Below are 57,671 nucleotides of genomic sequence, written 5' to 3' on the forward strand. Positions count from 1 at the left end.
CCTATGCTACGCCAGTTGTAGATTTTGATGACTAATGTGGGCGAGTAATTGAAAAAAAAACTGGCGTTGCGTAGTGGTGGTTTCACGTTTAAACAATTCTTTGTGGCACATGATCGCTGCGCGATGAAAGTGGGCACAGATGGTGTCCTACTGGGTGCTTGGGCACCAGTAGAAAAAGCGCGCAAAGTGCTGGATATTGGCTGCGGCAGTGGACTTATTGCTTTGATGATAGCCCAGCGCTCGGCATCTGAGGTCATGATTGACGGTGTAGAGCTGGAATCTGAGGCGGCACAGCAAGCCAACAACAACGCGGCGCAATCGCCGTGGGCGGATCGGGTTCGTATTTATGAGCAAGATGTACACCAGTTTGCTGAAAACCATCTTCATCAATATGACCTGATTGTCAGTAATCCACCTTATTTTGCTCCAGCAGTTGCTTGTCGCGATGAAGCTAGAGATACCGCACGTTACACCGGATCCTTAACTCACGATGCTTTGTTAAATTGCGCTGAGAAGCTTATCACAGAGGAGGGGCTATTTTGTGTGGTTTTGCCCCACGATTTAGGTGTCGAGCTCAGCCGTCTTGCAGTACAACAAAATTGGTTTATCCGTTGCCAAGTTGATATCAGAGATCGTCCCGGTAAACCATTACATCGCATGTTGCTGATGTTATCACTTCAATCCGGCGAAACTGAATTCCAGCAATTGGATTTGCGTCAATCGGAAGGTGTGTATTCACCGGAGTTTTGCACGTTAATCAGTGAGTTTTATCTAAAATATTAGCAAGTTGCCAAAACCGTGGAAATGGTGCTGGAGGGCGCGATATTCTATATTCGCAAAAAATATTGCGCCCTTAAATGTATTACGGATGGAGAATAGTGGGTTTTGGATTGTCAATTTGATCAGGATAATCAAGAGTATAGTGCAACCCTCTGCTCTCTTTTCGTTCCATGGCGCAACGCACAATTAACTCGGCAACTTGTACCAGATTGCGTAATTCCAGTAAGTTATTCGAGATACGGAAATTGGCATAATATTCATCAATTTCCTGCTGCAATGTATTAATCCGGCGCAGGGCACGTTCTAAGCGTTTGGTCGTCCGAACAATGCCGACGTAGTCCCACATAAATAAGCGTAATTCATGCCAGTTATGTTGAATGACAACGCGTTCATCGGAGTTATCAACACGACTTTCATCCCAATCAGGTAAATGCGGGGCCAGCTTAGCTGTCGGCAGACGCAAAAGAATATCCTCAGCAGCTGACCAACCATAGACAAGGCATTCTAGTAATGAATTGGATGCCATACGGTTAGCGCCATGTAAGCCGGTATAACTGACTTCGCCAATCGCGTATAACCCATCCAAATCCGTGCGCCCGTGTTGATCGACCATCACACCGCCGCAGGTATAATGTGCGGCTGGGACGATTGGAATGGCTTCTTTGGTTAGATCGATCCCCAAAGACAGCAGTTTTTCGTAAATCATCGGGAAATGTTGCATGACGAAATCAGTGGGTTTATGGCTGATATCGAGGTACATACAATCAGCACCAAGGCGTTTCATTTCGTGGTCAATGGCGCGCGCGACGATATCGCGTGGTGCGAGTTCACCTCGTGCGTCAAAATCGAGCATGAAACGGCTACCATCAGGGCGTTTAAGGTAAGCGCCCTCACCGCGCAAGGCTTCGGTCAGTAAAAAGTTGCGAGCTTGCGGGTGGAACAGGCAAGTAGGATGGAATTGGTTAAATTCCAGATTAGCGACCCGACAACCGGCACGCCATGCCATGGCAATTCCATCACCAGAGGAAATATCCGGATTGGTGGTGTATTGATAAACTTTAGCGGCACCGCCTGTTGCTAACACAACGGCCTTGGCCCGAAAAGTTTCAACTTTCTCTAGCTCGCGGTTCCAGATATAAGCGCCAACGACGCGTTTCGTCCCCGCCAGACCAATTTTATTGGACGTGATAAGATCGACTGCATTGCAGCGCTCTTTAACTAAAATATTCGGATGGGTGCTTGCTTTGCCTACCAGGGTGGTCTCTACTTCTTTGCCTGTAGCATCCGCGGTATGTAATATACGCCGATGGCTGTGGCCGCCCTCACGGGTAAGGTGATAACGTTCTTCGCCGCTGGCATTGGTCTCGGTATCAAAAAGGACACCTTGATCAATCAGCCATTGCACACAAGAACGTGCATTGCTGGCGATAAACTCGACAGCTTCTTTGTCGCAAAGCCCCGCGCCAGCAATTAGAGTGTCATCAACGTGTGAACTGATGCTGTCAGTTTCATCAAAAACGGCAGCAATACCCCCCTGAGCATAAAAAGTGGCGCCTTCATTAAGTGGCCCTTTGCTCAGAACAGTGACTTTACAATATGGTGCAAGACGCAAAGCCAATGACAAACCGGCAGCGCCACTCCCGATGATCAATACATCGCTAACGTGTTCAGATGATGATGGCATATCGTATGATGTGTGCAGAAGAAGAGTGAAATTCATGTTAGCCTATCTGCCAGAGCAAAAGCTATGGCTATAAGATGTCTAAAGAATATTCAGACAAATAATCTGGCATCATGGAACTTTGCAAACTTTATAAACTCCAAGCGTGTGCTTGCTCAGGAAAATAAATATATGGCTGGCAGTACTCTTTTTAGCGTGGGGATAGATTTCGGGAGAGTTCACCTCGGATGAGCGAGCAGTTAACGGATCAAATGCTGGTTGAACGGGTCCAGAAAGGCGATCAGCAATCGTTCAATTTACTGGTAATTCGATACCAGCATAAGGTTGCGAGCCTCGTATCCCGCTATGTACCTCAGGGTGATGTTCCTGATGTAGTTCAAGAATCTTTTATTAAGGCCTATCGCGCCCTAGAGTCGTTCCGTGGCGACAGTGCCTTTTATACTTGGCTTTACCGTATCGCTGTTAATACAGCAAAAAACTATTTAGTCGCTCAGGGGCGGCGCCCACCATCCAGTGATGTAGATGCAAATGATGCTGAAAATTACGAAAATGCGGGTGCATTGAAAGAAATATCGAACCCTGAGAACTTAATGTTGTCTGAAGAATTGAGGCAGATAGTTTTTAAAACCATAGAGTCACTTCCTGAAGATCTCCGGATGGCGATTACACTCAGGGAGTTAGATGGTCTAAGCTATGAAGAGATAGCCGTCATTATGGACTGTCCGGTAGGTACTGTTCGTTCCCGTATCTTCCGTGCCAGAGAGGCTATCGATAATAAAGTTCAGCCGCTGATTCAGCGATAAGCGGACACACAAAGGGTATTTGCATGCAGAAAGAAAAGCTTTCCGCTCTGATGGACGGAGAAACTCTTGATAGTGAGCTGATGGGTTCTTTATCGAAAGATAAAGCATTACAGCAAAGCTGGCAGAGCTATCATTTAATCCGTGATACCCTGCGGGGGGACGTTGGTGAAGCCTTGCATCTGGATATCGCCAGTCGTGTCGCAGAGGCGCTCAAAAATGAGCCAGCTCGTTTTGTTCCTATTGCTGTACCTGAATCTCAGCCGCAACCACATGTTTGGCAAAAAATGCCTTTCTGGCAAAAAGTTCGCCCATGGGCCAGCCAAATTACCCAAGTTGGGGTTGCTGCGTGTGTTTCTCTCGCCGTTATTGTTGGCGTTCAGCAATATAACCAACCAGCATCTGGTAATTTACAGCCAGAAGCACCTGCTTTTAATACGTTACCGATGATGGGTAAAGCTTCACCGGTCAGTTTTGGTGTGCCAGCTGATGGTTCTTTTGGGACAACTCAACAGCATCAGGTTCAAGAGCAACGTCGTCGCGTGAATATGATGACGCAGTTGCAAGATTTTGAATTACAACGCCGTTTACCACAAACTGAGTTGTCGCAGGTGCCTTCAGCATCAACACAAGCCGCTATTCAGGTCCCTGGAACTCAGTCCTTAGGAATGCAGCAGCAGTAATGAAGCAATTTTGGTTTTCCGTCTGTTTAATGGCGGGCAGCCTGTTCATGCCAGCAATTGCTTCGGCGGATACTGCGCCGATAGCAATGCTGCAGGGTATGAGCGCTGCCAGTCAATCGCTCAATTATGAGCTATCGTACATAAATGTTAACAAACAAGGGATTGATTCTCTTCGCTATCGCCATGCCATCTTGGATAAAAAAACGTTAGCGCAATTGCTGCGTATGGATGGCCCTCGTACTGAGATCATACAACGTGGTGATGAAATAAGTTATTTCGAGCCAGGATTTGACTCTTTTACGTTGAGTGGTGAGCATATTGTTGATGCTTTGCCTTCTGTGGTATTCCCCGATTTTGAAAAACTATCAAAACATTATAACTATATTGCACTCGGTCGTGCTCGTGTAGCTGATAGACCATGCCAGGTTATCAGAGTAGTCGCCCGTGACAGTACGAGATACAGTTATATTATTTGGATGGATGAGACAACAAAACTTCCTATGCGGATAGATTTGTTAGATCGCGATGGTGAAACACTCGAGCAGTTCCGGGTGATTTCTTTTGCTGTCGGCGAGCCTATTCAGGAAATTCTGCGGGGAGTATTAAAACTATCCTTACCGCCATTGCTTGCTTTACCAGCAAAAACCAAGGTGGATTTTAGTTGGGTTCCGCGTTGGTTACCTGAGGGGGTGACTGAGGTTTCTCATAGTCGCCGTACATTACCTAATATGGATACGCCAACTGAATCACGACTCTATTCTGATGGTCTTTTTAGTTTTTCGGTGAATGTGAACCCAGCGGGTAAAGATGCGCTTTCCGAACAGTCACTGCGCCAAGGGCGTCGTACTGTCCATTCTGAAACTCGTAATAATGTAGAAATCACCGTAGTCGGTGAGTTACCTCCATCAACGGCAAAACGTATTGCCGATAGTGTGGTTTTGGAGTCGGCTAAATGATGAAAGAATGGGCAACAGTTATCTCATGGGAAAATGGGGTGGCACTTTTACGTTGCGAACCGCATTCGGGGTGTGGGAGCTGTAATGCACGTTCAGGATGTGGCAGTCATTTATTGAATGAATTGGGGCCAGAATCTGAACATCAATTAAAAATAGCGATTTCACAACCACTCGAACCTGGGCAAAAAGTTGAGGTTGGAATCAGTGAAGGTAGCTTATTGCGTTCTGCTGCTTTGGTTTATTTGACCCCATTAGTTGGTTTAATAATGGGGGGGGCTTTGTTTCAAAATTTATTTGTCACCGATGCTTTTACAGCGTTTGGTGCTATTTTAGGTGCGGGTTTAGGCTTTTTATTGGCCCGAGCTGTAGCTATTAATATTGAAAGAAAAAGTGATTATCAACCTACTGTCTTGCAAATTGGTTTACCGCCAGCAGTTATGCGTATTCAACAAGAGTAATTCTTCGCTACCTATTAGCCATAATAGGCGGGTATTCTGTTTTGTATCATATGCTCCAGTAAGGCAATAAAAAGATCAGCACTGATAACTGATGAATAATCTATCGAAAATAGTATATTACCTTTCGCATCAAATAATCTTATCTTATCATGATGCGCTTCACGTAAGGTTTCGATGCGCAATATATCCTCAATATTAATTGTACCTTTTTTTGTCACTAATGAGTGTGCGCTGAGTGACAGGGGGATCGTATCCATCTGAATTCTTTTCATTTTACTGACATTAAATAGGAGTGATTTTGACCAAAAATCATTTCCTCGCACTATATCAAATGCGATTGTTTTACCTCGCGATAATGCGTTTAAGCTTATTAATCCGACTTGCATAACTTGTTGATGAATTATCGTGTTTATGAGTGGATATGCATTGGTTATATTATTAAAGATAATATTCCAAGGTTTGTTTTTTGTTGTGCGGAATGCCATGGCATTAATTCTACCATTAGGATTTATTCCTGTGTGATATTTATAAATATTTTCTATTTTATTAAATGAGATAAAATAAATATTTCCATCATTATGATTAAAAACACGAATACCTTTTTCATAAAGAAAATAGGTAAATATGGGGCTTTCGTATAAACGCGAATAAATTAATAGACTTAATGATATACCGGCAATAGCAACGCATAGTATTGAAAGGATTGAAGGTGTTGAAAAGATAGATGTAGCCATTGATAAGCTAATTACTACAAAACTCAATCCTAATATAAATACTATTATGCCAATAGTTAATGTTGAGTTTTTATTTTTCAACTCATGGCGGCTAAGTATTTTTCCTTCGTCGATCATAATATACTCCATCCGGCCGCTGAGAAGATATTTCACTCGGTTATTATTGAATTACATTAATACTTTAGGCTCTTTATCAAGAGGGTAAATGAGCATTTTCCTAAAGTGTTTTGATGAAGATTTATGGAATAGAAGGGGGATGAGTCGTTGAGTCAGGATGGCATCTTGACGATAACTGCCCATTGAGAGGTGCAGATACATTTTAACAGCATAAATGAGATAACAAGCTAAGTGTGATGCCTTTCACGAGGCTGACTTACAGTGTAAGATGCGTGCATATTTATGTGGGTAGTTTTGGGTTTGAGTCCATCGCTGTGTCCACCAATAATTAATTAAAGACAACGACTAGAGAAAAATTCATATAAATGAAGCACATAAGAAACTTTTCTATTATTGCCCATATTGACCACGGTAAATCGACACTGTCGGATCGTATTATTCAGATTTGTGGCGGTTTATCTGAGCGAGAAATGGCCGCTCAAGTGCTGGATTCTATGGATCTGGAGCGCGAGCGTGGCATTACCATCAAGGCACAAAGTGTGACACTTGATTACCACGCAAAAGATGGTCAAACCTATCAACTCAACTTTATCGATACTCCCGGTCACGTTGACTTCTCTTATGAAGTTTCCCGCTCATTGGCGGCTTGTGAAGGGGCTTTATTGGTGGTTGATGCAGGGCAGGGCGTTGAAGCACAAACGCTGGCAAACTGCTATACGGCGATGGAAATGAATCTGGAAGTTGTTCCAGTTCTGAATAAAATCGACTTACCTGCGGCGGATCCAGAGCGTGTTGCTGAAGAGATTGAAGACATTGTCGGCATTGATGCGACTGATGCAGTGCGTTGCTCAGCAAAAACTGGCGTAGGTGTTCCTGATATTCTTGAGCGACTGGTGCGTGATATTCCGCCGCCTCAGGGCGATCCTGATGGCCCATTACAGGCACTGATTATTGACTCCTGGTTTGATAACTATCTGGGCGTCGTATCATTAATCCGTATCAAGAATGGTTCGTTGCGTAAAGGCGATAAAGTTAAAGTTATGAGTACCGGGCAGAGCTACAACGCTGAACGCTTGGGTATCTTTACACCAAAACGTGTTGATCGTGACGTACTAAACTGCGGTGAAGTAGGTTGGCTGGTCTGTGCGATAAAAGATATTTTGGGCGCACCGGTCGGCGATACACTGACATTGGCTCGTAACCCAGCTGAAAAATCATTACCTGGTTTTAAGAAAGTCAAACCACAGGTTTATGCGGGTCTGTTCCCGATTAGCTCCGATGACTATGAAGCTTTCCGTGATGCATTAGGCAAGCTGAGTCTTAATGACGCCTCTTTGTTCTATGAGCCAGAAAGTTCTACAGCACTGGGCTTTGGTTTCCGCTGTGGTTTCCTGGGCTTACTGCATATGGAAATCATTCAGGAACGTTTGGAGCGTGAGTACGATCTGGAGCTTATCACCACAGCACCAACGGTGGTGTATGAAGTGATTACAACGGCTCAGGAAACGGTTTATGTCGATAGCCCTTCCAAGCTGCCAGCCTTGAATAACATTGAGGAATTGCGCGAACCTATTGCTGAATGCCATATGCTGTTGCCACAGGAATACCTAGGTAACGTCATTACATTGTGTATTGAAAAACGCGGCATGCAGACCAACATGGTTTACCACGGCAATCAAGTGGCGCTGACATATGAAATTCCGATGGCTGAAGTGGTGCTCGATTTCTTTGATCGCCTGAAATCTACATCTCGTGGTTATGCATCATTAGATTACAATTTTAAACGTTTCCAGCCTTCCGACATGGTGCGTGTTGATGTATTAATCAACAATGAGCGAGTTGATGCGCTGGCGCTCATTACTCACCGTGACAATGCGCAGTACCGCGGCCGTGATCTGGTTGAGAAAATGAAGGAACTGATTCCACGTCAGCAATTTGATATTGCGATTCAGGCGGCTATCGGCAACCACATCATTGCTCGCTCGACGGTGAAACAGTTACGGAAAAACGTATTGGCGAAGTGTTATGGCGGCGATGTTAGTCGTAAGAAGAAACTTCTGCAGAAACAGAAAGATGGTAAAAAACGTATGAAGCAGGTCGGTAACGTTGAATTACCGCAAGAAGCTTTCCTGGCTATTCTGCATGTCGGAAAAGACAGTAAATAAGGAGTTTTGATGGCTAACATGTTTGCCTTGATTTTAGCGATAGCAACGTTGGTGACTGGAGTTATCTGGTGCTTCGAGCGGTTTAAATGGGGGCCAGCCCGTCAGGCAAAAGTTGCGGCTGTTAACGCCCAAACTGCGGCTATCAAGGCGCAAACCGGGAGTGCGGTAGATAACAAGACTCTCGCGCCAGCTGCAAGACAGCCTGGTTGGATTGAGACTTGTGCTTCAGTCTTCCCGGTGTTAGCTCTGGTATTTATCGTGCGCTCGTTTATTTACGAGCCTTTCCAGATCCCATCTGGCTCGATGATGCCCACATTATTGATCGGTGACTTCATTCTGGTAGAGAAGTTTGCTTACGGAGTTAAAGATCCTATTACGCAAACTACGCTGATCCCTACCGGGCATCCGAAGCGCGGTGATGTCGCCGTGTTTAAATATCCGCTAGACCCTCGTTTGGACTATATCAAGCGAGTGGTGGGTTTGCCGGGTGACCGGGTAAGTTACAATCCAATCAGTAAAGAAGTGACGGTTCAACCTGCTTGTAATACAGGGATTTCTTGTGACAGTGCATTGCCGATTACTTACAGTGCATCAGAACCAAGTGATTTCGTACAGACATTCCGTTATAGCGGTAATGGTGAGGCCTCTGCTGGTTTCTTCCAAATTCCGTTAAATCAGGCAGTGCCAGATGGTGGAGTTCGTCTGCGTGAGCGGACCGAAACCCTCGGCCCAGTTGCTCATCAGATCCTCACGGTGCCGGGCCGGCAAGAACAGGTTGGGGCTTATTATCAGCAACCTAATCAGCCGTTAGGCGTGTGGGTTGTGCCAGAAGGTCATTACTTTATGATGGGTGATAACCGGGATAATAGTGCCGATAGCCGCTATTGGGGCTTTGTGCCAGAACGTAATCTGGTGGGTAAAGCTACGGCTATTTGGATGAGTTTTGAAAAGCAAGAAGGTGAATGGCCAACGGGTGTACGTTTAAGTCGTATTGGCGGAATTCATTAATCTATATTGAGTCATTGAAGTGACCGTGGGGATAAATACGCTGTCACTTCAAGTTCGCAGGACATTTAAACGCAGCATTATATTTCCACTCGTTGTAGAATAACCTTTCGAGCGATAACAGTTGGCTCTTTTATGGGGGCCACTGCAAACGAAACAGTTTTGTTTTGGTAATATTGGCCAATCAGACCTGTTCCGTATGCTGTAGTTTTTGACGCATTCTTGATCTATTGGTAACTCATGAACCCCATCGTAATAAATAGGCTACAGCGGAAGCTGGGCTACACTTTTCAACAGCAGGAGCTCTTGCTGCAAGCACTGACTCATCGTAGCGCCAGTAGCAAACATAATGAACGCTTGGAGTTCCTGGGTGACTCTATATTAAGTTTCGTTATTGCCAATGAGCTATACCACCGTTTTCCCCGTGTTGATGAAGGGGATATGAGTCGGATGCGAGCGACATTGGTCAGAGGCAATACGCTAGCCGAAATGGCCCGTGAGTTTGACCTTGGTGAATGTTTGCGCCTTGGGCCGGGTGAATTGAAAAGTGGTGGTTTCCGCCGTGAATCAATTTTGGCAGATACAGTCGAAGCTTTAATCGGCGGTATATTCTTAGACAGCGATATTCATACGATTGGACGGCTGATTCTCGACTGGTATCGCAGTCGGTTAGACGAAATCAGCCCAGGTGATAAGCAGAAAGACCCCAAAACGCGTTTGCAAGAATACTTGCAGGGCCGTCATCTGCCATTACCCTCTTATCTGGTTGTGCAGGTTCGCGGTGAAGCACATGACCAGGAATTTACTATCCACTGCCAGGTGAGTGGCTTGAATGAACCGGTAATAGGCACCGGCTCAAGTCGCCGTAAAGCTGAGCAGGCGGCAGCGGAAGCAGCGCTGATAAAGTTGGAGCTTGAATGAGCGAAGTAGAAAAAACGTATTGTGGTTTTATTGCAATTGTAGGTCGCCCAAATGTGGGTAAATCTACCTTGCTGAATGAATTGCTGGGGCAGAAAATTTCCATCACTTCACGTAAACCACAAACCACACGCCACCGTATTATGGGGATCCATACTGAAGGGCCTTACCAGGCTATTTATGTTGATACCCCAGGGCTGCATATTGAAGAAAAACGTGCGATTAACCGTTTAATGAATCGTGCGGCAAGCAGCTCTCTCGGTGACGTGGAATTAGTGATTTTTGTGGTTGAAGGCACTAACTGGACTGCCGACGATGAAATGGTGGTGAATAAACTGCGCAGTTTGCAGTGTCCAGTATTATTAGCCATTAACAAAGTCGATAACGTTACTGATAAAACAAAGCTGTTACCGCATATCCAGTTCTTAAGCCAGCAGATGAATTTCCTGGACGTTGTTCCGATCTCTGCGGAGAAAGGGATGAATGTGGACACCATCGCCAGTATTGTGCGCAAGCATATGCCAGAAGCGGTGCATCACTTCCCGGAAGATTACATCACTGACCGTTCCCAGCGTTTTATGGCGTCGGAAATCATTCGTGAAAAGCTGATGCGCTTCTTGGGCGAGGAATTACCTTACTCGGTGACAGTTGAAATTGAACAGTTTGTACCAAATGAACGCGGTGGCTATAACATCCATGGGCTGATTTTGGTCGAGCGCGAAGGCCAGAAGAAAATGGTCATCGGTAATAAAGGTTCAAAAATCAAGACTATCGGTATCGAAGCCCGCCAGGACATGGAACAAATGTTCGAAGCTAAAGTGCATCTTGAGCTGTGGGTGAAAGTGAAATCAGGCTGGGCAGATGACGAACGTGCATTGCGCAGCTTAGGCTATACCGACGACCTGAAATAAGCTCGCCGATGGAAGGTTGGCAACGCGCATTTGTCCTGCATGGGCGACCTTACAGTGAAACCAGTTTAATGCTGGATTTATTCACTGAGGGGGAGGGCCGCATGAGGGTGTTGGCAAAAGGTGTGCGAAGTCGCCGTTCCAATCTAAAAGGCTGCTTGCAGCCTTTTACGCCATTACTGGTTCGTTGGACTGGGCGTGGTGAAGTTAAAACGTTGCGTAGTGCCGAGCCGGTTTCACTGGCTCTCCCATTGACTGGCTCAATGTTGTACAGCGGCCTATATGTCAACGAGCTGCTCGCGCGCGTCCTCGAACACCAAACCAATTACTCCGCTCTATTCTTCGACTATCTGCATTGTTTACAATCATTGGCTGGTAGCGATGGTTCCCCTGAATATGCTTTGCGCCAGTTTGAATTGGCGATATTGGCTCATCTTGGCTATGGCGTTGATTTCCTTCATTGCGCGGGGAGTGGCCAGCCGGTGTCTGATACCATGACTTACCGCTACCGCGAGGAAAAAGGATTTATTGCCAGTTTGGTGGTTGATCACTACAGCTTTACTGGCCGCCAATTATTGGCTCTGGCTAACCGTGAGTTTCCTGATGCTGATACGTTGCGTGCAGCCAAGCGTTTTACCCGCATTGCTCTGAAACCTTACTTGGGGGGGAAGCCCTTAAAAAGCCGCGAACTGTTCCGCCAATTTGTGATTAAACCGCCAGCAGAACCCTTGCCCTAGTACCTGCAATCCATTGTTTACATTGCGGTTCACCAACTTTCCTTTACTGTGCCTATCCGCTGCCCACTGACTCGGTGTAAACTGCCAGACACTTACGCGTTTATTGGCAAGCATTCTTGCATGCCTATTAATCTATCAAAGATGCATCCATACCTGGAGGGCTGTCATGGCTGATTTGTTGCTGGGCGTTAATATTGATCACATTGCGACATTACGAAATGCACGTGGGACCATTTACCCCGATCCTGTTCAGGCCGCTTTTATTGCAGAACAAGCCGGCGCTGACGGTATTACCGTCCATTTACGCGAAGATCGCCGCCATATCACGGATCGTGACGTACGCATTCTGCGCCAAACCATCCAAACTCGCATGAATCTGGAAATGGCTGTCACCGATGAAATGGTGGGTATTGCTTGTGAGATAAGCCCACACTTTTGCTGTTTGGTACCGGAAAAACGGCAGGAAGTCACTACTGAGGGTGGGCTGGATGTTGCAGGTCAAATTGATAAAATGACTGTCGCGGTGAGACGGCTTGCTGAGGCAGGTATTCTGGTTTCACTGTTTATCGATGCTGATATGCGCCAAATTGATGCCGCTGTGACTGTCGGGGCACCTTACATTGAGATTCATACTGGCGCTTATGCTGATGCTTCTTCAGATTTAGCTCGTCAGGCTGAATTAATGCGGATCGCCAAAGCGGCGACCTATGCTGCCAGCAAAGGGCTGAAAGTTAACGCGGGTCACGGCCTGACTTATCATAATGTCCAACCCATTGCCGCCTTACCAGAGATGCATGAGCTAAATATTGGTCATGCAATCATTGGTCAGGCCGTTATGTCGGGGCTTGCTGCTGCTGTTACCGATATGAAAGTATTGATGCGAGAAGCTCGTCGGTAATGGCTATTATTGGGTTAGGTACTGATATTGTTGAGATTTCTAGGATAGAAGCCGTGGTTGAACGCAGTGGTGATAAGCTGGCACGGCGTATTCTCAGCCCATCGGAATGGCAACATTATCAGCAGCACCAACAGCCAATCCGTTTTTTGGCCAAACGTTTTGCCGTTAAAGAAGCTGCCGCTAAAGCATTCGGCACCGGTATCCGTAATGGTTTGGCATTTAACCAGTTCGAAGTGGTTAACGATGCATTGGGCAAACCAACGCTACGTTTACATCAACGAGCGGCAGAGTTGGCGGCCGAACTCGGAGTCAAATCTTTGCATGTAACCTTGGCAGATGAACGGCGTTATGCCTGCGCCACTGTGATTATCGAAAGCTAAAACTCGTTATTGCCATCAAGACGCAGTGAACGGGAATGGAAGGGCGAGTATGAAAATACCGCCCTTTTTTGTCTTTATTTTATCTAATTGTAAGTTCTCACTCCCATACCTCTTTCCAATTCTCCGTCTGAAATTTGTGCTCGTTGTACATCGCCGCCGGACGAAAACTCACCGAAATAAATCTTAATTTTGCGATCAGCCCAACAAGTTGGTTAACCAATACTTCATTTGGTCGCCCAATTGATGGTACTTGTAATACCAAATTATTGGGCGTCACAGACAGTTTGTTCATGCGAGTACAAAATTAAAACAGAAATAGCAGTATGACAGCGATTTTCGATCAACAAAAAATCACTAGGATTGGTCTGACCAATATAAGAATAGTGATACTAGAAAAAATTTGATGTTTCATAACTGGGGAAAATAAAAGATGGAATGGATTAATATCCTATGGGTGGTATTGGGCATTGGCTTAATGCTAGTGCTGAATATACGCTATCAGATTAACTCAATGATTGCCTTGCTGTTAGCGGCTCTGTTAGTGGGCACTCTCGCCGGTATGGATCTGCTCAAACTTCTGCATACCATTAAAGCGGGGTTTGGTGGGACGCTCGGTGAACTGGCAATAATTGTCGTATTTGGTGCTGTGATCGGCAAGTTGATGGTCGATTCCGGCGCTGCTCATCAGATAGCTCAAACACTCTTACGCCAATTTGGGCTTAAGTATGTCGAGTTTGCGGTCATCATCATTGGCCTGATCTTTGGTTTGGCGATGTTCTATGAGGTTGCCTTTATTATTTTGGCACCATTGATCATTGCTATTGCCGTTGAAGCCAAGATCCCATTCCTCAAACTGGCGATCCCGGCAGTAGCTGCCGCGACCACTGCGCATTCCCTTTTCCCACCACAGCCAGGGCCAGTTGCACTGGTTAGTGCCTATGGTGCTGATATGGGGATGGTTTATATCTATGGGGTTTTGGTTGCCATCCCTTCTGTTATTTGTGCGGGTCTGATTTTGCCGAAGTTTCTCGGTAATTTGGAACGACCAATTCCAACTTTCCTGAAAGCAGAAAATCCGCTTGATGAAAACAACCTGCCGTCGTTCAGCACCTCGATTCTGGTGCCGTTAATCCCTGCTTTCATTATGATTTTTACCACCATTGCCAATATCTGGCTGGTGAAAGGGACGACGTCGTACACCATCCTTAACTTCTTGGGTTCATCACCCATTGCCATGTTTATCGCCATGCTGGTTGCTTTTGTACTGTTTGGCACCGGGCGCGGTCATAAAATGGAATGGGTCATGCACTCATTTGAAGGGGCGGTGAAAGGCATAGCCATGGTCATCTTGATCATTGGTGCGGGCGGGGCGCTAAAGCAGGTCATCATTGATACTGGCATTGGCGATACCATTGGTATGTTGATGTCAGCTGGTGGGGTGTCACCTTACATCATGGCCTGGCTGATTACCGTGCTTATCCGCCTGTCAACCGGGCAGGGTGTGGTGTCGGCAATGACTGCCGCAGGTATTATTGGTGCCGCAGTTATGGACCCAGTAACACATACGATTACCTCTGTCGATCCGGCACTGTTGGTACTGGCAACGGCGGCAGGTTCTAATACTTTCACTCATATTAATGATGCTTCATTCTGGCTGTTCAAAGGGTATTTTGATCTGTCGATTAAAGACACACTGAAGACTTGGGGCTTGCTAGAGTTAACTAACTCAGTGGTGGGCTTGGCGATGGTGTTGCTGATCAGTTTGTTTATTTAATGTAGTGTTGAGTTGAGTTGAGTTGATTTTATTATCAGTGCTTCTGTGGAGGCACTGATAATTGACCTCACAGGAAAGTCATAGAAATTAGAGACGATCGGCGTGATGCAATTGGACAAACTTGTCCCACAGCTGCTCGTTAGTTTCTACCCAAGCGGGATCGATAGAAATTGTATTATCAATAGGGCAGACCAACTGACAAGTTGGGGTTTCGTAATGACCGACGCATTCTGTACAGCGCATCGGGTCAATTTGATAAATTTCTGCACCCATGGAAATTGCCTCGTTAGGGCATTCCGGCTCGCACATGTCGCAATTAATACATTTACGAGTGATCAACAGGGCCATGGTTCCTCTTACCTTAGGTCGGGTGTTCTTAACAGCGGTGGATTATACCCCTCTGGTATCCTTAGACCAGTTTTTTCACCAGCGCCGCACTGTACTTAATATGCTCCTGAGCACTTTCAAGGTCTTGCTGGATCATCGCCATAAATAGCAAGTCAGTCAGCGCGTATTGGGCAGTGCTCGACGAAATGGCTGCGCTGCGAATGGCTGGCTCTTCCGAAATAGTATACAAACAATGGTCAGCCCGCTGCTGCAAGCTATTTGGGGTAAAACTGGTCAGCGCCAACACCTTAGCACCGCAGCGTTGTGCTTCTTCTGCTGCCAAATTAAGCTCACGACGCTCTCCGCTAAAGGAGATCGCCAGCAGTAAGTCTTGGCTATCCAAGGTCTGTACCGCCGCCAGTTGTGCATGCATATCCGTTTCAGACACCGCCATAACGCCTATTTTCAATAGTTTATGTGCAAAATCTTTCGCCACTAAGCCCGATGCCCCCAAACCGGTCAAAATAATCCTTCGCGCCGCCCGTAGCATCGCCAGTGCTTCTGCTAAGCGTTGTTCGCTATTGATATCCAAAGTCGCTCGTAGTGCGGCAACTTTTTCAGCCAATAACTTTTCGCCCACTGTTTTTAAACTGTCGGTACTCAAAATTTGGTTGTGGAGAGTGACCGCCTGCTCAGGAGTGGCCACAATCTCACTCAATGCTTGTTTCAGTGCCGGGAAGCCTTTATAACCTAATTTTTGGGCAAATTTGACCACCGCAGATTGGCTAACGCCAGTTTGTTGTGCCAGTTTTTGTGAGCTGAGGTGGCGTGCCAGTTCGGGGTTAGTCAGCAGGAAATCGGCTAACTTACGATCATTTTGTGCCAGCGTTGGATAGAGCTGACGAATGCGAAGAAGACTACTCATAAATCAGTTCCTGAATATGGGAGGTTATTCTGCCAAGTTGGTTAATAATACCCATAAAAAATAAAATCAAAGGCCAAGTGCTGGAGCATAACATCTTTTTTTTGTAAGAGTCCGGTGAATAGGTCAAGAAATCATCCATTTTTATCCAGATTCAATGACATTAAATCACTACGAATAGACAGCCCAATAAGGAAATTTAATTTACAGTTAGCTGTTGTGGTGCTGGTTGAATATTAAATTCTCTTTATAGATTAGTAATAAACGGGTTTAATCAATTGCAACTCAACAGCAAGGCTTATAGCATGCTTGGCATTTGTTACTCCTTGTTTTCTAACCGCTCTCCCCATATGGTGTTTTACTGTGGTGGGTTGTATTCCTAAAATAAGAGCTATTTCTTGATAGGATTTACCAACACTTGCCCAATAAATAATCTCATTTTCACGCTTTGAAAAAATTTCGTTTTTATTCATTTTATAAAAATAATTAGTGCTATTAACATCGTTATAAAGTGAGGTCAGTTCTTCATGAGTATTCATTAATAGCAACTGGATATTACCTTTTTCCTGATCGAACTCTTTTTCCACATCGACATCTTTGCCTATCATCAGAGAAAGAACGACTAAGTTTGAGTTTTGATCGTGTAGGACAAAGGTATATCCATTAATAAAATCATGCTGCTTAGCCAAATCAAATAATTTGGGTGACTTTAATATAATATTTTCATCCCAAGAAAAAGGTGTAACCCGATGTGCTGCAGTAAGAAGAACCGGATCTATAAACTGAAAGTTATTCTGTATATAAAAATCAACCCATTTATCTCTATTGGAAATAGCCGTAAAATCACAAGGATTTCTCTTGTTCATGATTGCATATGCATATTTGATATTATTGTATTTTTCGAGTTTTCGTTCAAGTTGTTTCTTTATGCTAGAATTAATTAATTTGTTTTTGAAAAATAATTTATTCAAGGTCCATCTCCTTAATAAAATATATTTTTATTAAGAGATAGTATACCAAGTGGATTTATCTGTAAATAACCTATTGCTTGATGATTTATAGTAATAAATATTAAAAAAATATTTGCCATAATAATGCTTTTTAATATGCATGTATTTCATATGGAAAGTGAGTTTATAATTTTTCTAATAATAAAGTATTTATATTAATTAAAAATAACGTTACATTTTAAAGTACAGTCCTAGATTGTACCTTAGTACCATTACTATCGTTTATCTATATGCGTATAATACTCACAATAGGTTGATGGAGATATTTGGCATCAAAATTTTGGTGGCGATTTTTTATTATTAACTGTCTGTTAAATTAACTTTTGTGTATGGGGGTTATATTGAAAGGGGGTTTTATGATCAAAAAAATATCAGATTGGCATCCTGCGGATATAATCGCAGCGATACATAAAAAAGGATCTTCTCTCTCCGCGATATCGCGAAGTTCGGGTTTAAGTTCAAGTACGCTTACCAATGCGCTAAAAAGACCTTGGCCTAAAGGCGAGTATATAATTGCAAGTTTCTTAGATGTTCATCCATCAGAAATATGGCCGACAAGATATTATGACCCACATTCAGGAAAGCGGATAAATAGGGAGGATAAAATAAGAAAGAAAATTAAAATTTTATTATGATAAGTCACTATAAGGCATATTTGTTAAATGATATGATTTTTATGTGTGCGGCTAACGCTATATTAATGAGGAAAAATCATGAATTTGGGCGCTTTGATTTCTGAAAGTCGCAATCCGGCCACGATGGATTTGGATAAACTCTCCACTTTGGAGATGCTAACCCGCATTAATGATGAAGACCGTAAAGTGCCGGAGGCGATTCGTTTGGTGCTACCCAACATTGCTCGCGCGGTAGATTTAGCGGCTAAAGCTTTACAGGCCGGAGGCCGGTTGATTTATCTGGGGGCCGGCACCAGCGGGCGGCTTGGCGTTTTAGATGCCTCGGAATGCCCGCCGACCTTCGGTGTACCTCATGGTAGGGTCATCGGCTTAATTGCTGGTGGCCCCGGCGCGCTACTCAAAGCGGTGGAGGGCGCTGAGGATGATATGTCACTCGGCGAGCGGGATTTGCAAAATTTACAGTTGACCTCGACGGATATGGTGGTCGGGCTAGCCGCCTCGGGCCGCACCCCCTATGTCATTGGCGCGCTGCGGTATGCCCGCCAGCTTGGGTGCCCTACTGCGGCCATTTCCTGTAACCCGGATTCTCCTATCGCGCAAGAAGCGCTAATCGCGATTTCGCCTGTCGTTGGGCCAGAGGCGCTGACCGGCTCGACCCGCATGAAATCGGGCACGGCACAAAAATTAGTGTTAAATATGTTATCGACTGGCGCGATGGTGAAGCTCGGCAAGGTCTATCAAAATCTGATGGTGGATGTAAAAGCGACCAATATAAAATTAATCGATCGCGCATGCCGCATTGTGGTTGAAGCTACCGGAGCCAGCCGTACAGAGGCGGAAAATGCATTGTCGCAAACTGAATTTGAAGTCAAACCGGCTATATTGATGATTCTAAAAGGAGTCAGTGCGGAGCAAGCTCATCAGGATTTACAGCGGCATAATGGATATTTACGCGCCGCATTGTAAGGCTGATTTGTATGGGGCGATGCCCCCCGTATTTATTGATTAGTTATTGATTAAGTTATTGATTAAATTTACGGGATTTAAATGATAAAGGTTTTGAACGCAGAGCAAACTGACACGACTGAACCGCCAGCGGAAAGTGTCAAGCGGGTTGTCTTCTTTGATTTAGACGGCACTTTGCATCAACAGGATATGTTTGGCAGCTTTTTGCGTTTTCTGCTGCGCCATTTGCCACTGAATATATTGTTGGTCATTCCATTGCTGCCAGTTATTGGATTGGGGCTATTGGTGGGCGGGCGTTGCGCTCGTTGGCCAATAAGTTTATTGCTGTGGGCCATCACTTTTGGCCGCCCTGAAGCCCATCTGAGAGATTTAGAACTGCGCTTTGTGAATGATTTTCGCCAAAAAGTGACTGAATTTCCGGTGGTGATGATGCGCTTGCGCCAATATCTCGAGAGCAGCGATGCTCAGGTGTGGCTGATTACCGGCTCACCGCAACGGCTGGTCGAGCAGGTTTATCACGATTCAGACTTTATTCAGCATTTACGGCTGGTGGGTAGCCGCATGGCACGGCGCAATGGCGGGTGGGTATTGCCACTGCGCTGTTTAGGGCCAGAAAAAGTGCTGCAATTAGAACAGCGCTTGGGGTCGCCACTGAAACTCCACAGCGGTTACAGTGACAGTAAGCAGGATAATCCGCTGCTGCATTTTTGTGAACACCGCTGGAGAGTCAGTAAAACCGGCGAATTACAACAGTTAGAATAAGCCACCGAGTGCCAAAGCCCACTGAAGTTATTCATCACGTTTCTCTAGTGAGTCACATCATTTTCATGGTGACCGACCCGCCAGATCCGCTCTGCATGCCGCCCCAGTAACCACAAACTGATGCCGAGCAACAGGAAGAAAATAGTTTTCGGCATAGCATCCCAGAAAAATTCAAAGAAACGGGTATACAAGTTGATAGCCAAAAATGTCAGGCCAAAGCCGCGTAGCATGGCATCATCGCGCTTTAACCCCAGCCAGATGGCTGCCGCGGCGGCGAGAGCAAATAATAAACTCCAATGGAGCAGTTCAATCTGGCGTATTTGATACCAATGGTCGATATCGCCGTAATTGCCAAAAATAGACAATAGCCACAGGGCAATAAATAGATAAAGCAGCCCCATAGCCTGCGAAACCCTGTCCAGCCGACGTGCCGCGAGTTGTGGTTGTAATGCCAATGCACTGGCGCACAGCAGTAAGCCGAAGGCGATAAAGCGGGTTGGGTAGCTCATTCCCAGCCAGTAAGCGCCCCAACCAGACATGTAGCCAGTTTCTGCACCAAAAGTATTACCCAGTGACAGCAAGGCAAATAGCCAGACGAGAGGGGCGCGGCCAAACCAGCCGACCGCCGCGTAAATCAGGGTGCCGAGCAACAATAATACCGAGATGCGGCCACTGCCATTATCTAGCCATTCGCCAAGTTGGCCGATAGCAGCGGCAGTAAAAATGACACCGAGGAACAACACGGCCTCATTGCTATAGATTTTGCTGGCGTCTTGTCGGCGGCGGTGAAATCCCCAGCCGTAAAAAGCCGCCGCTAAGATGGCGGTGACTGCTACCCGAACCGGAGGATCAAAGCGGAAAAATTGACTGATCCAGGCTAATAGGAAAGTATCAGCCATCAAGCTGCCAATCGCGATGACCAGTGAGGCCAGTGCAGCAAGGAAGGCATAACCCGCCAGCCTGCGCCAGTCGAAAGGTTGAACATCAATATTTGCCAACAAACGCTGATGTTCTTCTGCGGGAATAACACTTTCTTTGGCCCATCCATCAAGGGTTTTGCGCACAATTGCCGCATTTTTCTTGCTGAGTTTCATTGCTCTGGTTTCCCTCTACAGTTGCACATTATATGCATCAGAAACGATTCCTATTCTGACGGAACATTAACTGATCATTATATGTTGAGCTACTTTATAGTGAATTTAGTGGCGATAGTGATTGCTGTGTATAATGCACGCCGCAAAAGTGCCAGAGAGGTTAATGTGTCCATTGATAATAATTTTTCTTCTGAATGTGATTCGCCAACTGAATATAGTGATGGGTACTGGATGCAGCGGGCACTCGCATTGGCGTTGCGCGCGCAAGCAGAGGGCGAAGTCCCGGTGGGCGCGGTATTAGTGCTGGATAATCAGATAATTGGCGAGGGCTGGAACCGCTCTATTGGTGATAATGACCCCACCGCGCATGCTGAAATCATGGCGCTACGCCAGGGGGGGCAAGCAGTGCAGAATTATCGTCTGATAGATGCCACTTTATATGTCACTCTGGAACCCTGTGTGATGTGCGCTGGTGCTATGGTACACAGCCGCATTCGCCGGCTGGTCTATGGCGCTAATGATCTAAAAACCGGTGCGGCGGGATCATTGGTGGATATTTTACGTCACCCTGGAATGAACCATCAGATAGAGATAACGGCGGGAGTGTTGGCCGATGCTTGTTCCCACCAATTGAGCGCCTTTTTCCGCTTGCGGCGCGAACAACAAAAAGCCTTGAAACGCGCCGCAACTGATAAATAAGCCATACTCAAAGTCATTGGGGTTGCTGGTAGGCAGCAACTGAGAGACAAATCGGTCGGGAACCGATTTGAACAGCATTTATGCTAGCCCGCAGGGTGAGCCTCAAGGATGAGGCTCATTAATACCGATGAGCTTACTCAAGTAAGAACAGTATATTAGTTATTGATTGACCAGCCGGGGCCGACGACCGGATAGGCTTTACCCAGTTCGGCTTCAATCGCAGCATGTTGAGCGGCTTTTCTCTCTTTTTCCTGCAAATAACCCACCAAACTCACCTGATAGCGGCGGATGTTTTCAACGTAGTTATAGGCCTCGTGACCCCGGGCATAGCCATAGGTGGTGCTCGGGTAGTAGCTCTTCTGGCTCAACATCGGTAGGCGCATTTTTACGTCCACCCAACTGTCTGGATTACCATTTTGTTTTTTGGTCAGCTTGCGGGCATCAAGCATATGGCCATAACCCATATTATATGACGCCAGTGCGAACCAAATTCGCTCATCTTCTGGGATGGTCTCCGGCACTTTTCGCATCAGCCGTTGTAAGTAAATCGAACCGCCTTTGATACTCTCTTCAGGATCAACTCGGTCTTTCACGCCCAAGCCACTGGCGGTGGCCCGTGTGAGCATCATCAGGCCGCGCACCCCTGTGGGTGAGGTTGCTTGCGGATTCCAATGGGATTCTTGATAGGCGATCGCGGCCAGTAATTTCCAGTCAATTTCACCGGCATGCTTTTCAAATAAGGGCTGGAAAGAGGGCAGCACATTATCAATGGCGGAGAGGAATGTTTTGGTGTCGACATAATCAAAACTGCCGACATGGCCGAGATATTTTTCCTCCAGACGCGCCAAACTGCCGTCTTCTACCATCTCACTGTAGAAATCAAGCATCGCCGCATACAGGCTGTCATCATTACTTTGCTGGAAATACCAAGTCACCGGTTCTTCATCCGTGACGTCAAAAGCCACTGCTAATTGTGGGTGAATACGTTGCAGCAGAGCAATAGTGACAGAATCCCCAAGGGTATAGTCGAGCTTACCGTCAGCGACTTGCTCCAGTAATTCTTTACCGGAGCGATCAACCGATGACCCCCAGTTCAGATCTGGATATTTGGTCTTTTTAAGCTGTTTCAAGGTGGTCATATGGGCCGAGCCGGAGGCAATAATCAGCTGGCCTTTCAGGTCACTAAATGATTTAGGCCGCGGTGAACCCAAACGGTAGACTAATTGTTGCGACACGGAATAGTAGGCAGGGCCAGTACGCGCCCGATTAAGGCGTTCGCGGTTATAAATCAGCCCAGCAGCAATGAGGTCGGCATCGTCACTATCTAAAGCATCAAATAAGTCGTTGATATTATGATGGGGGGTCATCACCAGCTTAACCCCCAGATAATCAGCAAACCGTTGTGCCAGCTCATAGTCGAGGCCGGAAGATCCGTCCTTTCCGGTAGAGTAGATCAGTGGTGAACTTATTGTGCTAACTCGCAGTTCACCACGGGCTTTTATACGGTCCAGTTGCCCTTCTTGCCCATTGCGCCAAGGAATATTGGGCCACAACGCGAGAGCCAGAAGTAAGGCAACTAGCCCGATGACAAAGTAATTTAATTTTATGCGCGTCAAATAGTTATCTCTCGGCAGCGCTCTTTATATGTGTATTTTGAAGCATAATTCGACATGGTTAAATCCCCAGTGGAGCGGCATTTTGCGTAATAATTCGTCAGTGTGCAACTTTATTGCGAGCTTATTGATCAGGTATTCGATGTATATCTCTAACAAAACTTTCTGACGCAATTATGAATAATTGCTACGCAAACGGTTTCGTCGGCGGCTCAGATTCACTATAATAGCGCGCGTTTTCCCCTGTTTTGCGTCAATGCATGCTGCGCCCAATGAAGTGCTGTCCCAGTCGCTTCGAAGAGAGAGAAACTTTGATTATGGAAATACTGCGTGGTTCGCCCGCTTTGTCGGCTTTTCGAATTACCAAACTGCTGTCCCGCTGCCAGGATGCTCATCTGCCGGTAGATGATGTCTATGCCGAATATGTTCACTTTGCCGATGTTAGCGCCCCCTTGAGTGCTGACGAACACGCCAGACTCCAGCGGCTGCTTAAGTATGGGCCATCTCTCCCAGAACATGCGCCAGAAGGGCGTTTATTATTGGTGACGCCAAGACCGGGGACGATTTCTCCATGGTCTTCCAAAGCGACTGATATTGCACATAATTGTGCACTGCCACAGGTTTTGCGCCTGGAGCGCGGTCTGGCCTTCTATATACAAGGCTCGAATCTGAGTGAAAACCAATGGCAGCAATTGTCAGCATTGCTGCATGACCGCATGATGGAAACGGTCTTCACTGATTTACAGCAAGCCGAGCAACTGTTCTCTCACCATCAGCCCGCCCCGGTACAACGGGTGGATATCTTGACGCAGGGCCGTAGTGCACTGGATCAGGCCAATATTAAATTGGGCCTGGCACTGGCTCCGGATGAAATTGATTATCTGTTGGCCGCGTTTACTGGCCTTGGGCGCAACCCGACAGATATCGAGCTGTATATGTTTGCTCAGGCAAACTCTGAGCATTGCCGCCATAAGATTTTTAATGCGGACTGGAAAATTGATGGTGTTGAACAGCCTAAATCGCTGTTTAAGATGATCAAAAACACCTTTGAACACACCCCAGATTACGTGCTGTCGGCCTATAAAGACAATGCGGCGGTAATGGAAGGTTCTCAAGTCGGGCGCTTCTTTGCTGCGCCAGAAAATGGCGTTTATGGCTACCATCAGGAAGAGGCGCATATCCTGATGAAAGTTGAAACTCACAACCACCCGACGGCGATTTCACCGTGGCCGGGTGCCGCTACCGGCTCGGGCGGGGAAATCCGTGATGAGGGAGCCACCGGGCGCGGTGCTAAACCGAAAGCCGGTTTGGTGGGCTTCTCGGTGTCTAACTTGCGTATCCCCGGTTTTGAACAGCCATGGGAAGAGAATTTCGGTAAACCCGATCGCATTGTGACCGCGCTGGATATCATGACCGAAGGCCCATTGGGCGGCGCGGCGTTTAACAATGAATTTGGTCGCCCGGCGCTGCTGGGTTACTTCCGTACCTATGAAGAGCGCGTCAATAGCCATAACGGCACGGAACTACGTGGCTATCATAAGCCGATCATGCTGGCGGGTGGGATTGGCAATATTCGTGCTAATCATGTGCAGAAAGCGGAAATCACCGTGGGTGCCAAGCTGGTGGTGCTGGGTGGCCCCGCAATGAACATTGGTTTGGGCGGCGGTGCGGCTTCTTCCATGGCCTCCGGCCAATCTGATGCGGATCTGGATTTTGCTTCGGTACAGCGCGATAACCCAGAAATGGAACGCCGCTGTCAGGAAGTGATCGACCGCTGCTGGCAGTTGGGCGACCACAACCCCATCCTGTTTATTCATGACGTCGGTGCCGGTGGTTTGTCCAACGCGATGCCAGAACTGGTGAGTGACGGTGGCCGTGGTGGCCGTTTTGAACTGCGTGATATTCTTAACGACGAACCGGGCATGAGCCCGTTGGAAGTGTGGTGTAATGAATCTCAGGAGCGCTATGTCATGGCCATTGCTCCTGCGCAGATGGCACAGTTTGATGAAATTTGCCGCCGTGAACGTGCGCCATATGCCGTCATCGGCGAAGCGACTGAAGAAAAACATCTGACTTTGAATGATCGCCATTTCGATAATCAACCTATTGATATGCCGTTGGATGTGCTGCTAGGTAACACGCCGAAAATGCTGCGCGATGTCACCCGCCTACAGGCTCAGGGTGAGGCTCTGCAACGGGCTGAAATCAGCATTGCTGATGCGGTAAAACGTGTGATGCACTTACCGGCGGTAGCAGAGAAAACCTTCCTGATCACCATTGGCGACCGCACTGTGACCGGCATGGTCACCCGTGATCAGATGGTCGGCCCGTGGCAGATTCCGGTGGCAGATTGTGCAGTAACCAGCGCCAGCCTGGACAGTTACTATGGCGAGGCGATGTCACTGGGCGAACGTGCGCCAGTGGCTTTACTGGATTTTGCCGCTTCAGCCCGCTTAGCGGTTGGCGAAGCATTGACCAATATCGCCGCGACCCAAATTGGCGAACTCAAGCGCATTAAACTGTCAGCCAACTGGATGTCCGCCGCCGGTCACCCCGGTGAAGATGCCGGTTTGTATGAAGCAGTGCGCGCCGTGGGTGAAGAGTTATGCCCGGCGCTGGAAATTACCATCCCGGTGGGCAAAGACTCTATGTCGATGAAAACCCGTTGGCAGGAAGGGGATGAACAGCGCGAAATGACTTCGCCGCTATCATTGGTGATTACTGCTTTTGCCCGTATTGAAGATGTCCGTCACACCGTTACTCCGCAGTTGCGTACTGACAAAGGTGACAATGCGCTGCTGCTGATTGATTTGGGTGCGGGCCATAATGCACTGGGGGCCACGGCGTTGACTCAGGTTTATCGTCAGTTAGGGGATAAACCGGCAGATGTACGTGATGTGCAACAACTGGCGGGCTTCTTCAACGCGATGCAGCGTTTGGTCGCCGATCAAGCATTGTTGGCTTATCACGACCGCTCTGATGGCGGTCTGTTAGTGACATTGGCTGAAATGGCCTTTGCCGGTCATTGTGGTGTGCAAGTTGATATTCAATCCTTGGGTGACGATGCGCTGGCCGCCTTGTTTAACGAGGAGTTGGGAGCGGTGATTCAGGTGCGTGCCGAGCAGCGAGCCGCAGTGGAGAAAGTGCTGGCAGACCATGGCCTGACAAACTGTGTCCATTATCTGGGCGGTGCTGTTGAAGGAGATATTTTTGACATCCACCGCGGTACTGACCTGGTATACAGCGAAAAACGTAGCACCCTGCGCTTGTGGTGGGCTGAAACCACTTGGCAGATGCAGCGCTTGCGCGATAATCCAGATTGCGCCGATCAAGAGCATCAAGCTAAACAGGATGAGCGCGACCCTGGCCTGAATGTGAAACTGACCTTTGATCCCGCTGAAGATATCGCCGCACCTTATATTATCAAACAGGCGCGACCAAAAGTTGCGGTGCTGCGTGAGCAGGGAGTTAACTCTCACGTTGAGATGGCCGCTGCTTTCCACCGTGCCGGTTTTGATGCTGTTGACGTGCATATGAGTGACTTGCTGGCGGGGCGCACTGATTTGCAATCTTTCCAGACTTTAGTCGCTTGTGGCGGTTTCTCTTACGGCGATGTATTGGGCGCAGGCGAAGGTTGGGCGAAGTCCATTCTGTTCAATGACCGCGTGCGTGATGAGTTCGAGGCTTTCTTCCACCGCCCAGAAACACTGGCGTTGGGCGTTTGTAACGGTTGCCAGATGATGTCTAATCTACGCGAGCTGATTCCGGGTGCTGAGCACTGGCCACGATTTGTTCGCAATCTGTCTGATCGCTTTGAAGCGCGTTTCAGTCTGGTTGAAGTAGCAAACAGCCCATCACTGTTTATGCAGGATATGGCCGGTTCCCGCATGCCAATTGCGGTTTCACACGGTGAAGGTCGGGTTGAAGTGCGCGATGCGGCGCATCTGGCGATATTGGAACAAAGCAACTTGGTGGCATTACGCTTTGTGAACAACCAAGGCGCGGTCACTGAACAGTATCCGGCTAACCCGAATGGTTCAGCGAATGGTATTACGGCGGTAACCAGTGTCAGCGGGCGGGCCACCGTCATGATGCCGCACCCGGAGCGCGTTTTCCGCACTGTCAGCAATTCATGGCATCCGGAAGAATGGGGCGAAGATAGCCCATGGATGCGTATGTTCCGTAATGCTCGTAAGCAATTGGGCTAAATGGACTTAATAGAAGAGGGCATCAGGTTGATGCCCTTTTTTACTTTTATACAATGCAATTTTCTATCTTATTGCCCTAATCTAATATCAAATGTTTGTTGCGATGATTTTTTGTCATTATTATAAACCTCTACAACTAATTCGTAATCTCCACTATTAACCTCATTCGTTAAAAGGGTAACGTCTTTTGATGAATGGTTAATATATCCGGAAGCCTCTCCATATAACGTATTGTTTTTTCTGACATAAGCGAAGTAATTGATATATTCATCTGTGCTTATATTGAATTTAACTTTTGCTCTCCCTTCCACCAATGCATATCTATCTTTTATATCCTCGACTTGAAAGGTGGGGGGGGGGCAGTATTGTCAGACATCATGAAACTACTCGCTGGTTTAATTAATTTTGTAGTTACATTCATAACCTCAAGTGGTGGCTTGATGGCGCTAGCATTCAAGCAAATTATTATGAAGCCCATTGCGCTAGTGAATATGGTAGGGATAATTCTCATGTGAGTACCTCTCTAATGACTGGGTAATAGAGAAACTCTGCGGTAAAAACGATAAGCCACTTTTATCGGCATAAGCTGTTACCGGTGTTTGCGTGTTCTGACTTTTGGCGATTTTTAACATTGACCAGAGCCAGATAATTAGCGTGACCTATTTTTTATGGTGATTAAATATCATAATTTATAATGCGATAGTAATTTTGGCTGTTAGGTAATGAGTTGATAATGTTTTTTGCTTTGAAGCTTAGAGGGTGCAGTAAGAAAGCGGTTTTTAATTTGTTGATTATTAATGCTTTTATTTGTTTTGTCGGGAAGTTGCGACACTGGCGGGTTAGTGTGTCTCAAATGGGAGACATTTAATTGTTTGATTTGTATGGGTTTATTTTTTTTAGTCATTGAGTGTCGGGGATTAGCGACAAAACAAAGATTTATCCCCCTATTTGGTGAGTGATATTGATTTTCTCATTTAATGGTTAAATTAAATATTAATTAAAATCAATGTGTTATGTTTGTTTGTGTGAAGTTGGCACGATACCTGCAATATCTTTATTAGTTGCTCATTCACCTCTTTATGATAGTCCCGCCGTCAAGCGGAATATGCACTTCATAAGCCACCGAATGATGCCAAAGACTGGTGCCTATCGTCCACTTAAACCGATATTGTGTGAATGCACATATCAAACATCGGACGACACGTTGAGTGAGGTGCCGCCTATGTCCTACTGTGATGAGTAGTTCATCAATATTGGACATATCTGGATGCTATTCGTCTCATCCTCCCGATGATTGCCTCGGCTTCATCAAACTGGAGACGATATTTAAGGGCATCCACATATTCTGCGACGGGGCAATTTATTGCCCCGTTGTCACATCTTATTATGGTCAAAGATAAGGTAAAGCTTCCCGTTTTCACGGCAACTGACGATAAAAGCAGGCCTGATGATGATTATGACGATAATGGATAAGCAGCCTTAACTTAAAGCACTTCGCTCACGCTAAGTGCTTTTTTTTTACTTTAATCAAGCGGACAAGTTGCCAACCAAACAGACAAGTTGCGGACATGCCCGCATAAATTGGGTCACAGGCATTGTAATCCTGGCTGAGTCAGTTAGCATCACAACAGAATGATAGGTAATGAGATGATTTCGTTGAAAAGATGGCGTTTGTTCCCCCGTTCTTTACGGCAATTGGTACTCATGGCATTTCTGTTGGTGTTGCTCCCTTTATTGGTGCTGGCATATCAGGCTTATCAAAGTCTTGACCATCTGAGCACCCAAGCGGCTGACATTAACCGCACTACGTTGGCTGATGCTCGCCGCAGCGAAGCGATGACCAGCGTGGCGCTCGAAATGGAGCGCAGCTATCGTCAATACTGTGTGTTAGATGATGTAACGCTGGCTAAGCTCTATCAGCATCAGCGTAAACAGTACGCTCAAATGCTGGATACCCATGCCCCGATTCTGCCCGATGCCCGCTATTACCAAACGTTGCGTGGGTTGCTGACCCAACTTTCTGATATCCAATGTAAAAATAGCGGCCCAGAGCAAAACGCTTCAACTTTATTAGAGCAATTTTCCCGATCGAATGCCGAAATGGTGCAGGCGACGAGGGATGTAATCTTCTCCCGTGGGCAACAGTTACAAAAAGATATTGCCGAACGCGGCCAATTTTTTGGTTGGCAATCCTTGTTACTGTTTTTGGTCAGTGTGCTGTTGGTGGTGTTATTCACCCGCATGATTATCGGGCCGGTTAAGGGCATCGAGCGAATGATTAATCGGCTGGGGGAAGGGCGGCCACTGGGCAATACCGCGCTGTTTAAGGGGCCGCGCGAGTTGCGCTCTCTGGCACAGCGTATTATTTGGCTCAGCGAACGTTTAGCTTGGCTTGAATCACAGCGCCATGAGTTTTTGCGCCATATCTCCCATGAGTTGAAAACACCGCTGGCCAGTATGCGCGAAGGTACTGAATTGTTAGCCGATGAGGTTGCCGGCCCGCTGACTCAAGATCAGAAAGAGGTGGTGGCTATCCTTGATAATAGTAGCCGCCATTTACAATTATTAATTGAACAATTATTGGACTATAACCGTAAACTGGCCGATGGCCCCGGTGAGCTTGAAAATGTTGAACTGGTAGAAATGGTCGAAGATGTGATTTCGGCCCATAGCTTACCGGCACGAGCTAAGATGATTCGCACCGAGACGGACTTAAAGGCGGACATTTGTTGGGCCGATCCAACACTATTGATGCGGGTATTAGATAATCTCTACTCCAATGCGGTGCACTATGGTGAGGAATCCGGTACCATTTGGATTCGTAGCCGTCAGGTGAATAACCGCGTGCAAATTGATATTGCCAATACCGGAGCCTCGATCCCGGTATCTGAAGAAACAATGATATTTGAGCCTTTTTTCCAGGGAAGCCATCAGCGAAAAGGGGCTGTCAAAGGCAGCGGGCTGGGGTTGAGTATTGCTCAGGACTGCATCAAACGTATGCAGGGTGACTTGCAATTGGTGTCAGTGGATTACGCAGCAGTCTGCTTCCGTGTTGAATTGCCATTAACCGCCGAGAATGAATAAATAATGTACAAATGGTCTATGCGCAACATAATGAAAAAGACCGTCTTTTTGTCATGCCGGACATCAACGACCGCCAATAAGCTGGTGGGTAAGTCTGGCTCGGGTATTTTTTGGCGAGCTTTATTGCTGGCCCCGCTATTACTCACGGGATGTACTGATAATCCGACCGTTGGCCGTTTTTCCCAAGCAGTTCAGATGGTGATACCGGAAACGAAAATCATTGATTATCGAACTCTACCCTGCGATGTGCTGTGGAGTCTTGATGATAAAGAGACACTGGAAAACTCCCTTTATTGGCTGCGGGCGATGGATTGTGCTGAGCGTTTGGGTTCAACTCAAGCACGAGCATTAGCCGCGTCTTTACCGGTCGTCACCTGGTCAGCCGCCTTTAAGCAGGGTATTCTGGTGAGCAGCTCTGAACCTTCGATTGCTGAGCGCCGTCAGGTGGTTGAGCGCTTAAACAGTTATACTCAAAGCTTCCCCGGCGCTGTGCGCCCACTGATTCAACTGTGGCGTGAGCAGCAGGTGCTGCGCATTTCTCTGGCTGAAGAGCGCACGCGTTATCAGCGCTTGCAAGAGGAATCCGACGCGCAAATTGACCGTCTGAGAGAAAGCCAGGTTCGGTTGCAATATAATTTATTAGATACCACCCGCAAGCTGGAAAATCTAACCGATATTGAACGGCAGCTTTCATCACGTAAGCAAATGCAAAATGAGATTCCTGAAACTGATGCGGATAGCAAAGCTGCAGCCGCAGCGGCACTTAAGTCAGCCGAGGCTGATTCTCAGTCAAAAGTAGAGCCAGTCAAACCGGTTGAAACTAAGCCTGCGAACGTTAAACCGGCCGAAACCAAGCCAGTTCAAGCTAAACCGACTGAAACTAAACCTATCGCGCCTGCTCCGGTTGAAAATAAGCCAACAGAGTCACCAGCAGACAATAAACCTGCGCCGCAACCGGGAGAAAAACCGGCTGATACTTATACACCGCCAGTAGTCCCCCCAACTGATGTTCCACCTGCGACGAATAAGGAATCTCATGACGCCACGCAAACCGGCCAATCTACTGCTGGTTGATGACGACCCCAGCTTACTGAAGTTGCTGGGGATGCGTTTAACCAGTGAGGGTTTTAATGTCACCACCGCCGAAAGCGGGCAGGAAGCATTGCGCTTGTTAATGCGTGAGAAAATTGATTTGGTTATCAGTGACTTGCGTATGGATGAAATGGATGGCATGGCGCTATTTGCTGAAATTCAGAAGCATCAACCGGGTATGCCGGTGATTATTCTGACCGCCCACGGTTCCATTCCTGATGCCGTGGCCGCCACTCAGCAGGGAGTGTTCAGTTTCCTGACCAAGCCAGTTGATCGTGATGCTTTATATAAAGCAATTGATGCAGCGCTAGAACTTTCTATTCCTGCCGGTGATGATACTTGGCGTGAAGAGATAGTCACCCGCAGCCCAGTAATGTTGCGCTTGCTGGAGCAAGCCAAAATGGTGGCGCAATCGGATGTCAGCGTGTTGATCAATGGGCAAAGCGGCACAGGTAAAGAAGTGTTGGCGCAAGCTATTCATGCTGCCAGCCCACGGGCGAAAAAGGCTTTTATTGCCATCAACTGTGGTGCACTGCCAGAGCAGTTACTGGAATCCGAGTTATTCGGCCATGCTAAAGGCGCGTTTACCGGTGCAGTTAGTAGCCGCGAAGGGCTATTTCAGGCCGCCGAAGGCGGGACACTGTTCTTAGATGAAATCGGCGATATGCCGCTGTCTTTACAGGTGAAATTGCTGCGAGTCTTGCAGGAGCGCAAAGTACGCCCATTGGGCAGTAACCGTGATTTAAGTATTGATGTGCGGATCATTTCAGCGACTCACCGTGATTTGCCCAAAGCAATGGCAAAAAATGAATTTCGTGAAGATCTCTACTATCGTTTGAATGTAGTGAATCTCAAGATCCCCGCGCTGCATGAGCGCTCAGAAGATATTCCGTTGTTAGCTAACCATTTATTACGTGAATCAGCGAAACGGCATAAGCCCTTTGTTCGTAGCTTCTCAACCGATGCTATGAAACGGCTCATGACCGCCAGCTGGCCGGGTAATGTGCGCCAGTTGGTTAACGTGATTGAGCAATGCGTGGCATTAACCTCTGCGCCTGTTATCAGTGAGGCCTTGGTTGAACAGGCATTGGAAGGGGAAAACACAGCATTACCAACCTTTGTTGAGGCCCGAAATCAATTCGAATTGAATTATTTGCGTAAACTGCTACAAATCACTAAAGGTAATGTGACTCAGGCTGCAAGGATGGCGGGGCGTAACCGTACCGAGTTTTATAAATTGTTGTCGCGCCATGAGCTAGATGCCAACGATTTCAAAGAATAACTGTTGTTAATCAATGACAACACTGACAACCGAGTTTAAATCCTAATGAGCAGATCACTTTCCATTGCATTAGCCCAGTTAAATTGGCTGGTCGGCGATATCGAAGGCAACACTGAACGCATGTTGCAGACTTTACATGAGCAGCAGAAGGCGGGAGCTGATTTAGTCATGTTCTCCGAGCTGGCTTTGTCCGGTTATCCGCCAGAAGATCTGCTGTATCGTGATGATTTCTATCAACGCTGCGAAGCGCAATTAAATCGTTTGCAGGCGGCAACGCAGCAGACGGCGGTGTTGGTCGGGCACCCATGGCGTGAACAGGGCGAGCTGTATAACGCGTTATCACTGTTTGCTGATGGTAAATTGCAGGGGCGCTATTTCAAACAGCAATTACCCAACTACGGTGTCTTCGACGAAAAACGCTATTTCTCCGCCGGCCATCAAAGCTGTGTCGTCGAGCTGAAGGGCTATCGTCTTGGTCTGTTGATTTGTGAAGACTTATGGTTTGATGGCCCGGTCGATGCGGTGAAAGCCGCTGGTGCGGAAATTGTGTTGTCTATCAATGCCTCTCCGTACAATCGGGAAAAACCCTATATCCGCAAAACGCTGATGGCGGCTCATTGCCAGCGCACTGGATTGCCACTGGTGTACCTCAACCAAATCGGTGGTCAGGATGAGCTGATTTTTGATGGTTGCTCTAAAGTCTTCGATGCCGCCGGTAATATGACCCACCGTTTGGCGGCATTTGCCGAGCAAACCACTTTATTGCAATTCAATGAATGTGACGTGGTGCCGATGACAGCGCCTGCCGCAGAGTTACCGCCGTTGGCCCAGGTCTATGAGGCATTGGTTTTGGCGGTGCGCGATTACGTGACGAAGAACGGCTTCAATGGCGCGGTTCTTGGCCTATCGGGCGGGATTGACTCAGCATTAACACTGGCGATTGCTGTGGACGCGCTGGGTAAAGATAAAGTTCAGGCATTGATGATGCCGTTCCGTTACACCGCCGATATCAGTATTGCTGATGCCAAAGAAGAAGCCGAAATTTTGGGTGTCGAATTTGATGTGCTCTCTATCGAGCCGATGTTCGATGCCTTTATGGGGCAATTGTCACCGATGTTTGCTGGCAGCAAGCGCGATACAACGGAAGAGAACCTTCAGGCGCGCTGCCGTGGGGTGGTCCTAATGGCCTTGTCAAACAAACGCCGCAGCATCGTATTAACTACCGGTAACAAAAGCGAAATGGCGGTCGGTTACGCCACATTGTACGGTGATATGGCGGGCGGTTTTGATGTGCTGAAAGATGTGCCCAAAACGTTGGTATTTAAACTATCCGAATATCGTAATACCGTTTCATACGTGATTCCGCAGCGGGTGATTACCCGGCCACCGTCAGCGGAGCTGGCGCCTGATCAGAAAGATGAGGATAGCCTGCCACCTTATGATATTTTGGACGCCATTCTCGAAGGGTATGTCGAGCAAGATAAGTCAGTGGCCGATTTGGTTGCTGACGGTTTTGATGAAACTATCGTGCGTAAAGTCATCCGCCTGGTAGATATCAACGAATACAAACGGCGTCAGTCTGCTGTCGGGCCGCGTATCACTGCCCGCAACTTTGGTAAAGATAGACGCTATCCGATTACATCAGGCTTTGGCCGCAAGAATTGGTAAAACAGGGATTCACCATGAAAAAAATTGACGCGATTATTAAGCCATTCAAACTCGATGATGTCCGTGAGGCACTGGCTGAAGTCGGTATTACCGGGATGACGGTGACAGAAGTAAAAGGTTTTGGCCGCCAGAAAGGGCATACCGAGCTGTACCGTGGCGCTGAATATATGGTGGATTTCTTGCCAAAAGTAAAAATCGAAATTGTTGTTGCTGACGATATCGTGGATACCTGTGTAGAGGCCATTATGCAAACGGCTCAGACTGGTAAGATTGGCGACGGCAAAATTTTTGTCTTTGATGTCTCCCGTGTGGTGCGTATTCGTACCGGCGAACAAGACGAAGAAGCTATTTAACTTCAGTCTGTTATCCAATAAGAAAGCCCGATCGTCACAAAACGATACGGGCTTTTTTTATTTCTAACGCTAAAGTTATTGGCTTTAGTTTGTTCCACCTCGATAACATCGCTGCGGGGCTGAAATTTTCCCTGGTGTCAGAATGAGATAGCCGCACCAATGAGCATAACAATTTGTTTTAATAGAATTTTTTAAATATTTTTTCTCTTGGTCGTCCTGCATAATAATGACTGTTAAATTATTATTATTTTGAGTATTTATAATGAAAAAAACCTAGTGTTGTATTTCCGCACATCACCCCCACCAATATGTTTTAACGCAGCAGGGGCGTGTCACTAGAAAGATATAAACCGTAAAGGTTAGCGAGTAAATATCCAATCTCATTTTCTGCTGGTTTTAGGGAGAAATAGGCCAACAAATCCTGATTTATCTCTCGGATATAGTGAATTTCTTCCCTTTGGATAATTTCCGCTAATATTGCTGGGTCCAGCGGGGGGATTTCTTCACCATGGCGGGTACGCATTAATGCATTCGCCATATGGGTGATCGCCATAACACCTTGCTCACTCTGCACTGGCAATTGCCAAAAATGCTCTAAGCGATTGATAACCTGGTCTAATCCTTGGCCGATATCGTGATCAATAACCCCTGACTGACACAAAATATTAAGACGTGCATTAATACAAATCTTCAAAGAGTGGCCTCCTGAAAATAGCTTGGCTTTCTGCCAGATTGATATAATTAATAGCGAGGTTCTATCTCGCCGTGCTGTACAGCTCTCTGGTGGTTAAGCAGCAATGTTTCATTAATCCCTTTTTCCAGCAGTAATTTGATGGGGTGATTATCGGGCCGGATAAGAATAACGGCTTGCGAGGCTTGAATATAACGCTCATCGCCTTGCAGCTTTATTGCCTGTAAACCTTCATGGGAAATATTATCTGCCAGATTCCAAATGGCGGCATCAATATCACCACGGTTTATATGTGCGATACAGTCGCTATAAGGTAATTCGACTAATTCTATAGGTTGCCCGGCAAATTTAATTTCAGTCAGCAGACATTGGTCGGGTGAGCGCGGATCTAACCCGACTCTACGAATTTTATGCTGTTCGCCACGGCGGCAAATAAGTTGATGACCATCCACGTAAGAGCCATTGCCCAAATTCAACGCCAATGCGACTTTTCCTTGGTCGAGATAACTTTTAGCTGCCAGATGCGAAACCACCGCCATGTCATAAATGCCGTCTATCAGACATTCAATCCGCACTTCTGCCCCACGCATATGGGCAAAATAAAGGGGAAGTAAGGTAAATTGCTCTCTTAAACCACTGGCCAAACCTTCATAAAGCTTGGTGTAAGGCAGTGGCATGGCGCACACCATATTGCCCAGATCCGCTTGTTGCAGCAACAGCGGCATATTCAGATCAACCAGTAAGGTTCCATTACGGCCACGGCGTTCAACAATAATAGCGCCATCCGCTTCCAGCACTTTTAAAGCATGCTGTACTACTCCGACGGAGATACCGAAATTATCGGATAACTCATCAATAGTTTTAAGCCGATTGCCAGGGCACTCACCAATTAGATAGCGCGCCATGGATACCAATGCCAATCCTTCTTTTTTTATGAATTTCTTGCTCATGGTAGATCAATTCAGCCTTAATTCACCCCGAATGACAGGGCAATGAATAGTGAGGGACAAAGTTAGCCACACTATTAATTTTCAGTTGTATGAATATTTAGACATTCATCCGAATGCCTCATCGTGGCAATATTAAATTAGGATATATGAGATCTAAATCACGTTCTACCACATTTAAAAGCAATAAGTAGAAGGTTTTTTTATAACAGATATGCAGGGGAGCACTGAGAGCATCCCCTGTGAAGTTAAATAAAATTCAATGGTTAAATGACTTTATGTGGGCCAAAACATTCATAATGAATTCGCTCGGATGCTACCCCTTGCGCCAATAATTGGCGGCCGGCGAATTGCATAAAAGCGAGTGGGCCACAGAAGTAATAATGTCGGTTGGGATCGGCTGCGAGCCACTGATGTGAACTGAGATCCATTAATCCTTCGCTGTGATAATTCTCCCCGCGCTTATCCTGCTCCGTTGGTTCGCGATACCAAACATGGCGGCTGATATTGGGCATATTTTCTGCTATCGCGGCGACTTCCTCGGCAAAAGCATGAACTTGTCCATTTTCAGCCGCATGTAACCAATGTATCGGCGCGGAATGTTGCTGTTTATGCAGGGTATTAAGCATACTTAACATTGGGGTTTGACCCACACCGGCAGAAATCAGCGCCACAGGTGTCTCCGGCGTAATATCCAGGAAAAAATCGCCACGAGGAGGGGCGATGCGAACACTGTCCCCTTCGTTCAATTCACGGTGCAAATAGTTTGAAACCGTTCCTTGTTCTTCGCGTTTCACCGCAATGCGGTAGGTTTTTCCGTTAGGGGCAGCGGTCAGGGAATATTGGCGGATTTCTTGATATTCAAGCCGCTCATCTTCGATATAGATGCCCAAATATTGGCCTGGCTTGAAATCCAGCACTCGACCACCGTCTTCTGGTGCTAATAAAAAGCTGCAAATCACTTCGCTCTGCATCTCTTTTTTAATGATGCGGAAACGGCGCAAGGTTCGCCAGCCACCAGTTGCAGACTCACCTTGTTGATAAATCTGACTTTCCCGCGTAATAAACACATCAGCCAGCACCCCATAAGCTTTACCCCAGGCATCTAACACTTCCTGGCCCGGTGAGAGCAACTCATCCAGTGTGTTTATCAGATGATGACCGACTATCGAATAATGCTCGGGATGAATGTTTAGGCTGGTGTGTTTCTGGGCAATACGTTCAACTGCGGGCAATAAAACGGCCAGATTTTCAAGATTTGCCGCATAAGTACAAATAGCGTTGAACAGGGCTTCGCGTTGATCGCCATTAAACTGATTGCTCATATTGAAAATGTGCTTGAGTTCAGGATTATGCGCGAACATACGGTCATAGAAATGTGCCGTTAGTTTGGTGCCGGTGGCGGCCAATAACGGAATAGTGGATTTAACAGTGGCGATGGTTTGGCTATCCAGCATGTGATGCTCCTTAAAGATTTATCCCCTGCGTCCTGACTGCAATGCCAATGACTTGGGTGTTATTAATGTGCAAATCAATACATGTATTTTAAATGCATCTTATAGAATGCCCTGTAATTTGTAAATGCACATTGCCCTTACCTGAGATGACTCCGCCGTGTCAGTTCACAGAATGTGAAAAAAGCACATAATGAATATGAGGATAATTCCGTTGCATTGAATGAAGTCTGAACAGGTCAAAGCCTTACGCAGTCTGGAGCCAATCGTTTGCGTAAAAACCTCTGTCAAGACCTATCTTAACGAGGGGGAAACAGTTTACACTGTGTCTTAAAGCCCAGAAGGGCAGTCCACCAGATCTATTTTGTTAGCTAAGTCAGGAGAGCCGGATGTTAAAGCGTGAAATGAACATTGCCGATTATGATGCAGATCTATGGCGTGCAATGGAGCAAGAAGTGGTGCGCCAGGAAGAGCACATTGAGCTGATTGCCTCTGAGAACTACACCAGCCCGCGTGTTATGCAAGCACAAGGTTCTCAGTTGACGAATAAATATGCTGAAGGCTATCCGGGCAAGCGTTACTACGGTGGCTGTGAGTATGTCGATATTGTTGAGCAACTGGCGATTGATCGTGCAAAAGAGTTGTTTGGCGCGGATTACGCCAACGTTCAGCCACATTCTGGTTCTCAGGCGAACGTGGCGGTTTACTCAGCATTGCTGAAACCTGGCGACACTGTTCTGGGGATGAATCTGGCACACGGCGGCCATTTGACCCACGGTTCACCGGTTAACTTCTCCGGTAAACTGTACAATATCGTTCCTTACGGTATCGATGAATCTGGCAAAATTGATTATGAAGATATGGCGCGTCAGGCCGAAATTCATAAACCAAAAATGATCATCGGCGGCTTCTCTGCCTATTCCGGTATTGTTGATTGGGCAAAAATGCGCGAAATCGCCGACAGCATCGGCGCATGGTTCTTTGTCGATATGGCGCACGTCGCCGGTTTGGTGGCTGCGGGCGTTTATCCTAACCCCGTCCCACATGCACACGTCGTGACCACTACCACGCACAAAACACTGGCTGGCCCACGCGGCGGTTTGATTTTGGCGAAAGGCGGCGATGAAGATTTGTACAAAAAACTGAACTCGTCTGTGTTCCCAGCGAACCAGGGCGGCCCATTGATGCACGTTATTGCGGGCAAAGCGGTTGCGCTGAAAGAAGCTATGGAACCTGAGTTCAAGGTTTACCAGCAACAAGTGGCTAAGAACGCGAAAGCCATGGTGGCGGTCTTCCTGGATCGCGGCTACAAAGTGGTTTCTGGCGGTACAGATAACCACCTGTTCTTGCTTGATTTGGTAGATAAAGACATCACCGGTAAAGATGCAGATGCTGCTTTGGGTCGTGCCAATATCACCGTGAACAAAAACAGCGTGCCAAACGATCCGAAAAGCCCGTTTGTGACTTCAGGTGTGCGTATCGGCAGCCCGGCTATTACTCGCCGTGGTTTTAAAGAAGAAGAATCTCGCGAGCTGGCTGGCTGGATGTGTGATGTGTTAGATAACATCACTGATGAAGCCACTATCGAACGTATCAAACAGAAAGTTTTGGCTATCTGCGCCCGGTTCCCGGTTTACGCATAATTTCGGCCGATTGAATTTTTCTAATAAAAACCCGCACAATGCGCTGAGGGATCCCCACTAATTCAGCGCTAATAAACCAACACCATACTTCGGTAGGTTTTGGCGAGGTGATTAAGAACTGCATCCAGTGCTGTTCGCGTTAAAATTAGCGGAGAGTGTCGCAAGATATTCTCCGCTAATGTCAGATAAGATATAACCCGTCGTGACTTAAGGCTGTTAGCCTGATACCTCAGATGTAACCCTTTATTTTCAGCATGATAGCCAAGTAACCATAATACTGCCGTGCTTAACGTTGCCAGAAGACTTAACACCAGTATACGCCCCGCTGTGCGGCTGTGACTGGCGCGAAGCCCAAAGCCAAAACGTTCACTTTTCTCATCGCGAAAATTCTGCTCTATCTGCATCCTGCGACTGTATAACTTCATGACTTCACGTGGTTTAAACTCCTCTGTACTGCTAAAAATAAGCCACGGTTCTTTTGCTGCGGCGCGTCCGTCCCGCTCCTGCGAATAGCGAGATATCCGGCAACGGGCACGTTTATTCTGCCGCCCTTTGGGTTCCTTTTTATGCAGGTAAAAGTGACCATCACAGCGGGCATATTCTGCACGTGCGAGTGTCCCCGGCCCCAGATATTCAGGTTTGCCACTGGCCGATAATTCCTGCCGCCTGAACCAGTGCTCACCTTTTTTATCCAGCCGGAGCTGGATATTGCCTCTGACTCGCCCGATAAAATCCCAACCCAATGATTTAATATGGTGAAACCAGGCATTTTGAAAACCGGCGTCAGTGACGATGAGTACCTTTTTATCAGGCGCAATAGCGGTGGCGATAGAATTCAGGAACTCTTTTTGTATCAATGCATTCTGTTGGTTATGCGAGGGAACAATTTGGCTCATTAACGGGATGGAACGACCATCACAAATCAGGCTGGCGCGTAAGACGTGGAATGCCTGTGAGGGATAACCACTCCAGTCAACAGCAATAACACACCAGGGAAGTCGGCGCGTAAGTAACGAAGTAATATTACGAAATATCAGAGGGATGTCATGGTGAAGAGCCGTATTACCTAACAGCCGGTCAACCCGTTTTATCTTGTGTTTTACCTGAGCGGTTCCCGGCAGATGGCGTCCGATACTGGTCAGGGTCAGAGAAGCGCCACGCGTCAATGCGACGGTTGCATCAATCAGGGCATTTTGACGATATTGATGAAACGGGGCTAAAGCGCCCCGGAAAAAGTTCTGGCATACTTTACGGGCAGGCATAGAGTTGATCTCGCTGAATTGGTTGCACAATCAGTAGATCATATTTTCTCTATGCCTGTCCTTTTTTCTGGGGATTCACCAGCGCACAATGCGGGTTTTTTTGTGATTAGCGTTAAGTAAATGTGAAGCTAATCTCAAATTACATGTTTACCTAATGACAAATTTGCTAGCAGGCGGGGCCTCTGTCACAGTGACCGGCTGACCTCGGAGGGATTCATGGTATTGCAATCAACACGTTGGCTGTCGCTCAGCTATTTCACTTATTTCTTTTCTTATGGGATTTTCCTGCCTTTCTGGGGCATTTGGTTACAAGGGGAAGGGATCCCGCCTGAAACCATTGGTATTTTGCTGGGCGCTGGATTAATTTCCCGTTTTCTCGGCAGTTTAATTATTGCCCCCAGTGTTAAAGACCCATCCCATCTGGTGACTGCAATCCGCATTCTGGCGCTTCTGACATTGGCTTTCGCCGTGGGTTTTTGGTTTGGCAATGGCTGGGCTTGGCTAATGGTGATTATTGCCGGTTTTAACCTATTTTTTGGCCCATTAGTGCCACTGACTGATGCGCTGGCAGCGACCTGGCAAAAACAGATAACCATGGATTACGGCAAAGTCCGGCTGTGGGGGTCACTGGCTTTTGTTATTGGTTCCGCATTAACCGGCAAGTTGGTCTCGGTTTGGGGCCATCCGGCGATTCTTTACAGCTTGCTGTTCGGCGTTTCAGCCATGTTACTGGGAGCATTGCTGAAACCGAGTGTGATGCCGCAAGGCGAGGTTAAACACCGTAATGTGGCCGCCACAGACTGGAAAGTATTGCTCTCTGAGCCGCAGGTATGGCGCTTTTTGCTGTGTGTGACTCTCTTGCAAGGCGCACATGCCGGATATTACAGTTTCAGTTCTATTTACTGGCAAGAGGCCGGTTATTCTGCCGCAACCATTGGCTATTTATGGTCTTTGGGGGTGGTGGCCGAAATCCTGGTATTTGCATTCAGTAATGTCCTTTTCCGCCGCTGGACTGCCCGCAGCCTGTTATTGCTTTCTGCTGTGAGTGGCATTATCCGCTGGAGTTTGATGGCTTCCACCACGGAGTTGTCGTGGCTTATTCTGATTCAAATTCTGCATTGTGGCTCATTTACTGTGTGCCATTTGGCGGCGATGCGCTTTATTGCCGCCCGGCGCGGGGCAGATGTGATTCGTTTGCAGTCGGTTTATTCTGCACTGGCGATGGGCGGAGGAATTGCGGTGATGACCATTATCTCGGGTTTCTTGTTCGAACATTATCAGGGCGGTGTTTTCTGGGTGATGGCATTAATCGTGATTCCAGTACTGTTTATTCGTCCTCGGGTGGTGGCAAACCCGGAAGACCTCGCCCGTTAGGATAAATCTAATAGGCGGCGTAATTGCTGATTTTGTTGCGCGCTCATGGGTAATAATACCTGAATCAGCGGAGGTGTTGATTCAGGTTGCCCCACGGCATAAGGGGTCAGCACCACCGCAGTTCCGGCGGGCGCACCGGATTGCAAATACACATCATGGGGCAAATATTTAATATGCAACGGCAACAGAGTTAACTCGCGAATTTGCTGTTCAACTTGTTGTTCCAACTCTGAGTTATTCCTTGTCAGCAACAAAATTTGCTTCTCTTGTAATGCATTTCCCTGCATCAACCAGGCACCAAATCTAATGGCTATCAGGGCCGCCTCGTCGGCAGAGAATTGAATCTGATATTCTTGTTCGAACGCCGCCAGCGCTTGCTGAGTGGTTCGTAACAGCCGGGGGTATTGGCGGTTAACTTCTTCCAGCGATGAATTATCAATGCCGATATTGAAATAACAGCGCTCAATAGCTGGGGCGAGATGGGCAAAAAGCTGGTTCATTAACCGCTTATTGCTGCTCAGTGTCATACCGGAAAGTTGTTGAAAATGCATGACTAACTGGTCGATGGCCTTGTTTAGACGTGAATCTTCCACTGATTGAGAACCGTGATAATTATGCGCCTTAATCATGGTCAGCATCAGGATGAGCACGTCGCGTTCGATTTTATCGAGCGGGTCGCCCAGCAGCGGATTAAATAAATCAAATAAGCTGTCAGCAGCTACCAGCGCGGGTTTACATGTTAGCCATTGTTGCTGGGCGAGGGATAATTCTGGCAGAGCATGCTGCCGATTTTCCCAAGCACAATAAGCTAAATACAGTTGCAAAAACTGGCGATCTTTTTCATTGAGATGGCGGTTCAGATAGGGTTCACATTGGGCGATTATGTTGGGTAAATCCTCTGAAATCAGCCGATTATCCCATGAGAGAGCATGATATAAACTAGGCGCAAAATAGTGTTCAATAAACTCAGGGCAATAGCGAATGCCTCGGCGCAGCCAGTGGATTAAACACAGCCTTTTGTCGAGCCGACTGCCCTGAATCAAACAGATGTCATCGACATTGGCCCTCAGTTGCAAATGGTAGAAACACTGGATTTCATGAGTAACCTCGGCTATATCTTGCCGGGTAGTGGGCTGCTCGACGCCGTTGATTTGGCTGATAGCCTCCAATTGTACCCTGCTTGTGGGCATGAAGAGCATCAGTAACATATGGCAGCGGCGTTGTTGCCCGGACAGTGGTTGACTGGATAACAGCGGCACAGAAGACGTGTCCAAGTGCATATAACCGTCCGTGATGGATGTGTTGTTATTCATCATGCTTAAGCATAGCAAAAGAGATTCATTCAGTAGGTTAGGGCTGGGAGCTTTTACATCGACTTACAACTTACATCACAGTTATCGTGGAATTTCTAAGGATTGATTAATGCACTATATGTTATGTTATAACAAATTTGGCGTAATTAACCGACTGATTACCTTGCTGTTAACGGGGGGCGCTCTTATTTTCAGCCCACTGGCTCAGGCCCACCCTCATAGTTTTATCGATATGGATGCCAGCTTCGTCAGTGAAAAACAGACGTTGGTGGGAATAAAAATGGTGTGGACGATGGATGAAATTACTTCCGCAGATCTGTTATATGACGCAGAAAATGCCAAAAGTGACTCGGAAATCTGGAAAAAACTGGCGGCTGAAGTGATGGCGAATGTGCTGGGACAGCACTATTTCACTGATATCTACCGTGACGGTAAGCCGGTGAAATATAAAAATTTGCCGACAGAATATCATTTGTCGCGCAAGGGGCATCAGGCGGTTCTAGAATTTATTTTGCCCTTGGCCGAACCGCAGCCGCTGGCCGGAAAGCCTTTTATTATCTCGACTTACGACCCTACCTATTTTGTGGATATGACTTATGACGGTAATAAGGCGGTAAGGCTGTCGGATGAAATGGCGAAAAGCTGCAAATTGACCTTATTCACGCCCAACCCCAATACATCATTACAAGCTTACGCACTGTCTTTGGATAAAAGTGATTCACCAGGAGAAGATATGGAACTTGGCAAACAATTCGCCCAACGGGTCACCGTGCAATGCCAGTAGGTCTCGCCACTGTGTCGCGGCCAAAACATTGGCTAATAAATTTATGGCCACTGGTGCTGTTTTTAGTGTTGCTGGCCGCTGCCGCGCAGGTGGCATGGCTTTATTGGCCGGAACTGTTATTTAAAACAGTGGCTTGGCAAAAAAGTATGCATCAGCAGATGGCCCAGTTACTGCAACAGGTGAAAGCCAATCCGCATCAGGCCGGTTTAGCGCTGATGATGTTCAGCCTGATTTACGGCGTGCTACATGCCGTAGGGCCGGGGCATGGCAAAGTGGTGATAGTGACTTATCTTGCCACCCACCCGGCGCAACTTAAAAACAGTTTGAAACTGACGTTTGCGGCGTCGATATTGCAAGGGGGCGTCGCTATCTTGCTGGTTACTGTGCTGTTGGGCATATTGCAACTTTCCTCCCGCTATTTGCACCAAAGCAGCTTTTGGTTGGAGAAAGGCAGTTTTCTGTTGGTTATCGCGCTCGGCGTTTTATTGTGTTTCCGTGCAATAAAGCGGCTTTATCATCAAGTGAAGTTATTAAAACCGCAGAAAATCAGCATTCAGCGCCTACAGCCATTGAGTGCGACTCATGTTCACAGTGAAAGTTGCGGCTGTGGGCATCGCCATATGCCCAATTCTCAAGAACTACAAGCGGGTAATGATTGGCGCACTCGTCTGGCGATTGTTTTGGCGATGGGCATGCGGCCTTGCTCCGGTGCGATTATAGTGCTGTTGTTTGCTAAAGTCATTGGAGTCTATTGGTGGGGTATTTTGTCAGCCATTGCGATGGCGATCGGCACCTCATTGACCATCTCGTTACTGGCGCTATTTGTTCACTATGCACGGCGGCTGGCGGTGCATTTAAGCCGTAAGCGGGCACCCGCAGCATGGGGGGCGATAGCTTGGGCGACATTGGCATTAACCGGCGGAATTATTCTGCTGTTTGCCGGCGCTCTGCTTTATATTTCCAGTCAGCCGGACTTTATCGGCGGAGTCAGGCCATTTGGCCGCTAATTCTCACAATAAAAAAAGCCAGTCAGGGTTAGCCGACTGGCTTTTTAATGTGCATCCGTTAATCGTGTTTAATTAACGTTTTAAGGCGTCACTCACTTCGGCCTGAATGATAGACTGAAGAATACCTTTCACAACGCGCGGATTACCGGCCACGATATTGCCGGAGCTGAAGTGGTTATGGCCGCCTGCAAAGTCAGTTACCACACCGCCAGACTCACGAACTAACAGTTCGCCACCAGCAAAATCCCAAGGCTTCAAGCCAATTTCAAAGAAACCATCAACACGGCCTGCGGCGACATAAGCCAAGTCCAGCGCCGCTGAACCGGTGCGACGAAAATCAGCACACTGTTCAAACAGTTTACCCACAACGCGCAGATAAGCGGGAGCATGTTGTTTCACTTTGAATGGGAAACCGGTAGCCAGAATAGTGCCGTCTAAATCTTTGGCATTGGTGCCACGCAGACGGTAGCCGTTTAATTGAGCGCCTTGACCACGGGTAGCTGTAAACAGTTCGTTACGCATTGGGTCATAAACTACGGCAACTTCGGTACGGCCTTTGATGCGTACGGCGATAGATACGGCGAAGTGAGGGAGACGTTTGATGAAGTTGGTAGTGCCATCCAGTGGATCAATAACCCATTGCACATCATCGTCTTCGCCGAGCAACTCACCACATTCTTCACCAATAATGGTGTGTTTTGGGTAAGATTTACGGATAACGTCAACAATCAGACTCTCTGAGTCGCGGTCAACATTGGTAACAAAGTCATTACTGCCTTTCTGGCTCGCTTCGACAGCGTCCGGAGTTTCATAATTTTTGGCAATCAGGTTACCGGCCTTACGCGCAGCGCGTATGGCGATAGTCAGCATCGGATGCATGGGTATCTTCCACTAGGATGTTAAAGAACGAGAAACGGCGCGTAGTATAGCAGGGGATCGGATAAATTCCTATGTCTGTGTTAAGATATGCCGATTCCCCGTTATCCTCAGAGTTTGTATGCTACACAATATTCGTATCGTTTTGGTTGAAACCTCACACACCGGCAATATGGGTTCGACAGCCAGGGCCATGAAAACAATGGGATTAACCAATTTGTATCTGGTTAATCCTTTGGTTAAACCTGATTCTCAGGCTATTGCATTGTCTGCGGGTGCCAGTGATGTGATTGGCAATGCCACCATCGTGGATACCCTGGATGAAGCGCTGGCGGGATGCAGCTTGGTGGTTGGTACTAGCGCCCGTTCGCGCACCTTGCCTTGGCCTATGCTAGAGCCGCGTGAATGTGGCGTGCGCAGCGCACGTGAAGCTGAACATGCGCCGGTAGCACTGGTGTTTGGTCGTGAGCGGGTTGGCTTGACGAATGATGAGCTACAAAAGTGCCATTATCATGTGGCAATCCCGGCTAACCCGGAATACAGTTCACTGAATTTGGCCATGGCGGTGCAAATTTTAGCCTATGAAGTGCGAGTGGCTTTCCTTGACCGCCAGCAAGCAGCGGCGCCAGTAGTCGTAGAAGAGGAAGCGCCTTATCCATTAGTGGATGATTTGGAGCGTTTCTATCTGCATCTGGAGCAGGTTTTGTCTCATACTGGCTTTATTCGCCAGGCCCATCCGGGGCAGATTATGAGCAAGTTACGCCGCCTGTTTACCCGTGCGCGCCCGGAAGCTCAAGAGCTGAATATTCTGCGTGGGATGCTGACATCCATTGAGAAACAAGATAAATACCCGCAGCGTGGTGCTGATGCCAGTGAGCATAACAACAAAAATTAATGACCAATATCAATTGGTTATTATAGAAACTGTTCCATATTATTGAAAATGAAATTGTTAAATAATACTTGAGCGATTTACTAGGTTAAATAGTTGACTGAAACACTCGGGTATGTCAAAGTTCTGGCTTGTTCTCACCAACAGGTAATCTTAGCTATGAGACTGACATCCAAAGGCCGTTATGCCGTGACCGCTATGCTTGATGTAGCATTACATTCCCATGACGGGCCAGTTCCTCTGGCCGATATTTCTGAACGTCAGGGGATTTCATTATCCTACTTGGAACAGCTTTTTTCACGGTTACGCAAAAATGGCTTAGTCGCCAGCGTTCGTGGTCCAGGTGGCGGTTACCTGCTGGGTAAAGATGCTTCAGTAATCGCGGTCGGTGCGGTTATCACTGCCGTTGACGAATCTGTCGATGCCACCCGTTGCCAGGGTAAAGAAGGTTGTCAGGGTGGCGATCGTTGCCTGACTCATACTTTGTGGCGTGATTTGAGTGAGCGCATTAGCAGCTTCCTCAACAACATTACATTGGCAGAACTGGTTAATAACCAAGATATTCTTGAGGTTGCGGATCGTCAAAATAACGATACGCGCCGTACGGCCAATGGCCGACCGCAAGAGACGATTAACGTCAATCTGCGCGCATAAGCAGAATCTGCGGAATTTTACGTTTTGGAAGTGATGTACGGAGCATAAGAGCAATGACCGAATCAAAAATAAAGACACCGATCTATCTGGATTATGCAGCAACGACCCCGGTAGACCCTCGTGTCGCTGAAAAAATGATGCAGTACCTGACTCTGGACGGTATTTTTGGTAACCCCGCCTCTCGTTCTCATAAGTTTGGCTGGCAAGCAGAAGAAGCTGTTGATATTGCACGTAATGATATTGCTGCATTAGTCGGTGCGGACCCTCGCGAGATAGTCTTCACCTCCGGTGCAACTGAGTCCGATAACCTTGCGATTAAAGGTGCTGCTAACTTCTACCAGAAGAAAGGCAAGCACATCATCACCTGTAAGACCGAACATAAAGCAGTGTTGGATACTTGTCGCCAGTTGGAGCGTGAAGGCTTCGAAGTGACTTATCTGGCACCGCAGTCTAACGGCATTATCGACCTGAAACAGCTTGAAGCCGCCATGCGTGAAGACACCATTCTGGTTTCTATCATGCACGTGAATAATGAAATCGGTGTGGTGCAGGATATCGCGGCAATCGGCGAAATGTGCCGTAGTCGCGGGATCATTTTCCATGTTGATGCGACACAAAGCGTCGGTAAATTACCCATCGATCTGAGCCAACTGAAAGTCGATTTAATGTCTTTCTCTGCCCATAAAGTTTATGGCCCGATGGGCATTGGCGCACTGTTTGTTCGTCGTAAACCTCGCATTCGCATTGAAGCACAGCAGCACGGCGGGGGTCATGAGCGCGGTATGCGTTCAGGGACTTTACCCGTTCATCAGATAGCTGGCATGGGTGAAGCTTACCGTATCGCCAAAGAAGAGATGGAAAGCGAAGCTGCGCGCCTGCGTTCACTGCGTCTGCGGTTGTGGAATGGTCTCAAAGATATCGAAGAAGTTTACCTGAATGGCGATTTAGAGAATGGCGCACCTGGCATTCTGAACATCAGTTTCAACTATGTTGAAGGTGAGTCGCTCATCATGGCACTGAAAGATTTAGCTGTTTCATCGGGTTCAGCCTGTACTTCCGCGAGTCTGGAACCTTCTTACGTGTTGCGTGCGTTGGGGATGAACGACGAACTGGCTCACAGTTCAATTCGTTTCTCTCTGGGGCGTTTCACCACTGAAGAAGAGATCGACTACGCCATTGCGCTGGTTCGCAAATCCATTGGCCGTCTGCGTGACTTGTCTCCGCTGTGGGATATGTTTAAGCAGGGCGTGGATATCAGCAGCATTGAATGGTCGCACCATTAATTCCAGATTTTAAGACTCAGGAGTAATCACATGGCTTACAGCGAAAAAGTAATCGATCACTACGAAAACCCACGTAACGTCGGGTCATTCGACAACGCAGATCCTACCATTGGTAGCGGAATGGTTGGCGCACCCGCTTGTGGTGATGTCATGAAGTTGCAGATTAAAGTTAACGACGCTGGCATCATTGAAGATGCACGTTTCAAAACTTATGGCTGCGGCTCTGCTATTGCCTCCAGCTCTCTGGTAACTGAATGGATGAAAGGTAAGTCTCTCGAGCAGGCTGAAGCGATCAAGAATACTCAGATCGCAGAAGAGCTGGAGTTACCGCCAGTCAAAATTCACTGCTCAATTTTGGCTGAAGATGCCATTAAAGCAGCTATCGCCGACTACAAAAGCAAACATACTGCCAAGTAGTTGTAAAATAGGTTATTAATAACTGGCTCATTTTTCCTAAGGATTTCAAAATACTGCATACTAATACACGTGCAGTTTGAAAGATAACGAGGATATGAGCTGGTTTTCAGCGTTGAGGAAGGTCTATGTCGATATCAATCAGCGACAGTGCTGCACAACGGGTCAGCGCCTTTTTAAATCACCGTGGTAAGGGCTTAGGTCTGCGCTTAGGCGTACGGACGTCGGGCTGCTCCGGTATGGCATATGTCCTGGAATTTGTTGATGAAATGAACGATGACGATATCGTTTTTGAAGACAAAGGCGTGAAAGTGATCATCGACGGCAAAAGCATGGTCTATCTTGACGGCACCGAGCTGGATTTCGTCAAAGAAGGTCTGAACGAAGGCTTTAAATTCAACAATCCGAACGTCTCCAATGAGTGCGGATGTGGTGAAAGCTTTAACGTCTGACCCCTGTTTTTGTTCCTGCCTCAGGAACTTGATGCCTATATACCCAAAGTCATTGGAGTTGCAGGTAGATAGCCAGCAAACAAATCTTGATGAGCTTATTCAAGTAGGTCAACTACAAGTGAGTGATTCGAGGGCGTGAGTGCAGCTAACACCCATGCAATTCCAAGGACGAAGGGGATAACCCCAGAGCATGCTATGGATTACTTCACATTATTCGGGCTGCCGGCTCAGTACCTGATTGACGGCAACCAACTCACGACCCGCTATCAAGAATTGCAACGCCAATTCCATCCTGACCGTTTTGCAAATCAGCCTGAACGCGAGCGTTTGGCCTCATTGCAACAAGCCGCGACCATCAATGATGCTTACCAAACCCTCAAGCACCCGTTAAAACGGGCTGAGTATATGCTATCTTTGCAGGGTTTTGATTTAGGCAACGAACAGCATACTATGCGTGATACCGCGTTTCTGATGGAGCAATTGGAGCTGCGGGAAGAGCTTGATGCTATCGAACGCCACTCAGATGCTGAGGCGCAACTTGCTGCATTCAGTCGCCGTTTGGCACTGATGACGAAAACGCGCAGCCAACTGATGGTGGAGCAATTGGATCAACAACAGTGGGAACAAGCCGCTGACACGGTTCGAAAATTACGTTTTCTGGATAAGTTAGGACAGCAGGTTGAACAGCTAGAAGAGCGCCTGTTTGATGATTTTTCCTGAGAACGTAATAAGGCAATAAAATTGTATCTGATTGATAAAAATAAAAAATAAATTTATTGATGGCGCGAAATGCGCGGCTACTTCTTATTAGAGCGTGTCGTTAACGTTTTATATACTCTAAATAATTCGAGTTGCAGGAAAGCGGCAAGCCAACGCAGATGCAGCTTGAAGTATGACGAGTATAGATTGATGGAATCTCAACATGGCCTTATTACAAATTAGTGAGCCTGGTTTAACTGCACCGCCGCATCAACGTCGGTTGGCTGCAGGGATAGATTTAGGCACCACCAACTCACTGGTAGCGACAGTGCGCAGCGGTAAAGCGCAAACGCTGGCAGATGAACAGCTGCGGGATCTTTTGCCCTCAGTGGTTCACTATCAACAAAATGGCATTGATGTCGGCTGGAATGCGCGCAATTTAGCGGCATTGGACCCGGTCAATACCATCAGTTCAGTTAAACGCATGATGGGCCGTTCTTTGGCCGATATCGTGCAGCGCTACCCTAATCTGCCTTACCAATTCCAATCCAGTGAAAATGGTTTACCGATGATCCAGACGGCGAGCGGGTTGGTTAATCCGGTGCAAGTGTCTGCAGATATTCTCAAATCATTGGCACAGCGGGCACAGGCGGCCTTGGAAGGGGAATTGGACGGCGTGGTCATTACTGTCCCCGCTTATTTTGATGATGCTCAACGGCAGGGCACCAAAGATGCCGCTCGTCTGGCGGGGTTGCATGTGTTGCGTTTGCTCAATGAGCCGACCGCTGCGGCTATCGCCTATGGTCTGGATTCAGGTCAGGAAGGGGTGATCGCCGTTTATGACTTGGGCGGCGGGACATTTGATATCTCTATCTTGCGCTTGAGCCGCGGTGTGTTTGAAGTGCTGGCAACTGGCGGCGACTCGGCACTGGGGGGCGATGACTTTGACCACCTATTAGCCGATTGGCTGCGTGAGCAAGCTGGTATTGATTCCCGTGATGACCATGGTGTCCAGCGGCAATTATTGGATGCGGCCATCGCGGCTAAGATTGCCTTGAGTGATGCTGAGATTGCTGATGTCTCCGTGGCTGGCTGGCAAGGGCAAATCACCCGTCAGCAGTTTGAATCTCTGATAGCGTCATTAGTTAAACGCACATTAATGGCCTGTCGCCGCGCGTTAAAAGATGCGGGCGTCACTGCCGATGAAGTGCTGGAAGTGGTAATGGTCGGCGGCTCGACCCGTGTGCCCTTGGTGCGCGAGCAGGTTGGGCAATTTTTTGGCCGCACGCCACTGACTTCGATTGATCCCGATAAAGTGGTCGCTATTGGCGCGGCGATTCAAGCCGATATTCTGGTGGGGAATAAACCCGACAGTGACATGCTGCTGCTTGATGTTATCCCGCTGTCATTAGGGCTGGAAACCATGGGCGGTTTAGTGGAGAAAATCATTCCACGCAATACCACTATTCCGGTCGCCCGCGCGCAAGAATTTACCACCTTTAAAGACGGCCAGAGCGGGATGATGATTCACGTGCTGCAAGGTGAGCGCGAACTGGTACAAGATTGCCGTTCTCTCGCCCGCTTTAGTTTACGGGGTTTACCGCCGCTGCCCGCGGGGGGCGCGCATATTCGTGTGACTTTCCAGGTGGATGCGGACGGTTTGTTGAGTGTCACGGCGATGGAAAAATCCACCGGCGTGGAGGCATCGATTCAGGTGAAGCCCTCTTATGGGCTGTCTGATGATGAAATTGCCAATATGATTAAAGATTCGATGGCGAACGCGCACAGCGACATTGGCGCACGTAAGCTGGCGGAACAACAAGTCGAAGCCTCCCGCGTGTTGGAAAGTTTACAAGGCGCATTGGCACAAGACGCAGCACTACTCAGTGAGCAAGAAAGTACTGCTATCGCTCAGGCGATGGCGGCATTACAGCAGCAGATGCAGGGCACTGACCCACATGCAATCGAAGCTGCGATAAAAGCGTTAGATGCACAAACGCAAGATTTTGCCGCGCGCCGGATGGATGCTTCTATTCGCCGTGCTTTGGCTGGCCATTCAGTGGATGAGGTTTAATCATGCCCAAAATAGTATTTCTGCCCCATAAAGACCTTTGCCCGGATGGTGCAGTGCTGGAAGCAACCCAAGGTGAGACTATACTGGACGTTGCCCTGCGCAATGGAATCGACATCGAGCATGCCTGTGAGAAATCCTGCGCTTGCACGACTTGCCACTGTATCGTGCGCGAAGGCTTTGATTCGCTACCAGAAAGCAGTGAGCTGGAAGATGATATGTTGGATAAAGCTTGGGGTCTGGAGCCAGAAAGCCGCCTGAGTTGTCAGGCGACAGTGACGGATGAAGATCTGGTGGTTGAGATCCCGCGTTATACTATCAACCATGCGCGAGAACATTAATTATACTCGTCATACTTCAAGCTGCATGTGCGTTGGCTACGTTCAATCACCCGAATCGCTTACAACAGTAAGCTCATCGGGACTCTTTCACTTGCCGCCTTCCTGCAACTCGAATTATTTAGAGTATATACACGAGAACATGATATGAGCTTAACCTGGCAAGATACCCGCGAGATTGGCGAAGCGCTTTACGACCAGTTCCCGGACACCGATCCGAAAACAGTGCGTTTCACTGATATGCACCAATGGATCTGTGATTTAGAAGATTTCGATGACGATCCGCAAGGATCAAATGAAAAAGTGCTGGAAGCCATCCTGCTCGTCTGGTTAGATGAATTTGAATAAATACCTGAGGGTCGCACGAGCGGCCCTTTTTTCTATTGTTACTTTATAGCTGGCTGTTACTGTATAGCAGACAGTATTTTTTAGAGTAGAACGTTTTGATCCGCCGTGGCTAACACAGGGCCGCGTATAAGCAGCTGAATAACAGCAAAAAATAATAATGAAGAGGTAGTTCATGACAACAGAAATGATGCAAGTAACCTTATCAAATACCCCAGCCGACGCCCGTTGGGGAGAGAAAGCCCAGTTGAGTACCGATGCCGAGGGGATGACTATCCACCTGACGGGTAAAAATGAATTGGGTACCATTCAACGCGCCGCCCGCAAAATAGATGGGCAAGGTATCAAACAGGTAAAACTGGCCGGTGAGGGCTGGGGTCTGGAGCAAAGCTGGGCATTTTGGCAAGGTTTCCGTGGGCCAAAAGGCCAGCGCAGTGTGGAATGGGCAGAACTGCCAGAGAACGAAAAAACCGAGCTAAAACAACGGCTAAAAATCATTGACTGGGTGCGCGATACCATTAATGCGCCCGCAGAAGATTTAGGGCCAGAACAATTGGCTAAAAATGCGATTGATTTGCTGTGCGCAGTATCATGCGATGCTGTCAGCTACCGCATTACCAAAGGCGAAGATCTGCGTGAACAGGGCTATGCCGGGATTTACACCGTGGGCCGTGGTTCTGATCGTGCGCCGGTGTTGCTAGCTTTGGACTATAACCCGACCGGTAACCCAGATGCGCCGGTGATGGCATGTTTGGTTGGCAAAGGAATTACTTTTGATTCAGGCGGTTACAGCCTGAAACAGAGCGCATTTATGGACTCTATGAAGTCCGATATGGGCGGTGCGGCGACAGTCACGGGCGCATTGGCATTAGCAGCAGCCCGTGGTTTGAAAGAGCGGGTGAAACTGTATTTGTGTTGTGCGGATAATATGGTTAGCGGTAATGCCTTTAAGCTGGGTGATATCATTCGCTATCGCAATGGCAAGACTGTCGAAATCATGAATACTGATGCTGAAGGGCGCTTAGTCTTGGCTGATGGTCTGATTGATGCTTCAGAGCAGAATGCACCGCTGATTATTGATGCTGCCACTTTGACCGGCGCGGCAAAAACAGCGTTGGGTAATGATTACCACGCGCTATTTAGTTTTGATGATGAATTGGCACAAGAGTTGTTGAGCAGCGCGCAAAGTGAGCATGAGCCTTTCTGGCGCTTGCCGTTAGCTGAATTCCATCGCAGCCAACTGCCATCCAACTTTGCTGAGTTGAATAATGTCGCGGGGGCAGCCTACAGTGCGGGTGCCAGCACTGCCGCCGCATTTTTGTCACATTTCGTGAAAGACTATCAGCAAGGTTGGCTGCACATTGACTGCTCCGCGACTTACCGTAAAGGTGCGGTTGATCAGTGGTCTGCCGGTGCTACAGGCCTGGGTGTTCGTACTATTGCTAACTTGCTGTTGGCGAAAGCAAAATAATCATCTTAATGATTTGAAAAGAGTCTCGGGGGCGCATTTGCGTCCCTTTGTTCGATCTATTTTATGTTTTTCTGGAGTAGAGCATGAGTTTGCCACAACCCCCTGCTGCTGATAGCCACGATAGTCACCATCATGATGAAGACCAAAGTCTGGAGTCTTTGCTGAAACTGGCGGCGACGGAATCAATTCATCGCACCGCTTTTTTTCGCACACTGTTGGATGCCACGGTTTTGGTGCTGGTGGACGGGTCAGAGCAGGGCGATGAAGAGGGTGAGATGGCCTTTACAACAGGCGATGGGGTGAATATTCTGCATTGGGAAAAGCAGGATGGTGAATCGGTCATTCCCTTCTTTACCTCGGTAGAGGTGCTCCAGCAAGCGCTGGATATCGCCGAAGATCAACAGGTTGATAGTGAAAAACTGTCAGTAAAACAGCCTTTTATCGCCATGCCAGTGCGGGTGTTATTTGAAATGACCCAAGGTGCGCATCTGTTTTTGAACCCAAAATCAGAGCATGGTAAAGAGTTTTGGCCGCAAGAAGTGGCGATGCTGCTGGAAAATGGCGGTTTAGCCCAATCAGCCGAAATGGTGGTGGATAAAGAGAGCCAAATTCTGTTGGGGCAGCCGGAAGAATATCCCGCAGCAATGGTGGATGCCCTGATCCAGCTGTTTAGCCAGCGTAAACCAGTGCGGCGTGCTTTTTTGGCACTGATGCATGATAAGAGTGTGGATGATAAACCTAACTTATTGGTTGGGCTGGAAGTGGATGGCACAGATGATGAGATTGACCAATTGATTCAAGAGGCCGGTAATGTTGCCAGTGACTATGCACCGGATGATGGCCCGGTAGATTTTTGCGTGGTGAATGAGAAAGAGCGGGGGGTAAGCCATTACCTGATGACGCATACCCAAGCATTTTACCAGCGCAGATGGGGCAGTTGGCTGAGGAATATTATTCCTTCGACCAGCCATTAATGAGAAAAGGGAGCCAATTTGGCTCCCTTTTTATGACAGATAATCATCATTGCTACATGAAGAAATTACTGTGTAATTTAGAAAGTGTAAGCAACGCCCATATTAATAGTCATTGGGGTGGTAATGTTTTTACCTTTAGAAACTTTAACTTCTGAGCCGATAGACAGGTTAGACGTCAGGTTTACATTGATCCCCATACCGACGTTAGCACGAGTCCCTTTCAGGTTATTATCAAACATATCGTTGTTAATCATCACCTTGTTACTTGCCATCAGGTCATGGTCTACCGAGAAAATTGCATAAGGCTTAATTTCTGCGCCGCTATTCAACACAAAGCGATAACCCGTGTTCATGCCCAGAGTACCGGTTGTCGTACGTGAACCTTGGTTCTGCGCTTCCATTCCGTTAGACAATTTATATTGGCTTTTACCTGAGCTAAAGGTGTTCAGGGCCACATAAGGGGAAACATACATCGCATCAATATTGATATGTTTACCCGCTTTTACTGCCAGCCCCATGCCGGAGAAGTTAGCCGCTCCAGTCGCGTTATTGGCTTGTGACGCCACACTGAGGTTCTGTTTAAACTGGTTGGTTTTGAACACACCATTCAGGTAATAGCCGCTGTTAGCCAAATATTGCACGTAAGCACCCAATGAGTTGCTTTCCACACTGCCGCTGCTCTGGTAATCAGATTTGATATTGGAGCTGGTATGGCTGGCGAAGCTACCCACACTGAATACGGCATTACCCAACTCAATGGCTTTATCGCCACCTAAAGTTACGCCACTTAGCTTCTGATTGAAGTTGGTTGCGGTACCTTTCACGTCGTAACTGTCATTCAGGTAAGTTAACCACACACCACTTTCATTGGCCGCAGAGCTTTGTTTATCTAACCGATTGTGAATTGAGCTTAATTCGGCGTTAAAGATAACGGGCATGGTATTGGCGACGGCCAAAATACCCGCCGTATTTGACGTCACTTTTGTTTTATCTGCGACCAGTTTGAAACTGCCTTTGCCATCACTGACCAGTGAGTGCTTATAGTTACCCAAGTCTACCGGCCCATTGGCTAGAACGAAGTGGGCAGTATTTTTCCCTTTTACATCGACGACATTCAGATTCGCTGGGGCTACACCACTGTTATTGATCTGAACATCAAAAGTACCTGCAGCATCGCCTGCAACCTTTAGCGGCGCGCTTGACTGAGAGAACAGCGCTGAACCTAAATTAAAGAGGCCTCGACCTGCCAGTGATGCCATGGTTAGCTGAGTATTAGATTTGCTCATATCAATACTACCACCCGCCAGCCTGACATTTTTAAAAGCAAACTGTGCTGGTTTACCATTATTGCCAGCAAAAGCAGCGCGGGAAGCAGATTGCACTGCGGTTAATGGGGCATCTACGGAGAATAACTGCATGTTACCGGCTAAATTCAGGTCTGCATTTTGCGTGGTTGCGCCACCCTGCACACTGAGGAAGCTGTTTTTATTAGCATCAATAATGCCGTTAATATCTGCGGTTTTATCAAAAATGACAGTACTGCTATTGAATGTTGCATCCATCAAATGACCTGAAATCAGGGAGTGGCCATTTTTAACCACCAGCTTATGCGCTTGTGCTCGGGCCATCAGATCAAATTTACCGCCTTTGACTTTAGTATTGTTAGCAATGGCACCTTCATTAATCGTCAATTTGCTGTCGTTAACTGTGGTGTTATTCGCCGTTGCCTTATCAACCAGTGTGAAATCAACTGCATTGAACACAGTATCTTCGATAGCAGCACCCGCTTGAACATCAAATATGCCGCCATTGACTGTTGTTGCAGTGGTTTTCGCACCCGCTTTCACGGTGAATTCACCCTCATTCAAGGTGGTAATATTAGCCGTTGCACCTTGATTAAGCGCAAATTTGCCGCCTTTAACCGTGGTGTTATTGGCTGTGCCATCAACAATAAATTCGCCGTCATTCAAAGTGGTAGTGTTGGCTATTGCACCTTGATTAAGCGCAAATTTGCCGCC

At 47.4% G+C, this 57,671-nt stretch carries 53 protein-coding genes (1 of these 53 only partly in view); 38 read left to right on the forward strand and 15 right to left on the reverse strand.

Features of this window, described 5'->3' with window-relative positions; translation table 11 throughout:
• Nucleotides 1-48 precede the first annotated feature (48 nt).
• Nucleotides 49-783 carry a tRNA(1)(Val) (adenine(37)-N(6))-methyltransferase TrmN gene (gene trmN / locus DXZ79_RS05160; RefSeq protein WP_230852342.1) on the forward strand — a complete coding sequence of 245 codons (735 nt, stop codon included), beginning with the start codon at nucleotides 49-51 and terminating at the stop codon, nucleotides 781-783.
• A 79-nt stretch (nucleotides 784-862) separates the two neighbouring features.
• Here trmN and nadB read toward each other — a convergent pair whose 3' ends face one another.
• A complete protein-coding gene (nadB, locus tag DXZ79_RS05165) occupies nucleotides 863-2,464 on the reverse strand; it encodes an L-aspartate oxidase (protein WP_186368529.1) in 1,602 nt (533 codons plus the stop codon).
• Nucleotides 2,465-2,688: 224 nt separating this feature from the next.
• Between nadB and rpoE the strand changes: the two genes are divergently transcribed.
• Genes rpoE through rseC form a run of 4 tightly spaced genes read left to right on the forward strand, consistent with a single transcriptional unit; the run spans nucleotide 2,689 to nucleotide 5,358 of the window.
• Complete coding sequence (rpoE, locus tag DXZ79_RS05170; RefSeq protein ID WP_005159396.1) at nucleotides 2,689-3,264, forward strand: RNA polymerase sigma factor RpoE; 576 nt, start codon at nucleotides 2,689-2,691, stop codon at nucleotides 3,262-3,264.
• Nucleotides 3,265-3,287: 23 nt separating this feature from the next.
• Nucleotides 3,288-3,944, forward strand: a complete 657-nt coding sequence (rseA, locus tag DXZ79_RS05175; RefSeq protein ID WP_038635560.1) for an anti-sigma-E factor RseA — start codon at nucleotides 3,288-3,290, stop codon at nucleotides 3,942-3,944.
• The gene (gene rseB, locus DXZ79_RS05180; RefSeq protein ID WP_038635557.1) at nucleotides 3,944-4,900 is read left to right on the forward strand and encodes a sigma-E factor regulatory protein RseB; all 957 of its coding nucleotides are present in this window, start codon (nucleotides 3,944-3,946) and stop codon (nucleotides 4,898-4,900) included. The genes rseA and rseB overlap by 1 nt, the downstream gene beginning before the upstream one ends.
• Nucleotides 4,897-5,358, forward strand: a complete 462-nt coding sequence (gene rseC, locus DXZ79_RS05185) for a SoxR-reducing system protein RseC (protein WP_038635554.1) — start codon at nucleotides 4,897-4,899, stop codon at nucleotides 5,356-5,358. Before rseB ends, rseC begins: the two co-directional genes overlap by 4 nt.
• A 14-nt stretch (nucleotides 5,359-5,372) precedes the next feature.
• Here the strand turns inward: rseC and DXZ79_RS05190 are convergent, their stop codons facing one another.
• A complete protein-coding gene (locus DXZ79_RS05190) occupies nucleotides 5,373-6,209 on the reverse strand; it encodes a hypothetical protein (RefSeq protein WP_038635551.1) in 837 nt (278 codons plus the stop codon).
• Between the two features lie 365 nt (nucleotides 6,210-6,574).
• Between DXZ79_RS05190 and lepA the strand changes: the two genes are divergently transcribed.
• From lepA to gntP, 8 genes are all read left to right on the forward strand, one after another.
• Entirely contained in the window at nucleotides 6,575-8,374 is a 1,800-nt protein-coding gene (gene lepA, locus DXZ79_RS05195) for a translation elongation factor 4 (protein ID WP_038635548.1), read from the forward strand.
• A gap of 9 nt (nucleotides 8,375-8,383) precedes the next feature.
• Nucleotides 8,384-9,382 carry a signal peptidase I gene (gene lepB, locus DXZ79_RS05200; RefSeq protein ID WP_038635545.1) on the forward strand — a complete coding sequence of 333 codons (999 nt, stop codon included), beginning with the start codon at nucleotides 8,384-8,386 and terminating at the stop codon, nucleotides 9,380-9,382.
• Nucleotides 9,383-9,619: 237 nt separating this feature from the next.
• Nucleotides 9,620-10,300, forward strand: a complete 681-nt coding sequence (gene rnc / locus DXZ79_RS05205) for a ribonuclease III (RefSeq protein ID WP_038635542.1) — start codon at nucleotides 9,620-9,622, stop codon at nucleotides 10,298-10,300.
• On the forward strand, nucleotides 10,297-11,208 hold the full coding sequence (era, locus tag DXZ79_RS05210; RefSeq protein ID WP_032819824.1) for a GTPase Era: 912 nt from the start codon (nucleotides 10,297-10,299) through the stop codon (nucleotides 11,206-11,208). Before rnc ends, era begins: the two co-directional genes overlap by 4 nt.
• 8 nt (nucleotides 11,209-11,216) lie before the next feature.
• Complete coding sequence (recO, locus tag DXZ79_RS05215; protein ID WP_120011137.1) at nucleotides 11,217-11,942, forward strand: DNA repair protein RecO; 726 nt, start codon at nucleotides 11,217-11,219, stop codon at nucleotides 11,940-11,942.
• A gap of 166 nt (nucleotides 11,943-12,108) precedes the next feature.
• On the forward strand, nucleotides 12,109-12,840 hold the full coding sequence (pdxJ, locus tag DXZ79_RS05220) for a pyridoxine 5'-phosphate synthase (RefSeq protein ID WP_038635537.1): 732 nt from the start codon (nucleotides 12,109-12,111) through the stop codon (nucleotides 12,838-12,840).
• Entirely contained in the window at nucleotides 12,840-13,220 is a 381-nt protein-coding gene (gene acpS / locus DXZ79_RS05225; RefSeq protein ID WP_038635534.1) for a holo-ACP synthase, read from the forward strand. Before pdxJ ends, acpS begins: the two co-directional genes overlap by 1 nt.
• 430 nt (nucleotides 13,221-13,650) lie before the next feature.
• Nucleotides 13,651-14,994, forward strand: coding sequence for a gluconate permease GntP (gene gntP, locus DXZ79_RS05230; protein WP_038635531.1), 1,344 nt, complete (start codon nucleotides 13,651-13,653; stop codon nucleotides 14,992-14,994).
• 87 nt (nucleotides 14,995-15,081) lie between these two features.
• Here gntP and DXZ79_RS05235 read toward each other — a convergent pair whose 3' ends face one another.
• From DXZ79_RS05235 to DXZ79_RS05245, 3 genes are all read right to left on the reverse strand, one after another.
• Complete coding sequence (locus DXZ79_RS05235; protein ID WP_025379234.1) at nucleotides 15,082-15,342, reverse strand: YfhL family 4Fe-4S dicluster ferredoxin; 261 nt, start codon at nucleotides 15,340-15,342, stop codon at nucleotides 15,082-15,084.
• A gap of 61 nt (nucleotides 15,343-15,403) precedes the next feature.
• Complete coding sequence (locus tag DXZ79_RS05240; protein WP_038635528.1) at nucleotides 15,404-16,246, reverse strand: MurR/RpiR family transcriptional regulator; 843 nt, start codon at nucleotides 16,244-16,246, stop codon at nucleotides 15,404-15,406.
• 251 nt (nucleotides 16,247-16,497) lie between these two features.
• On the reverse strand, nucleotides 16,498-17,214 hold the full coding sequence (locus DXZ79_RS05245) for a helix-turn-helix transcriptional regulator (RefSeq protein ID WP_120011138.1): 717 nt from the start codon (nucleotides 17,212-17,214) through the stop codon (nucleotides 16,498-16,500).
• A 395-nt stretch (nucleotides 17,215-17,609) separates the two neighbouring features.
• Here DXZ79_RS05245 and DXZ79_RS05250 point away from each other — a divergent pair, with 395 nt between their 5' ends.
• From DXZ79_RS05250 to yfhb, 3 genes are all read left to right on the forward strand, one after another.
• The gene (locus DXZ79_RS05250; protein ID WP_038635523.1) at nucleotides 17,610-17,888 is read left to right on the forward strand and encodes a helix-turn-helix domain-containing protein; all 279 of its coding nucleotides are present in this window, start codon (nucleotides 17,610-17,612) and stop codon (nucleotides 17,886-17,888) included.
• Nucleotides 17,889-17,966: 78 nt separating this feature from the next.
• Nucleotides 17,967-18,854, forward strand: a complete 888-nt coding sequence (murQ, locus tag DXZ79_RS05255) for an N-acetylmuramic acid 6-phosphate etherase (protein ID WP_038635521.1) — start codon at nucleotides 17,967-17,969, stop codon at nucleotides 18,852-18,854.
• Between the two features lie 81 nt (nucleotides 18,855-18,935).
• Nucleotides 18,936-19,616 carry a phosphatidylglycerophosphatase C gene (gene yfhb / locus DXZ79_RS05260; protein WP_038635519.1) on the forward strand — a complete coding sequence of 227 codons (681 nt, stop codon included), beginning with the start codon at nucleotides 18,936-18,938 and terminating at the stop codon, nucleotides 19,614-19,616.
• A 44-nt stretch (nucleotides 19,617-19,660) separates the two neighbouring features.
• On the opposite strand, the gene DXZ79_RS05265 is transcribed toward yfhb, so the two are convergent.
• A complete protein-coding gene (locus DXZ79_RS05265; protein WP_038635517.1) occupies nucleotides 19,661-20,710 on the reverse strand; it encodes a hypothetical protein in 1,050 nt (349 codons plus the stop codon).
• A gap of 126 nt (nucleotides 20,711-20,836) precedes the next feature.
• Here DXZ79_RS05265 and tadA point away from each other — a divergent pair, with 126 nt between their 5' ends.
• The gene (tadA, locus tag DXZ79_RS05270; protein WP_038639729.1) at nucleotides 20,837-21,409 is read left to right on the forward strand and encodes a tRNA adenosine(34) deaminase TadA; all 573 of its coding nucleotides are present in this window, start codon (nucleotides 20,837-20,839) and stop codon (nucleotides 21,407-21,409) included.
• Between the two features lie 155 nt (nucleotides 21,410-21,564).
• Here the strand turns inward: tadA and mltF are convergent, their stop codons facing one another.
• A complete protein-coding gene (mltF, locus tag DXZ79_RS05275; RefSeq protein WP_038635514.1) occupies nucleotides 21,565-23,025 on the reverse strand; it encodes a membrane-bound lytic murein transglycosylase MltF in 1,461 nt (486 codons plus the stop codon).
• A gap of 314 nt (nucleotides 23,026-23,339) precedes the next feature.
• On the opposite strand from mltF, the gene purL reads away from it, so the two are divergent.
• Nucleotides 23,340-27,230: a phosphoribosylformylglycinamidine synthase gene (purL, locus tag DXZ79_RS05280; RefSeq protein ID WP_050291497.1), complete on the forward strand. Its 3,891-nt coding sequence runs from the start codon at nucleotides 23,340-23,342 to the stop codon at nucleotides 27,228-27,230.
• Nucleotides 27,231-27,298: 68 nt separating this feature from the next.
• On the opposite strand, the gene DXZ79_RS20790 is transcribed toward purL, so the two are convergent.
• Entirely contained in the window at nucleotides 27,299-27,541 is a 243-nt protein-coding gene (locus tag DXZ79_RS20790; RefSeq protein ID WP_144404285.1) for a hypothetical protein, read from the reverse strand.
• A 1,336-nt stretch (nucleotides 27,542-28,877) separates the two neighbouring features.
• Here DXZ79_RS20790 and DXZ79_RS05285 point away from each other — a divergent pair.
• From DXZ79_RS05285 to glnB, 5 genes are read left to right on the forward strand one after another with little or no spacing between them, the layout of a single operon-like run.
• Complete coding sequence (locus DXZ79_RS05285) at nucleotides 28,878-30,314, forward strand: sensor histidine kinase (protein ID WP_038635508.1); 1,437 nt, start codon at nucleotides 28,878-28,880, stop codon at nucleotides 30,312-30,314.
• 30 nt (nucleotides 30,315-30,344) lie between these two features.
• The gene (qseG, locus tag DXZ79_RS05290; protein ID WP_072089053.1) at nucleotides 30,345-31,388 is read left to right on the forward strand and encodes a two-component system QseEF-associated lipoprotein QseG; all 1,044 of its coding nucleotides are present in this window, start codon (nucleotides 30,345-30,347) and stop codon (nucleotides 31,386-31,388) included.
• On the forward strand, nucleotides 31,351-32,688 hold the full coding sequence (gene glrR / locus DXZ79_RS05295; protein WP_005159455.1) for a two-component system response regulator GlrR: 1,338 nt from the start codon (nucleotides 31,351-31,353) through the stop codon (nucleotides 32,686-32,688). Before qseG ends, glrR begins: the two co-directional genes overlap by 38 nt.
• Nucleotides 32,689-32,733: 45 nt before the next feature.
• Complete coding sequence (locus tag DXZ79_RS05300; RefSeq protein WP_120011139.1) at nucleotides 32,734-34,356, forward strand: NAD+ synthase; 1,623 nt, start codon at nucleotides 32,734-32,736, stop codon at nucleotides 34,354-34,356.
• A gap of 14 nt (nucleotides 34,357-34,370) precedes the next feature.
• The gene (glnB, locus tag DXZ79_RS05305) at nucleotides 34,371-34,709 is read left to right on the forward strand and encodes a nitrogen regulatory protein P-II (protein WP_002231018.1); all 339 of its coding nucleotides are present in this window, start codon (nucleotides 34,371-34,373) and stop codon (nucleotides 34,707-34,709) included.
• A gap of 313 nt (nucleotides 34,710-35,022) precedes the next feature.
• Here the strand turns inward: glnB and DXZ79_RS05310 are convergent, their stop codons facing one another.
• The 3 genes from DXZ79_RS05310 to hmpA form a co-directional block, all read right to left on the reverse strand.
• Nucleotides 35,023-35,403, reverse strand: a complete 381-nt coding sequence (locus DXZ79_RS05310; protein ID WP_038635500.1) for a PRD domain-containing protein — start codon at nucleotides 35,401-35,403, stop codon at nucleotides 35,023-35,025.
• A 47-nt stretch (nucleotides 35,404-35,450) separates the two neighbouring features.
• Complete coding sequence (yhfZ, locus tag DXZ79_RS05315) at nucleotides 35,451-36,350, reverse strand: GntR family transcriptional regulator YhfZ (RefSeq protein ID WP_038635498.1); 900 nt, start codon at nucleotides 36,348-36,350, stop codon at nucleotides 35,451-35,453.
• 263 nt (nucleotides 36,351-36,613) lie between these two features.
• Entirely contained in the window at nucleotides 36,614-37,804 is a 1,191-nt protein-coding gene (hmpA, locus tag DXZ79_RS05320) for an NO-inducible flavohemoprotein (protein ID WP_038635496.1), read from the reverse strand.
• A gap of 386 nt (nucleotides 37,805-38,190) precedes the next feature.
• Here hmpA and glyA point away from each other — a divergent pair, with 386 nt between their 5' ends.
• Complete coding sequence (gene glyA, locus DXZ79_RS05325; RefSeq protein WP_038635494.1) at nucleotides 38,191-39,444, forward strand: serine hydroxymethyltransferase; 1,254 nt, start codon at nucleotides 38,191-38,193, stop codon at nucleotides 39,442-39,444.
• Nucleotides 39,445-39,512: 68 nt separating this feature from the next.
• Here the strand turns inward: glyA and DXZ79_RS05330 are convergent, their stop codons facing one another.
• Nucleotides 39,513-40,706 (reverse strand): IS4 family transposase, encoded by a 1,194-nt coding sequence (locus DXZ79_RS05330; RefSeq protein ID WP_050292482.1) that lies wholly within the window; start codon nucleotides 40,704-40,706, stop codon nucleotides 39,513-39,515.
• Between the two features lie 216 nt (nucleotides 40,707-40,922).
• Here DXZ79_RS05330 and DXZ79_RS05335 point away from each other — a divergent pair, with 216 nt between their 5' ends.
• Entirely contained in the window at nucleotides 40,923-42,080 is a 1,158-nt protein-coding gene (locus DXZ79_RS05335) for a 3-phenylpropionate MFS transporter (RefSeq protein ID WP_038635491.1), read from the forward strand.
• Here the strand turns inward: DXZ79_RS05335 and csiE are convergent.
• The gene (csiE, locus tag DXZ79_RS05340; protein ID WP_038635489.1) at nucleotides 42,077-43,360 is read right to left on the reverse strand and encodes a stationary phase inducible protein CsiE; all 1,284 of its coding nucleotides are present in this window, start codon (nucleotides 43,358-43,360) and stop codon (nucleotides 42,077-42,079) included. The genes DXZ79_RS05335 and csiE overlap by 4 nt on opposite strands.
• A 151-nt stretch (nucleotides 43,361-43,511) precedes the next feature.
• Between csiE and DXZ79_RS05345 the strand changes: the two genes are divergently transcribed.
• A complete protein-coding gene (locus DXZ79_RS05345; protein ID WP_186377489.1) occupies nucleotides 43,512-44,177 on the forward strand; it encodes a DUF1007 family protein in 666 nt (221 codons plus the stop codon).
• Nucleotides 44,168-45,184, forward strand: coding sequence for a nickel/cobalt transporter (locus tag DXZ79_RS05350; RefSeq protein ID WP_120011141.1), 1,017 nt, complete (start codon nucleotides 44,168-44,170; stop codon nucleotides 45,182-45,184). The genes DXZ79_RS05345 and DXZ79_RS05350 overlap by 10 nt, the downstream gene beginning before the upstream one ends.
• A 72-nt stretch (nucleotides 45,185-45,256) precedes the next feature.
• Here DXZ79_RS05350 and suhB read toward each other — a convergent pair whose 3' ends face one another.
• A complete protein-coding gene (suhB, locus tag DXZ79_RS05355; protein ID WP_038635480.1) occupies nucleotides 45,257-46,063 on the reverse strand; it encodes an inositol-1-monophosphatase in 807 nt (268 codons plus the stop codon).
• 118 nt (nucleotides 46,064-46,181) lie between these two features.
• Here suhB and trmJ point away from each other — a divergent pair, with 118 nt between their 5' ends.
• The 11 genes from trmJ (at nucleotide 46,182) to sseB (ending at nucleotide 55,653) form a co-directional block, all read left to right on the forward strand.
• Nucleotides 46,182-46,955 (forward strand): tRNA (cytosine(32)/uridine(32)-2'-O)-methyltransferase TrmJ, encoded by a 774-nt coding sequence (trmJ, locus tag DXZ79_RS05360; RefSeq protein WP_050291490.1) that lies wholly within the window; start codon nucleotides 46,182-46,184, stop codon nucleotides 46,953-46,955.
• Nucleotides 46,956-47,111: 156 nt separating this feature from the next.
• The gene (gene iscR / locus DXZ79_RS05365; RefSeq protein ID WP_038635476.1) at nucleotides 47,112-47,606 is read left to right on the forward strand and encodes a Fe-S cluster assembly transcriptional regulator IscR; all 495 of its coding nucleotides are present in this window, start codon (nucleotides 47,112-47,114) and stop codon (nucleotides 47,604-47,606) included.
• Between the two features lie 68 nt (nucleotides 47,607-47,674).
• Nucleotides 47,675-48,889 carry an IscS subfamily cysteine desulfurase gene (locus tag DXZ79_RS05370; RefSeq protein ID WP_050291525.1) on the forward strand — a complete coding sequence of 405 codons (1,215 nt, stop codon included), beginning with the start codon at nucleotides 47,675-47,677 and terminating at the stop codon, nucleotides 48,887-48,889.
• A gap of 30 nt (nucleotides 48,890-48,919) precedes the next feature.
• The gene (iscU, locus tag DXZ79_RS05375; protein ID WP_004393581.1) at nucleotides 48,920-49,306 is read left to right on the forward strand and encodes a Fe-S cluster assembly scaffold IscU; all 387 of its coding nucleotides are present in this window, start codon (nucleotides 48,920-48,922) and stop codon (nucleotides 49,304-49,306) included.
• 125 nt (nucleotides 49,307-49,431) lie between these two features.
• A complete protein-coding gene (gene iscA / locus DXZ79_RS05380) occupies nucleotides 49,432-49,755 on the forward strand; it encodes an iron-sulfur cluster assembly protein IscA (protein ID WP_004393580.1) in 324 nt (107 codons plus the stop codon).
• Between the two features lie 195 nt (nucleotides 49,756-49,950).
• On the forward strand, nucleotides 49,951-50,475 hold the full coding sequence (hscB, locus tag DXZ79_RS05385; protein WP_038635472.1) for a co-chaperone HscB: 525 nt from the start codon (nucleotides 49,951-49,953) through the stop codon (nucleotides 50,473-50,475).
• Between the two features lie 202 nt (nucleotides 50,476-50,677).
• On the forward strand, nucleotides 50,678-52,528 hold the full coding sequence (gene hscA / locus DXZ79_RS05390; protein WP_050291489.1) for a Fe-S protein assembly chaperone HscA: 1,851 nt from the start codon (nucleotides 50,678-50,680) through the stop codon (nucleotides 52,526-52,528).
• 2 nt (nucleotides 52,529-52,530) lie between these two features.
• Complete coding sequence (fdx, locus tag DXZ79_RS05395) at nucleotides 52,531-52,866, forward strand: ISC system 2Fe-2S type ferredoxin (protein ID WP_038635467.1); 336 nt, start codon at nucleotides 52,531-52,533, stop codon at nucleotides 52,864-52,866.
• Nucleotides 52,867-53,010: 144 nt separating this feature from the next.
• On the forward strand, nucleotides 53,011-53,211 hold the full coding sequence (gene iscX, locus DXZ79_RS05400) for a Fe-S cluster assembly protein IscX (RefSeq protein WP_004702435.1): 201 nt from the start codon (nucleotides 53,011-53,013) through the stop codon (nucleotides 53,209-53,211).
• A 172-nt stretch (nucleotides 53,212-53,383) separates the two neighbouring features.
• Complete coding sequence (pepB, locus tag DXZ79_RS05405; protein WP_038635464.1) at nucleotides 53,384-54,679, forward strand: aminopeptidase PepB; 1,296 nt, start codon at nucleotides 53,384-53,386, stop codon at nucleotides 54,677-54,679.
• Nucleotides 54,680-54,762: 83 nt separating this feature from the next.
• Entirely contained in the window at nucleotides 54,763-55,653 is an 891-nt protein-coding gene (gene sseB / locus DXZ79_RS05410) for an enhanced serine sensitivity protein SseB (RefSeq protein ID WP_120011142.1), read from the forward strand.
• A 77-nt stretch (nucleotides 55,654-55,730) separates the two neighbouring features.
• Here sseB and DXZ79_RS20910 read toward each other — a convergent pair whose 3' ends face one another.
• Nucleotides 55,731-57,671, reverse strand: partial view of an autotransporter outer membrane beta-barrel domain-containing protein gene (locus DXZ79_RS20910; RefSeq protein ID WP_244942318.1) — the end only. Its footprint extends 2,592 nt past the window's final position; the window shows 1,941 of its 4,533 coding nt (coding positions 2,593-4,533); the start codon falls outside the window, past its right edge; the stop codon is at nucleotides 55,731-55,733.

Source organism: Yersinia rochesterensis, from assembly GCF_003600645.1.
Classification (GTDB): Bacteria; Pseudomonadota; Gammaproteobacteria; order Enterobacterales; family Enterobacteriaceae; genus Yersinia; species Yersinia rochesterensis.

Bases quoted from the DNA above. Each gene is read 5' to 3' on its own strand.
- nadB (WP_186368529.1), bottom strand. From the start codon at position 2,464: ATGCCATCATCATCTGAACACGTTAGCGATGTATTGATCATCGGGAGT.
- rpoE (WP_005159396.1), top strand. From the start codon at position 2,689: ATGAGCGAGCAGTTAACGGATCAAATGCTGGTTGAACGGGTCCAGAAA.
- rseA (WP_038635560.1), top strand. From the start codon at position 3,288: ATGCAGAAAGAAAAGCTTTCCGCTCTGATGGACGGAGAAACTCTTGAT.
- rseB (WP_038635557.1), top strand. From the start codon at position 3,944: ATGAAGCAATTTTGGTTTTCCGTCTGTTTAATGGCGGGCAGCCTGTTC.
- rseC (WP_038635554.1), top strand. From the start codon at position 4,897: ATGATGAAAGAATGGGCAACAGTTATCTCATGGGAAAATGGGGTGGCA.
- DXZ79_RS05190 (WP_038635551.1), bottom strand. From the start codon at position 6,209: ATGATCGACGAAGGAAAAATACTTAGCCGCCATGAGTTGAAAAATAAA.
- lepA (WP_038635548.1), top strand. From the start codon at position 6,575: ATGAAGCACATAAGAAACTTTTCTATTATTGCCCATATTGACCACGGT.
- lepB (WP_038635545.1), top strand. From the start codon at position 8,384: ATGGCTAACATGTTTGCCTTGATTTTAGCGATAGCAACGTTGGTGACT.
- rnc (WP_038635542.1), top strand. From the start codon at position 9,620: ATGAACCCCATCGTAATAAATAGGCTACAGCGGAAGCTGGGCTACACT.
- era (WP_032819824.1), top strand. From the start codon at position 10,297: ATGAGCGAAGTAGAAAAAACGTATTGTGGTTTTATTGCAATTGTAGGT.
- recO (WP_120011137.1), top strand. From the start codon at position 11,217: ATGGAAGGTTGGCAACGCGCATTTGTCCTGCATGGGCGACCTTACAGT.
- pdxJ (WP_038635537.1), top strand. From the start codon at position 12,109: ATGGCTGATTTGTTGCTGGGCGTTAATATTGATCACATTGCGACATTA.
- acpS (WP_038635534.1), top strand. From the start codon at position 12,840: ATGGCTATTATTGGGTTAGGTACTGATATTGTTGAGATTTCTAGGATA.
- gntP (WP_038635531.1), top strand. From the start codon at position 13,651: ATGGAATGGATTAATATCCTATGGGTGGTATTGGGCATTGGCTTAATG.
- DXZ79_RS05235 (WP_025379234.1), bottom strand. From the start codon at position 15,342: ATGGCCCTGTTGATCACTCGTAAATGTATTAATTGCGACATGTGCGAG.
- DXZ79_RS05240 (WP_038635528.1), bottom strand. From the start codon at position 16,246: ATGAGTAGTCTTCTTCGCATTCGTCAGCTCTATCCAACGCTGGCACAA.
- DXZ79_RS05250 (WP_038635523.1), top strand. From the start codon at position 17,610: ATGATCAAAAAAATATCAGATTGGCATCCTGCGGATATAATCGCAGCG.
- murQ (WP_038635521.1), top strand. From the start codon at position 17,967: ATGAATTTGGGCGCTTTGATTTCTGAAAGTCGCAATCCGGCCACGATG.
- yfhb (WP_038635519.1), top strand. From the start codon at position 18,936: ATGATAAAGGTTTTGAACGCAGAGCAAACTGACACGACTGAACCGCCA.
- DXZ79_RS05265 (WP_038635517.1), bottom strand. From the start codon at position 20,710: ATGAAACTCAGCAAGAAAAATGCGGCAATTGTGCGCAAAACCCTTGAT.
- purL (WP_050291497.1), top strand. From the start codon at position 23,340: ATGGAAATACTGCGTGGTTCGCCCGCTTTGTCGGCTTTTCGAATTACC.
- DXZ79_RS05285 (WP_038635508.1), top strand. From the start codon at position 28,878: ATGATTTCGTTGAAAAGATGGCGTTTGTTCCCCCGTTCTTTACGGCAA.
- qseG (WP_072089053.1), top strand. From the start codon at position 30,345: ATGAAAAAGACCGTCTTTTTGTCATGCCGGACATCAACGACCGCCAAT.
- glrR (WP_005159455.1), top strand. From the start codon at position 31,351: ATGACGCCACGCAAACCGGCCAATCTACTGCTGGTTGATGACGACCCC.
- DXZ79_RS05300 (WP_120011139.1), top strand. From the start codon at position 32,734: ATGAGCAGATCACTTTCCATTGCATTAGCCCAGTTAAATTGGCTGGTC.
- glnB (WP_002231018.1), top strand. From the start codon at position 34,371: ATGAAAAAAATTGACGCGATTATTAAGCCATTCAAACTCGATGATGTC.
- yhfZ (WP_038635498.1), bottom strand. From the start codon at position 36,350: ATGAGCAAGAAATTCATAAAAAAAGAAGGATTGGCATTGGTATCCATG.
- hmpA (WP_038635496.1), bottom strand. From the start codon at position 37,804: ATGCTGGATAGCCAAACCATCGCCACTGTTAAATCCACTATTCCGTTA.
- glyA (WP_038635494.1), top strand. From the start codon at position 38,191: ATGTTAAAGCGTGAAATGAACATTGCCGATTATGATGCAGATCTATGG.
- DXZ79_RS05330 (WP_050292482.1), bottom strand. From the start codon at position 40,706: ATGCCTGCCCGTAAAGTATGCCAGAACTTTTTCCGGGGCGCTTTAGCC.
- DXZ79_RS05335 (WP_038635491.1), top strand. From the start codon at position 40,923: ATGGTATTGCAATCAACACGTTGGCTGTCGCTCAGCTATTTCACTTAT.
- csiE (WP_038635489.1), bottom strand. From the start codon at position 43,360: ATGCACTTGGACACGTCTTCTGTGCCGCTGTTATCCAGTCAACCACTG.
- DXZ79_RS05345 (WP_186377489.1), top strand. From the start codon at position 43,512: ATGTTATGTTATAACAAATTTGGCGTAATTAACCGACTGATTACCTTG.
- DXZ79_RS05350 (WP_120011141.1), top strand. From the start codon at position 44,168: ATGCCAGTAGGTCTCGCCACTGTGTCGCGGCCAAAACATTGGCTAATA.
- suhB (WP_038635480.1), bottom strand. From the start codon at position 46,063: ATGCATCCGATGCTGACTATCGCCATACGCGCTGCGCGTAAGGCCGGT.
- trmJ (WP_050291490.1), top strand. From the start codon at position 46,182: ATGCTACACAATATTCGTATCGTTTTGGTTGAAACCTCACACACCGGC.
- iscR (WP_038635476.1), top strand. From the start codon at position 47,112: ATGAGACTGACATCCAAAGGCCGTTATGCCGTGACCGCTATGCTTGAT.
- iscU (WP_004393581.1), top strand. From the start codon at position 48,920: ATGGCTTACAGCGAAAAAGTAATCGATCACTACGAAAACCCACGTAAC.
- iscA (WP_004393580.1), top strand. From the start codon at position 49,432: ATGTCGATATCAATCAGCGACAGTGCTGCACAACGGGTCAGCGCCTTT.
- hscB (WP_038635472.1), top strand. From the start codon at position 49,951: ATGGATTACTTCACATTATTCGGGCTGCCGGCTCAGTACCTGATTGAC.
- hscA (WP_050291489.1), top strand. From the start codon at position 50,678: ATGGCCTTATTACAAATTAGTGAGCCTGGTTTAACTGCACCGCCGCAT.
- fdx (WP_038635467.1), top strand. From the start codon at position 52,531: ATGCCCAAAATAGTATTTCTGCCCCATAAAGACCTTTGCCCGGATGGT.
- iscX (WP_004702435.1), top strand. From the start codon at position 53,011: ATGAGCTTAACCTGGCAAGATACCCGCGAGATTGGCGAAGCGCTTTAC.
- pepB (WP_038635464.1), top strand. From the start codon at position 53,384: ATGACAACAGAAATGATGCAAGTAACCTTATCAAATACCCCAGCCGAC.
- sseB (WP_120011142.1), top strand. From the start codon at position 54,763: ATGAGTTTGCCACAACCCCCTGCTGCTGATAGCCACGATAGTCACCAT.